Origin of the sequence: Pseudomonas sp. B21-017, from assembly GCF_024749245.1 — a bacterium.
Lineage (GTDB): Bacteria > Pseudomonadota > Gammaproteobacteria > Pseudomonadales > Pseudomonadaceae > Aquipseudomonas.
The window spans coordinates 5,925,172-5,982,842 of sequence record NZ_CP087194.1; the positions used below are offsets into that span (position 1 = coordinate 5,925,172).

At 60.3% G+C, this 57,671-nt stretch carries 51 protein-coding genes (1 of these 51 running past the window's edge); 23 read left to right on the top strand and 28 right to left on the bottom strand.

All coding sequences use genetic code 11. The features are described 5' to 3' along the window. Positions 1-16 precede the first annotated feature (16 nt). Positions 17-517, top strand: coding sequence for a hypothetical protein (locus tag LOY28_RS27015; protein WP_019580724.1), 501 nt, complete (start codon positions 17-19; stop codon positions 515-517). Positions 518-527: 10 nt separating this feature from the next. Beyond that, positions 528-770, top strand: coding sequence for a hypothetical protein (locus tag LOY28_RS27020; protein ID WP_018928836.1), 243 nt, complete (start codon positions 528-530; stop codon positions 768-770). Positions 771-1,061: 291 nt separating this feature from the next. Here the strand turns inward: LOY28_RS27020 and LOY28_RS27025 are convergent, their stop codons facing one another. Both LOY28_RS27025 and LOY28_RS27030 read right to left on the bottom strand, forming a co-directional pair. Beyond that, positions 1,062-1,226 carry a hypothetical protein gene (locus tag LOY28_RS27025; RefSeq protein ID WP_168206189.1) on the bottom strand — a complete coding sequence of 55 codons (165 nt, stop codon included), beginning with the start codon at positions 1,224-1,226 and terminating at the stop codon, positions 1,062-1,064. A gap of 238 nt (positions 1,227-1,464) precedes the next feature. Continuing rightward, complete coding sequence (locus LOY28_RS27030) at positions 1,465-2,109, bottom strand: peptidase M41 (protein ID WP_258612749.1); 645 nt, start codon at positions 2,107-2,109, stop codon at positions 1,465-1,467. A 138-nt stretch (positions 2,110-2,247) separates the two neighbouring features. Here LOY28_RS27030 and LOY28_RS27035 point away from each other — a divergent pair, with 138 nt between their 5' ends. The 10 genes from LOY28_RS27035 to LOY28_RS27080 all read left to right on the top strand — a co-directional run bounded on the left by LOY28_RS27035 (position 2,248) and on the right by LOY28_RS27080 (position 13,286). Then, positions 2,248-2,709 (top strand): Lrp/AsnC family transcriptional regulator, encoded by a 462-nt coding sequence (locus LOY28_RS27035; RefSeq protein ID WP_007980298.1) that lies wholly within the window; start codon positions 2,248-2,250, stop codon positions 2,707-2,709. A 217-nt stretch (positions 2,710-2,926) separates the two neighbouring features. Beyond that, positions 2,927-4,609 (top strand): NAD(P)/FAD-dependent oxidoreductase, encoded by a 1,683-nt coding sequence (locus LOY28_RS27040; RefSeq protein ID WP_018928833.1) that lies wholly within the window; start codon positions 2,927-2,929, stop codon positions 4,607-4,609. A gap of 12 nt (positions 4,610-4,621) precedes the next feature. Next, positions 4,622-5,416: a carbon-nitrogen hydrolase family protein gene (locus tag LOY28_RS27045; protein ID WP_258612750.1), complete on the top strand. Its 795-nt coding sequence runs from the start codon at positions 4,622-4,624 to the stop codon at positions 5,414-5,416. 107 nt (positions 5,417-5,523) lie between these two features. Continuing rightward, positions 5,524-7,962: a pyrroloquinoline quinone biosynthesis protein PqqF gene (pqqF, locus tag LOY28_RS27050; RefSeq protein ID WP_258612751.1), complete on the top strand. Its 2,439-nt coding sequence runs from the start codon at positions 5,524-5,526 to the stop codon at positions 7,960-7,962. A gap of 156 nt (positions 7,963-8,118) precedes the next feature. Next, positions 8,119-8,193, top strand: coding sequence for a pyrroloquinoline quinone precursor peptide PqqA (gene pqqA, locus LOY28_RS27055; RefSeq protein ID WP_009045898.1), 75 nt, complete (start codon positions 8,119-8,121; stop codon positions 8,191-8,193). A gap of 84 nt (positions 8,194-8,277) precedes the next feature. After that, the gene (pqqB, locus tag LOY28_RS27060; RefSeq protein ID WP_258612752.1) at positions 8,278-9,189 is read left to right on the top strand and encodes a pyrroloquinoline quinone biosynthesis protein PqqB; all 912 of its coding nucleotides are present in this window, start codon (positions 8,278-8,280) and stop codon (positions 9,187-9,189) included. A gap of 127 nt (positions 9,190-9,316) precedes the next feature. Continuing rightward, a complete protein-coding gene (gene pqqC, locus LOY28_RS27065; RefSeq protein ID WP_007936521.1) occupies positions 9,317-10,069 on the top strand; it encodes a pyrroloquinoline-quinone synthase PqqC in 753 nt (250 codons plus the stop codon). Next, positions 10,066-10,341, top strand: a complete 276-nt coding sequence (pqqD, locus tag LOY28_RS27070) for a pyrroloquinoline quinone biosynthesis peptide chaperone PqqD (RefSeq protein ID WP_018928829.1) — start codon at positions 10,066-10,068, stop codon at positions 10,339-10,341. The genes pqqC and pqqD overlap by 4 nt, the downstream gene beginning before the upstream one ends. 4 nt (positions 10,342-10,345) lie before the next feature. Beyond that, entirely contained in the window at positions 10,346-11,488 is a 1,143-nt protein-coding gene (pqqE, locus tag LOY28_RS27075; protein WP_167331194.1) for a pyrroloquinoline quinone biosynthesis protein PqqE, read from the top strand. Then, entirely contained in the window at positions 11,454-13,286 is a 1,833-nt protein-coding gene (locus LOY28_RS27080) for a S9 family peptidase (protein ID WP_258612753.1), read from the top strand. Before pqqE ends, LOY28_RS27080 begins: the two co-directional genes overlap by 35 nt. Positions 13,287-13,455: 169 nt before the next feature. On the opposite strand, the gene LOY28_RS27085 is transcribed toward LOY28_RS27080, so the two are convergent. Next, on the bottom strand, positions 13,456-14,739 hold the full coding sequence (locus LOY28_RS27085; RefSeq protein ID WP_258612754.1) for an aspartate aminotransferase family protein: 1,284 nt from the start codon (positions 14,737-14,739) through the stop codon (positions 13,456-13,458). A 169-nt stretch (positions 14,740-14,908) separates the two neighbouring features. On the opposite strand from LOY28_RS27085, the gene LOY28_RS27090 reads away from it, so the two are divergent. Next, positions 14,909-15,829, top strand: coding sequence for a LysR family transcriptional regulator (locus LOY28_RS27090; protein ID WP_018928825.1), 921 nt, complete (start codon positions 14,909-14,911; stop codon positions 15,827-15,829). Between the two features lie 226 nt (positions 15,830-16,055). On the opposite strand, the gene LOY28_RS27095 is transcribed toward LOY28_RS27090, so the two are convergent. The 10 genes from LOY28_RS27095 to bioB form a co-directional block, all read right to left on the bottom strand. Next, positions 16,056-17,834 carry an acyl-CoA dehydrogenase C-terminal domain-containing protein gene (locus LOY28_RS27095; RefSeq protein ID WP_018928824.1) on the bottom strand — a complete coding sequence of 593 codons (1,779 nt, stop codon included), beginning with the start codon at positions 17,832-17,834 and terminating at the stop codon, positions 16,056-16,058. 187 nt (positions 17,835-18,021) lie between these two features. Continuing rightward, the gene (locus tag LOY28_RS27100; RefSeq protein ID WP_258612755.1) at positions 18,022-19,818 is read right to left on the bottom strand and encodes an acyl-CoA dehydrogenase C-terminal domain-containing protein; all 1,797 of its coding nucleotides are present in this window, start codon (positions 19,816-19,818) and stop codon (positions 18,022-18,024) included. A 90-nt stretch (positions 19,819-19,908) separates the two neighbouring features. Beyond that, positions 19,909-21,198 (bottom strand): GGDEF domain-containing protein, encoded by a 1,290-nt coding sequence (locus LOY28_RS27105; RefSeq protein ID WP_258612756.1) that lies wholly within the window; start codon positions 21,196-21,198, stop codon positions 19,909-19,911. A 226-nt stretch (positions 21,199-21,424) separates the two neighbouring features. Continuing rightward, positions 21,425-23,230, bottom strand: coding sequence for a phenylacyl-CoA dehydrogenase (locus LOY28_RS27110; RefSeq protein WP_007936490.1), 1,806 nt, complete (start codon positions 23,228-23,230; stop codon positions 21,425-21,427). 277 nt (positions 23,231-23,507) lie between these two features. Continuing rightward, complete coding sequence (locus LOY28_RS27115) at positions 23,508-23,804, bottom strand: hypothetical protein (protein WP_018928821.1); 297 nt, start codon at positions 23,802-23,804, stop codon at positions 23,508-23,510. A 120-nt stretch (positions 23,805-23,924) separates the two neighbouring features. After that, positions 23,925-24,605 (bottom strand): dethiobiotin synthase, encoded by a 681-nt coding sequence (gene bioD, locus LOY28_RS27120; RefSeq protein ID WP_018928820.1) that lies wholly within the window; start codon positions 24,603-24,605, stop codon positions 23,925-23,927. Then, positions 24,602-25,414 carry a malonyl-ACP O-methyltransferase BioC gene (gene bioC / locus LOY28_RS27125; protein WP_018928819.1) on the bottom strand — a complete coding sequence of 271 codons (813 nt, stop codon included), beginning with the start codon at positions 25,412-25,414 and terminating at the stop codon, positions 24,602-24,604. Before bioC ends, bioD begins: the two co-directional genes overlap by 4 nt. Continuing rightward, positions 25,407-26,138, bottom strand: a complete 732-nt coding sequence (locus LOY28_RS27130) for an alpha/beta fold hydrolase (RefSeq protein WP_258612757.1) — start codon at positions 26,136-26,138, stop codon at positions 25,407-25,409. Before LOY28_RS27130 ends, bioC begins: the two co-directional genes overlap by 8 nt. Beyond that, on the bottom strand, positions 26,131-27,309 hold the full coding sequence (gene bioF / locus LOY28_RS27135) for an 8-amino-7-oxononanoate synthase (RefSeq protein WP_064620799.1): 1,179 nt from the start codon (positions 27,307-27,309) through the stop codon (positions 26,131-26,133). Before bioF ends, LOY28_RS27130 begins: the two co-directional genes overlap by 8 nt. Positions 27,310-27,429: 120 nt before the next feature. Further along, positions 27,430-28,485: a biotin synthase BioB gene (gene bioB / locus LOY28_RS27140; RefSeq protein WP_008008198.1), complete on the bottom strand. Its 1,056-nt coding sequence runs from the start codon at positions 28,483-28,485 to the stop codon at positions 27,430-27,432. 90 nt (positions 28,486-28,575) lie between these two features. Here bioB and LOY28_RS27145 point away from each other — a divergent pair, with 90 nt between their 5' ends. The 5 genes from LOY28_RS27145 (at position 28,576) to rarD (ending at position 34,321) form a co-directional block, all read left to right on the top strand. Then, entirely contained in the window at positions 28,576-29,316 is a 741-nt protein-coding gene (locus tag LOY28_RS27145; RefSeq protein ID WP_258612758.1) for a ComF family protein, read from the top strand. A gap of 63 nt (positions 29,317-29,379) precedes the next feature. Continuing rightward, a complete protein-coding gene (locus LOY28_RS27150; protein ID WP_258612759.1) occupies positions 29,380-30,144 on the top strand; it encodes a TOBE domain-containing protein in 765 nt (254 codons plus the stop codon). Between the two features lie 72 nt (positions 30,145-30,216). Beyond that, positions 30,217-32,118, top strand: coding sequence for a PhoX family phosphatase (locus LOY28_RS27155; RefSeq protein WP_258612760.1), 1,902 nt, complete (start codon positions 30,217-30,219; stop codon positions 32,116-32,118). A gap of 163 nt (positions 32,119-32,281) precedes the next feature. Further along, the gene (locus tag LOY28_RS27160) at positions 32,282-33,256 is read left to right on the top strand and encodes a serine/threonine protein kinase (protein WP_111452930.1); all 975 of its coding nucleotides are present in this window, start codon (positions 32,282-32,284) and stop codon (positions 33,254-33,256) included. 177 nt (positions 33,257-33,433) lie between these two features. Further along, positions 33,434-34,321, top strand: coding sequence for an EamA family transporter RarD (rarD, locus tag LOY28_RS27165; RefSeq protein WP_018928812.1), 888 nt, complete (start codon positions 33,434-33,436; stop codon positions 34,319-34,321). Between the two features lie 215 nt (positions 34,322-34,536). On the opposite strand, the gene LOY28_RS27170 is transcribed toward rarD, so the two are convergent. Together LOY28_RS27170 and LOY28_RS27175 are read right to left on the bottom strand one after the other, a co-directional pair. Further along, a complete protein-coding gene (locus LOY28_RS27170; protein WP_007936467.1) occupies positions 34,537-35,055 on the bottom strand; it encodes a glycine cleavage system protein R in 519 nt (172 codons plus the stop codon). 326 nt (positions 35,056-35,381) lie between these two features. Further along, positions 35,382-35,654 carry a hypothetical protein gene (locus LOY28_RS27175; protein ID WP_155944816.1) on the bottom strand — a complete coding sequence of 91 codons (273 nt, stop codon included), beginning with the start codon at positions 35,652-35,654 and terminating at the stop codon, positions 35,382-35,384. On the opposite strand from LOY28_RS27175, the gene LOY28_RS27180 reads away from it, so the two are divergent. Beyond that, positions 35,637-37,814 (top strand): malate synthase G, encoded by a 2,178-nt coding sequence (locus LOY28_RS27180; RefSeq protein ID WP_018928811.1) that lies wholly within the window; start codon positions 35,637-35,639, stop codon positions 37,812-37,814. The genes LOY28_RS27175 and LOY28_RS27180 overlap by 18 nt on opposite strands. A 278-nt stretch (positions 37,815-38,092) precedes the next feature. Here the strand turns inward: LOY28_RS27180 and LOY28_RS27185 are convergent, their stop codons facing one another. Then, positions 38,093-38,539 (bottom strand): response regulator, encoded by a 447-nt coding sequence (locus LOY28_RS27185; RefSeq protein WP_258612761.1) that lies wholly within the window; start codon positions 38,537-38,539, stop codon positions 38,093-38,095. A 265-nt stretch (positions 38,540-38,804) separates the two neighbouring features. Between LOY28_RS27185 and LOY28_RS27190 the strand changes: the two genes are divergently transcribed. The 3 genes from LOY28_RS27190 (at position 38,805) to LOY28_RS27200 (ending at position 42,285) form a co-directional block, all read left to right on the top strand. Continuing rightward, positions 38,805-40,745 (top strand): putative nucleotidyltransferase substrate binding domain-containing protein, encoded by a 1,941-nt coding sequence (locus LOY28_RS27190; protein ID WP_258612762.1) that lies wholly within the window; start codon positions 38,805-38,807, stop codon positions 40,743-40,745. Beyond that, positions 40,742-41,449, top strand: coding sequence for a PolC-type DNA polymerase III (locus LOY28_RS27195; RefSeq protein WP_258612763.1), 708 nt, complete (start codon positions 40,742-40,744; stop codon positions 41,447-41,449). The genes LOY28_RS27190 and LOY28_RS27195 overlap by 4 nt, the downstream gene beginning before the upstream one ends. Positions 41,450-41,655: 206 nt before the next feature. Continuing rightward, entirely contained in the window at positions 41,656-42,285 is a 630-nt protein-coding gene (locus tag LOY28_RS27200) for a glutathione S-transferase (RefSeq protein WP_018928807.1), read from the top strand. 210 nt (positions 42,286-42,495) lie between these two features. Here the strand turns inward: LOY28_RS27200 and creD are convergent, their stop codons facing one another. From creD to LOY28_RS27220, 4 genes are all read right to left on the bottom strand, one after another. Further along, complete coding sequence (gene creD / locus LOY28_RS27205) at positions 42,496-43,866, bottom strand: cell envelope integrity protein CreD (RefSeq protein WP_258612764.1); 1,371 nt, start codon at positions 43,864-43,866, stop codon at positions 42,496-42,498. Between the two features lie 119 nt (positions 43,867-43,985). Continuing rightward, on the bottom strand, positions 43,986-45,413 hold the full coding sequence (gene creC / locus LOY28_RS27210; protein WP_018928805.1) for a two-component system sensor histidine kinase CreC: 1,428 nt from the start codon (positions 45,411-45,413) through the stop codon (positions 43,986-43,988). Then, positions 45,413-46,093 carry a two-component system response regulator CreB gene (gene creB, locus LOY28_RS27215; protein WP_258612765.1) on the bottom strand — a complete coding sequence of 227 codons (681 nt, stop codon included), beginning with the start codon at positions 46,091-46,093 and terminating at the stop codon, positions 45,413-45,415. Before creB ends, creC begins: the two co-directional genes overlap by 1 nt. Positions 46,094-46,152: 59 nt before the next feature. Continuing rightward, a complete protein-coding gene (locus LOY28_RS27220) occupies positions 46,153-46,659 on the bottom strand; it encodes an ATP-dependent zinc protease (RefSeq protein WP_018928803.1) in 507 nt (168 codons plus the stop codon). Positions 46,660-46,997: 338 nt separating this feature from the next. Here LOY28_RS27220 and LOY28_RS27225 point away from each other — a divergent pair, with 338 nt between their 5' ends. After that, the gene (locus LOY28_RS27225; RefSeq protein ID WP_018928802.1) at positions 46,998-47,882 is read left to right on the top strand and encodes an acyltransferase; all 885 of its coding nucleotides are present in this window, start codon (positions 46,998-47,000) and stop codon (positions 47,880-47,882) included. Between the two features lies 1 nt (position 47,883). Here the strand turns inward: LOY28_RS27225 and LOY28_RS27230 are convergent, their stop codons facing one another. The 8 genes from LOY28_RS27230 to glyA form a co-directional block, all read right to left on the bottom strand. Next, positions 47,884-48,498 (bottom strand): DUF2780 domain-containing protein, encoded by a 615-nt coding sequence (locus LOY28_RS27230; protein WP_018928801.1) that lies wholly within the window; start codon positions 48,496-48,498, stop codon positions 47,884-47,886. A 351-nt stretch (positions 48,499-48,849) separates the two neighbouring features. Further along, positions 48,850-50,049 (bottom strand): formaldehyde dehydrogenase, glutathione-independent, encoded by a 1,200-nt coding sequence (gene fdhA / locus LOY28_RS27235; protein ID WP_018928800.1) that lies wholly within the window; start codon positions 50,047-50,049, stop codon positions 48,850-48,852. 152 nt (positions 50,050-50,201) lie between these two features. Continuing rightward, positions 50,202-51,059, bottom strand: coding sequence for a formyltetrahydrofolate deformylase (gene purU / locus LOY28_RS27240; RefSeq protein ID WP_018928799.1), 858 nt, complete (start codon positions 51,057-51,059; stop codon positions 50,202-50,204). A gap of 178 nt (positions 51,060-51,237) precedes the next feature. Then, complete coding sequence (locus tag LOY28_RS27245; RefSeq protein WP_018928798.1) at positions 51,238-51,870, bottom strand: sarcosine oxidase subunit gamma; 633 nt, start codon at positions 51,868-51,870, stop codon at positions 51,238-51,240. Between the two features lie 56 nt (positions 51,871-51,926). Then, positions 51,927-54,944 carry a sarcosine oxidase subunit alpha gene (locus tag LOY28_RS27250; protein WP_018928797.1) on the bottom strand — a complete coding sequence of 1,006 codons (3,018 nt, stop codon included), beginning with the start codon at positions 54,942-54,944 and terminating at the stop codon, positions 51,927-51,929. Beyond that, positions 54,941-55,270 (bottom strand): sarcosine oxidase subunit delta, encoded by a 330-nt coding sequence (locus tag LOY28_RS27255; RefSeq protein WP_007907563.1) that lies wholly within the window; start codon positions 55,268-55,270, stop codon positions 54,941-54,943. Before LOY28_RS27255 ends, LOY28_RS27250 begins: the two co-directional genes overlap by 4 nt. Before the next feature lie 14 nt (positions 55,271-55,284). Continuing rightward, positions 55,285-56,535 (bottom strand): sarcosine oxidase subunit beta, encoded by a 1,251-nt coding sequence (locus LOY28_RS27260; RefSeq protein ID WP_007936415.1) that lies wholly within the window; start codon positions 56,533-56,535, stop codon positions 55,285-55,287. A gap of 23 nt (positions 56,536-56,558) precedes the next feature. Further along, positions 56,559-57,671, bottom strand: partial view of a serine hydroxymethyltransferase gene (gene glyA / locus LOY28_RS27265; RefSeq protein WP_018928796.1) — the 3' portion only. It continues 141 nt past the right edge of the window; only the last 1,113 of its 1,254 coding nucleotides appear in the window; its start codon lies beyond the right edge, outside the window — the gene reads right to left on this strand; the stop codon is at positions 56,559-56,561.

The window sequence follows — 57,671 nt, forward strand, 5'->3', positions numbered from 1 at the left end:
ACGAATGGATACGCGCATGAAGTTCGAGAAGACCACGCAGTACAGGTCCGAGGAAGGGATCGTCTTCAATCTGTCTCAAATCACCCTCATGGAAAGCGACCGAGGTCGCCTGCGCGAGCTGCACTTTGGCGAAGCAAAACGCGCCCATTACCAAGTCAACAGCATAGTCGTCGATATGTACGACCGAATGCAGGCTCGAAACCTGCCATGCCTGCTGACAGTCTGCATTTCCAATCCCCTCACCCGGCAGCAGGCCGATGCTATCAGCACTATGCGCGGCAACGTCGCCAAGGGAATTGCTGCGGCCTCAGGTGGCGTTGCCGGGAAGGTAGGTGCGTTGGGCGGGCCGCTCATTGGCTGGGCTTCAGGTGCAGTCGTGACGACAGGTGTCAACTGGTACCTCAAAGGGGCCCTGCCGAACCTGCATGCAGGTGACGTGCTGGTCAGCATCGAGGGAGAGGTCCATGGCGGGATTGGCCCACAGCGCTCTGTCGTGACGCTGGTCATCAAGGTCTGAGGAACTGCACATGCCCTACATCATGCAAACTATCGTCCTTCTGGTGCTGGGCGCGATCCTCGTTCAGTTTCTGAAACCGTACCCGCTGCGCAAGTGGCTGGGTTTGACGCTGCTAGCAACGGGCTTGGTCAGCATCTTCAAGGTTGGTGAGCAGCAGGTGCTGGGCTTTGACCTGGAACTGCTAGCACTGCTGGCCGTGCCGCTGGGCGTGGTGCTTTTCCTGACGCGGCGGCGGTTCACGGAGGGGGACTGAAGCCCTGGCACGATTTCTCGGTGCCGTCTCTGACCCAAAATCATATGGGACAACAGTCGATCAACAGCGCGTTGATCGATGATCTTAGCGTTGGACCTTGCCGGCGGATTGGGGGTTACTTTGAACATACTGGTAACTCCTAACGTTGGTTAGATGCCGCCAAAATCACTGCTAAATGATCGGTGGCGGCTGTAACGCAGGCCAGGTGCAGTCGGAAATGTGTAATGCCACATTGACCAGCCTTGCCAACTCTGCGGGCGCGGCCTAATTCTGATCCTAGACAGCACGGATCTAGCGCACATGAAAGGTCACCTGGGCCAGCGCGGCGCCGAGCCCGAACGGCAGTAGTATCGCTCGGGTCGCGGTGGGGGCCGGGCTACGCATGTCTTCAGCCAAAGCAGCCACGTCTCGGTGCAACTGTTCAATGCTGGCTTGAGTCGTGGGAGGTAAGGACATACAGCGTCTTCCTGTCGGGATCAGATCGCGCCTTGTGCGCGGCTCCGAGGCGGGTCGTGCGTCATTTTTCCTGCCTGTCGTCTAGGTTATATTTTGCGCGGACGGCGGGTTATCGGATGACGTCCGCCAAGGTTGTAGGCAAACTCCGAGAATTGCGTAATGGGCGCATTTGGGCACTTTGCCGCCTTGTTGGGCTTTTTTTCGACGGGATACTCTCCGGACGTCGCTGCCAATCAGCTTACGTCCAAACACCCAATGAGGGGATCGCCTGCACCGGCTGCAACCGCTCAAGCACTTCCCCCGTCAACACAACCTCATACGTATCCGCCGGCCGCCCCCACTGCTCCACAATGACCATGCGCTCTACCAGAAGCCCTGCCAGTCCAGTAATCGTCTCGGCCAATTCCTCTACGATTTCTTGAGTGCGCAACCACAAGCGATCATTAATTTCTGTCAGCTCAGCAATGATGCGATCAGACGACGCTGGATCCGTATCGGGATAGGCGATATTTCGAAGCAAGTACCGCAATTCTCTTATTTTTGCGTGATCCTGTTCCGCTCCAAACTCTCCGTTCAGGATGGCTGCCGCTTTCGACTTATGGACGCGTTTCTCGGGCGAGTGCTTTGCAGGCAAGGTCTGCGCCATGGCGCCAGCGAAGAGGACCATTATCCGGGCTTCCAAATGTTCCTTCATGGCTTCGAGCGACGAAATGGACCGCGTCAAGGTAATGGAGGCCCCGCCATGATGCGTCAGGCCCATGGTCACTTTCAGGGTCACATCACCCGTTTCAAAACCCAGGGCTCGGGCTACGACGTAATGCCCCATTTCGTGATTGGCAATCTGCAGTGCATAGTCGCGCAGAGCCGCAGGCATGCTCTTCATTTCGATCCCCTCGCTTCACAGCCCCTGGTTGCGCATTCGACTACGAGTGACAATTTGTGTCCATCCAATTAACCCGTTGAGGGCATGGACTGCCTGTAATATGCCAGCCCATTGCTCTGTACCGCTGGAGATGCCCCTTTGCCTGACACTCGCCCGCCCGTTCTCGACGAAATCGACCGCCAATTGATCGCCGCCTTGCAGATCAATGCCCGTGAAAGTGTGGCCATGCTTGCCCGGCAACTGGGCATCGCCCGGACCACCGTTACTTCGCGCCTGGCCCGGTTGGAAAAGGCCAAGGTGATCACCGGTTACGGTGTGCGACTGGGTCAGCGTGTGGTGGATGGCGGATTGCAGGCTTACGTCGGGATTACGGTGCAACCGAGGTCTGGCAAGGAAGTGCTGCGACGACTTAGCGCCATGGCTCAGGTGCAGCAGCTGTGTGCGGTGAGTGGCGAGTTTGATTATGTGGCGTGGTTGCGCACCGATTCGCCGGAGCAGCTGGATCAGTTGCTGGATCAGATCGGCAGTGTGGATGGGGTGGAGAAGACGACGACTTCGATCATCCTGAGCAGCAAGATTGATCGGGGGCAGCCGGTTTGAGGCCTTCGGTGTCTGGTCGGGACTCTTCGCGGGCAAGTCGGATCGCTGCACTGCTCACACCGACAATATGTAGTGATACATCGTCATATTGATAAAACAATTAGCAAAACGACGACACATTGCGTCTTATTAACGTGCTCTACGCTCTCTAGAATGGCTGCCATCTTTTCCTATACTCAGACGCGCATCCTGCGTCGGGTCGCCAGCAAGGTCAGCCATGAACAAGAACAATCGCCATCCTGCAGACGGTAAAAAACCAGTCACTATTTTCGGCCCGGATTTTCCTTTCGCCTTCGACGACTGGATCGAGCACCCAGCCGGCCTGGGGAGCATTCCAGCGCACAATCACGGCGCCGAAGTGGCGATCGTCGGGGCTGGCATTGCCGGTCTGGTGGCCGCCTATGAACTAATGAAACTGGGCCTCAAACCGGTCGTCTACGAAGCCTCGAAAATGGGCGGTCGTCTGCGCTCCCAGGCGTTCAACGGTGCCGAAGGCATCATCGCCGAGCTCGGCGGCATGCGCTTCCCGGTGTCGTCCACTGCGTTTTACCACTACGTCGACAAGCTCGGCCTCGAGACCAAGCCCTTCCCGAACCCGCTGACCCCCGCGTCTGGCAGCACAGTGATCGATCTGGAAGGCAAAACCCATTACGCACAGAAACTGGCGGATCTTCCTGCACTGTTCCAGGAAGTCGCTGACGCCTGGGCCGATGCCCTGGAAGACGGTTCGCGCTTCGGCGAGATCCAGCAGGCGATCCGCGATCGCGACGTGCCACGCCTCAAGGAATTGTGGAACACCCTCGTGCCGTTGTGGGACGACCGCACGTTCTACGATTTCGTCGCCACCTCCAAAGCCTTCGCCAAGCTATCGTTCCATCATCGCGAAGTGTTCGGCCAGGTCGGTTTCGGCACCGGTGGCTGGGACTCGGACTTCCCCAACTCGATGCTGGAAATCTTCCGCGTGGTGATGACCAACTGCGACGATCACCAGCACCTGGTGGTCGGCGGCGTGGAACAAGTGCCGCAAGGCATCTGGCGCCATGTGCCGGAGCGTTGCGTGCACTGGCCGGAAGGCACCAGCCTCAGCTCGTTGCACAACGGCGCGCCGCGTACCGGCGTGAAGAAAATTGCCCACGCGGCAGGCGGCCGTTTTGCGGTCACCGACAACTGGGGCGATACCCGCGAATACGCAGCGGTGCTGACCACTTGCCAGAGCTGGCTGCTGACCACCCAAATCGAATGCGACGAGAGCCTGTTCTCGCAAAAGATGTGGATGGCCCTGGACCGTACCCGCTACATGCAGTCGTCGAAAACTTTCGTGATGGTCGACCGCCCGTTCTGGAAGGACAAAGACCCGGAAACCGGCCGCGACCTGATGAGCATGACCCTCACTGATCGCCTGACCCGTGGCACGTATTTGTTCGATAACGGCGACGACAAGCCTGGGGTGATTTGCCTGTCGTACTCGTGGATGAGCGACGCGCTGAAAATGCTTCCACAGCCAGTGGAAAAGCGCGTGAAGCTGGCGCTGGATGCGCTGAAGAAGATCTACCCGAAAGTCGACATCGCCGCGCGCATCATCGGCGATCCGATCACCGTGTCGTGGGAAGCCGACCCGCATTTCCTCGGGGCTTTCAAAGGCGCCCTGCCCGGCCACTATCGCTACAACCAGCGCATGTACGCGCACTTCATGCAGGACGACATGCCGCCCGAGCAGCGCGGGATTTTCATCGCCGGCGATGACGTTTCATGGACACCGGCGTGGGTTGAAGGCGCGGTGCAGACCTCGCTCAACGCGGTGTGGGGCATCATGAAACACTTCGGCGGTGAAACTCACGCCGAAAACCCGGGTCCAGGAGATGTGTTCAACGAGATCGGTCCGATCGCCCTGCCCGAGTAAGAGGAATCCGAAATGCGCGTAGCCCTTTACCAATGCCCACCGCTGCCCCTGGATGTCGCGGGCAACCTGCAACGCCTGCATCAACTGGCGCTGGAGGCCAAAGGCGCGGATTTGCTGGTGCTGCCGGAGATGTTCCTGACCGGCTACAACATCGGCATTGATGCGGTCAGCGTGCTGGCGGAGGTGCACAACGGTGAGTCGGCGCAGCAAATCGCGCGCATCGCCAAGGCAGCCGGGATCGCCATTCTGTATGGCTACCCCGAGCGTACCGAGGACGGGCAGATCTACAACGCCGTGCAGTTGATCGACGCCCATGGCGAGCGGCTGTGCAACTACCGCAAGACTCATCTGTTCGGTGACCTCGATCACTCGATGTTCAGCCCCGGGCCGGATGAGTTTCCGTTGGTTGAACTCAACGGCTGGAAGCTCGGCTTCTTGATCTGCTACGACCTGGAGTTCCCGGAAAACGCCAGGCGTCTGGCGCTGGCCGGTGCCGAGCTGATCCTGGTGCCGACGGCGAACATGATTCCCTACGATTTCATCGCCGACGTCACCGTCCGCGCCCGGGCCTTCGAAAACCAGTGTTATGTGGCTTACGCCAACTACTGTGGGAGCGAGGGCGAGATCCAGTATTGCGGCCAGAGCAGCATCGCCGCGCCGGATGGCAGCCGTATCGCCCAGGCCGGTCTTGATGAAGCGCTGATTGTCGGTGAGCTGGATCGCCAGCTGATGATCGATTCCCGCGCAGCCAATCGCTACTTCCTCGATCGTCGTCCCGAGCTTTACGGCGCGCTGAACAAGCGCTGATCCACTTAGGGGGCGTTCTCAATCAGTTTCCCCGGCGCAGTGTGGAAACTCATTGAGAACGCCCCCTAATCCGCTAGCATTAGAGCTTCTCTGTTCTGGAAGTGCTCATGCCTGCGCTGAATCACCCCCACCTTCACACTGAAACCCTGGCCAACGGTCTGCGGGTGACGCTGCGTCATGCTCCCGGTTTGAAGCGCGGCGCCGCTGCGTTGCGGGTCGCTGCCGGCAGTCACGACGTGCCATCGGCCTGGCCGGGGCTGGCGCACTTTCTCGAGCATTTGCTGTTCCTGGGTACAGAGCGCTTTCCCGCAGGACAAGGGCTGATGGCCTATGTGCAAGGTCATGGCGGGCAGGTGAATGCGCGCACCAGCGAACGGACGACGGACTTCTTTTTCGAACTGCCGCCCCAGGCGTTCAGCGCTGGGCTGGAGCATCTGTCAGACATGCTCGCCCATCCGCGTATGAATCCGGACGATCAGCGGCGGGAACGGGAAGTGCTGCACGCCGAATTTGTCGCCTGGTCGCGGGATGCCACAGCCCAACAGCAATTCGCGCTGTTCGACGGGCTCTCGGCGGCTCACCCGTTACGGGCGTTTCATGCTGGCAACCGTTACAGCCTGCCGATTCCGCAGCCCGAGTTTCAGCAAGCGTTGAAGGACTTCCATCAGCAGTTTTATCAGACCGGGCAAATGACGTTGAGCCTGGCCGGCCCGCAGAGTCTCGAAGCATTGAAAGGGATGGCGCAGGCGTTTGCCATTGCCATTCCCGCCGGTAAAAAAGTCCCCCAGGCAAAGCCCAGCCTGTTGATGGATTCATCGGCCAATAGTTATCAACAGGCTGGAGAACGTCGACTGGATCTGCTGTTCACCTTCGAAGGGCTGCCCGACTCATCGCCCGAAGCGCTGGCGTTCCTGTGCCATTGGCTGACCGCCGCAAAACCCGGCGGCCTGTTGGCGCAGCTGCGAGACAGCGGGCTGGCAGACAACCTGAAAGCCGCGCCGCTCTACTGCTATGCCGGGCAAGCCTTGCTGCACATCGAATTCACGCTGCCCGCAAACGCCACGCAATCGGGCAACGTGATCCGCGAACGGCTTCTGGATTGGCTGGGCTTTTTTGCCTCCCGTCAGGATTGGGCCCAATTGCGCGAAGAATACGCAGCCCTGCAGCAGCGCCAACAACAAGTCAGCAGCGCCTTGCAACTGGCCCAACGGGACAGCGAGCAACTTGAACCGGGGTTGTCCGAACAGGGCGTTGTCGCCCTCAAGGCAATCCTGCAACAAATCGGCGCTGTGGATAACTTCACCGGCCAGTGGCAACTACCGCCCCCCAACCCGTTTTTGCGTACCGAGACTCCAGCCCCGAATGCCGGCTTGATTCGCGGCCAGACCAGCGCCCACCGTGGCCTGCGGACCTTTGCCCAGGATCGCTCGCGCAGTCGCCGCGAACGTTCGCCGATGCAGTTCAGTCAGGCGTTGCCGGATAACACGGATGAAGGCGCGGTTTATCTGCGCTGGCGCCTGGAGTCCGCGCCTCACGGCCGTCTTCAGACCAATCTGGAAAACAACCTGGGGCCGTTGCGCGAGGATGCACGTCAGGCCGGTGTCGACGTTTCCTTCAGCGCATCGGGCAATGAGTGGCTGCTGAAACTGACGGGCCTGCAGGAGCCGATGCCAACAGTCCTCGAACATGTGCTGAAAGCGCTGACAAAACCTGATGCCCGTTTCTTACAGGAAGCACCGACGGCCACCCCATTGATGCCGATTCGACAGCTGCTCAAGGCGTTGCCCGATCTATGCACTGAGCACACCGCAGCCTCGGATGACTTGCAGCAACTCTGGTCGAGTGCGCGCTGGGATGGCCTGGCGACCGGATTGTCGGCCCAGACGCAAGCGGCGATGGGGTTGGCGTTGAGTCGTGTGCCGGGAACGCCAGACCATCAATCGACGTCACCTCTATCGATCGGCTCACAGCATCTCTGGAGCGCCATCGATACCGGCTCCAGCGAACACGCGCTGTTACTCTTTTGTCCGACGGCAACCCATGACATCGCCGACGAAGCTGCCTGGCGCTTGCTCGCACACGTGTGCCAGACACCGTTCTATCAACGCTTGCGGGTGGAGCTGCAACTCGGTTACGCGGTGTTCAGTGGCCTGCGCCAGATCAACGGTCAGACCGGGCTGTTGTTCGGCGTGCAATCGCCGAGCGTCGCGCCTCTGGACTTGTTGCAGCACATCGAACAATTCCTCGGCGAGCTCGAAAGGATGATCGAAAGCATCGATGAGCTGACCTTCATCGCCCAACGCCAAGCCCTGGCCGATCAATTCGACAGCACCGCCCTGCCCAACACCCAGGCCGCCGAACTGCTCTGGCAAGGCAAACTGGCCGGCCACTCGTCGGATTATCTGGGCCTTTTACCTCAAGCGATTCTGAAGATCGACCGCAAAGCCTTGCTGGCCGCGGCACAGCGACTGAATAGGGCCGAAGGTGGCTGGCGCTGTCTGGCCAGCGGACCTTGCCCGACTACGCGCTGGCAAGTGGCAAAATGATCATTACCGGCGCTGCAATTAGCTTTCTCAAAGATTCGCAGCCAATCACTCTGTAATTTTGAGTAACATAGCCACCTAACTATCTGAACATCTCCGGCTGGAGGTGGACTATATGTGTAGGTCTCAACTGTCCCATCCACCTGAAGGAGCGCTTCTATGTCCTGGTCCAAACCTGCTTACACCGACCTGCGTATCGGCTTCGAAGTCACCATGTACTTCGCAAGCCGCTAAGCTCTGCCGTTTGGTAGAGAATGCAGTGCTACGCCTCGGCTTGCCGGGGCGTTTTTATTTTCAGTTTTCAATGATGGAGCGGCCATGTTTGTCCAGATTCTAGGTTCCGCCGCCGGCGGCGGTTTCCCCCAGTGGAACTGCAACTGCGCGAACTGCGCAGGTTTTCGCGACGGCAGCCTGCGGGCCGAAGCGCGTACCCAGTCGTCCATCGCGATTTCCGATGATGGCGTGAACTGGGTGCTGTGCAATGCTTCGCCGGACATCCGCGCCCAGCTCCAGAGTTTCGCGCCGATGCAGCCGGGCCGCGCGCTGCGTGATACCGGCATCAGCGCAATCATCCTGATGGACAGCCAGATCGACCACACCACCGGCCTGCTCAGCTTGCGCGAAGGCTGCCCGCATCAGGTCTGGTGCACCGACATGGTCCATGAAGACCTGAGCACCGGGTTCCCGTTGTTCACCATGCTGACCCACTGGAACGGCGGGTTGAACTGGAACCGTATCGAACTCGATCAGAGCTTCACCGTGCCGGCCTGCCCGAACCTGCGCTTCACCCCGCTGCCCCTGCGCAGCGCCGCCCCTCCGTACTCGCCGCACCGCGTTGACCCGCATCCGGGCGACAACATCGGCCTGATCGTCGAAGACCTGAGCACCGGCGGTAAACTGTTCTACGCACCGGGCCTGGGCAAGGTCGATGCTCCGCTGTTGAAAATCATGGCCAGCAGCGATTGCCTGTTGGTGGACGGTACGATGTGGGACGACGACGAAATGCAACGCCGTGGTGTCGGCACGCGCACGGGTCGGGAAATGGGCCACCTGGCGCAGAACGGCCCCGGCGGCATGCTCGAAGTGCTGGAACAACTGCCCAAACAGCGCAAAGTGCTTATCCACATCAACAACACCAACCCGATTCTCGATGAGGATTCGCCAGAGCGTGCGGAGCTGGCCCGTCGTGAAGTTGAAGTGGCCTATGACGGCATGAGTATTGTGCTGTAGCGGATGGCCTCTTCGCGGGCCAGCCACGCTCCCACAGGGATAGCGCTATCTCTGTAGGAGCAGGCCTGCCCGCGAAGGCGTCAGACCAGACACCAAAGAATCCACCGGTTGTTCCCGGAGAACCGCAATGACTGATACCCCAATGTCCCCCGCCGAATTCGAAGCGGCCCTGCGCGCCAAGGGCGCCTACTACCACATCTATCATCCGTATCACGTGGCGATGTATGAAGGCCGGGCGACCCGCGAGCAGATCCAGGGCTGGGTCGCCAACCGCTTTTACTATCAGGTGAACATCCCGCTCAAGGACGCCGCGATCCTGGCCAACTGCCCGGACCGCGAGATTCGTCGCGAGTGGATTCAGCGCCTGCTGGACCATGACGGCGCCCCCGGCGAAGACGGCGGTATCGAAGCCTGGTTGCGTCTTGGGCAAGCGGTCGGCCTCGACCCGGATCAGTTGCGCTCCCAGGAGCTGGTGCTGCCCGGCGTGCGTTTCGCCGTGGATGCCTACGTCAACTTCGCCCGCCGGGCCCGTTGGCAGGAAGCCGCTAGCAGCTCATTGACCGAGCTGTTCGCGCCGCAAATCCACCAATCGCGCCTCGACAGTTGGCCGCAGCATTACCCGTGGATCGACCCGGCCGGCTACGAATATTTCCGCACACGCCTGGGCCAGGCTCGCCGGGATGTGGAACACGGTCTGGCGATCACGCTGCAGCATTACACTACGCGGGAAGGCCAGGAGCGCATGCTGGAAATTCTCCAGTTCAAACTGGACATTCTTTGGAGCATGCTCGATGCCATGAGCATGGCCTACGAACTGAACCGCCCGCCGTACCACAGCGTGACCGAACAGCGGGTCTGGCATAAAGGAATCACCTTATGAGTTTTGATCGCAGCAAAACCCCGACCTGGCGTCCCGGCTACCGTTTCCAGTACGAACCGGCGCAAAAGGGCCATGTATTGCTCTACCCCGAAGGCATGATCAAACTCAATGAGAGCGCCGCGCTGATCGGCGGCTTGATCGATGGCCAGCGAGATGTCGCGGCCATCATCGCCGAGCTCGACAAACAGTTCCCCGGCGTGCCCGAGCTCGGTGACGACATCGAGCAATTCATGGAGGTCGCCCGTGCTCAGCACTGGATCGAACTTGCCTGATTCCGTGTCAGACAAGTTACCGCCCAAGCCCGAAATCGGCCTGCCCCTTTGGCTGCTGGCGGAGCTGACCTATCGCTGCCCGTTGCAATGCCCGTACTGCTCCAATCCGCTGGATTTCGCCGAGCAAGGCCAGGAGTTGACCACCGAGCAGTGGATCAAGGTCTTTCGCGAAGCCCGGGAAATGGGCGCGGCGCAGTTGGGGTTTTCCGGTGGTGAACCGCTGGTACGCCAGGACCTCGCCGAGTTGATCGCTGAGGCGCGCAAACTGGGGTTCTACACCAACCTGATCACCTCCGGCATCGGCCTCACCGAGCAGAAAATCAGCGACTTCAAAAAGGCCGGCCTGGACCACATCCAGATCAGCTTCCAGGCCAGCGACGAGCAGGTGAACAACCTGCTGGCCGGCTCGAAAAAGGCCTTCGCGCAAAAACTCGAAATGGCCCGTGCGGTGAAGGCGCACGGCTATCCGATGGTGCTGAACTTCGTCACCCATCGGCACAACATCGACAAAATCGACCGGATTATCGAGCTGTGCATTGCCCTTGAGGCAGACTTCGTCGAACTCGCGACGTGCCAGTTCTATGGTTGGGCTCAGCTCAATCGGGTCGGCCTGCTACCGACCAAGGAACAATTGGTTCGCGCCGAACGCATCACCAACGAATACCGCGCGAAACTGGAAGCCGAAGGGCATCCGTGCAAGCTGATTTTCGTGACGCCGGACTATTACGAAGAGCGTCCGAAAGCCTGCATGAATGGCTGGGGCAGTATTTTTCTGACGGTCACACCAGACGGAACCGCCCTGCCCTGTCATGGCGCCCGACAGCTGCCGGTGCAGTTTCCCAACGTGCGCGACCACAGCATGCAGCACATCTGGTACGACTCGTTCGGCTTCAACCGCTTTCGCGGTTACGACTGGATGCCCGAGCCGTGCCGCTCCTGCGACGAGAAAGAAAAGGACTTCGGCGGCTGCCGTTGCCAGGCGTTCATGCTCACGGGTGACGCGAGCAATGCCGACCCGGTGTGCAGCAAGTCGAAACATCACGGCGTGATCCTCAAGGCCCGCGAAGAAGCCGAGCACGCGACCCAGACCATCGAGCAACTGGCCTTTCGCAATGAACGAAACTCACGCCTCATCGCCAAAAGCTGAACCCTTGAGCGCCGCCAGGGCCGTCGCGGCCGGCATCGACTTCGCCGAGTTGCAGGTCGGGCCACATGGCCTGTTCTGGAACGAGTACCGCCCCGAAGATGCTGCCTGCCGAGTCTGGCAGTGGCGCGACGGTCAGGCCCATTGCCTGACGCCACCCACGTTCAGTGTGCGCAGCCGGGTGTACGAATATGGCGGTGGCGCGTTTTGTCTGACCGATGACGGGCTGGTGTTCGTCAACGAGGCCGATCAGCAGCTGTATCGGCAATCGCTGAGCGATGAGACGCCTGAGGTGCTGACTTCAAGTGAATGCCGGTACGGCGATCTGCAGTTCGCCAACGGGCAAGTGCTGGCGGTGGAAGAAAACCGCGATCGGCATCGCCTGGTGGCGATCGATCTGGCCGATGGCCGACGCCATCTGCTGGCCGAAGGCGCTGATTTCTACGCGGCACCGACCTTGAGTCCTGACGGTCGACGTTTGGCCTGGATCGAGTGGAATCGCCCGGATCAGCCCTGGACCGCAACACGCCTGATGGTTGCCGAACGCCAGCGCGATCACACCTTTGCGCAGCCGCATTGTGTGGCCGGTGACGGTGCTCAGGAGTCACTGCAACAACCGGGATTCGATGACAGCGGCCGTCTGTATTGTCTGACCGATCGCGGCGGTTTCTGGCAGCCGTGGGTGGAGTCGACAGAAGGACTGAGCCCACTCCCGAGCGCTGCTGCCGACCATGGACCGGCGCCCTGGCAATTGGGTGGTTGCACCTGGTTACCGTTGAGCGAAGACACTTATCTGGCGAGTTGGACCGAAGAGGGTTTTGGGCGACTGGGGCTTTGTCATGGCGATGGCTCCCGTGAGGATTTCACGGGCGACTACAGCCGCTTCCGCCATCTCGCACAGGATGACCAGTTCATCTACTGCATCGCCGCTTCACCAGTCAGTTCGGCGTCGGTGATTGCCATTGACCGCAAGACCCGTCAGGTGAAGACCCTCGCCGGTGGTGATGTCCCCCTGCCGGCCGATCAGATCAGCCGCCCGCAAACCCTGCGTTATCCGAGCGGTTCGGGCGAGGCCCACGGTTTCTTCTACCCGGCGATGACCGGTGACACGAAACCGCCGTTGGTGGTGTTCATTCACGGCGGCCCGACTTCGGCCTGCTACCCGATGTTCGACCCGCGAATCCAGTATTGGGCACAACGCGGCTTCGCCGTGGCCGATCTCAACTACCGAGGCAGCAGCGGCTACGGCCGTGCTTATCGCCAGGCGCTGCATTTGAGCTGGGGCGACGTGGACGTGGAAGATGCCTGCGCAGTGGTCGGCTACCTGGCCGGGCGCGGACTGATCGACGGCGATAAAGCGTTTATCCGTGGTGGCAGCGCCGGCGGGTACACCGCATTGTGCGCATTGGCCTTTCACAAGGTCTTTCGTGCGGGCGCCAGCCTGTATGGCGTCAGCGATCCCGTTGCGCTGGGCCGCGTCACCCACAAGTTCGAAGGCGATTATCTGGACTGGTTGATCGGCGACCCGGTAGAGGACGCTGAACGCTACGCCGCGCGCACGCCGCTGCTGCACGCGAACAACATCAGCGTTCCAATGATCTTCTTTCAGGGTGAACTGGACGCCGTGGTGGTGCCGCAACAGACCCGCGACATGGTCAAGGCATTACAGGACAACGGCATTCTGGTCGAAGCCCACTACTACGCAGACGAACGCCATGGCTTTCGCAAGGCCGGCAATCAGGCCCATGCGCTGGAGCAGGAATGGTTGTTTTATCGGCGGGTGATGGAGTTGGCGGACTGAAATCGTAGTGCCCCATTCGCGGGCAACCATTGATCCTGCTATCGCTCAAGCACTGAAATGCCTTCGGCAAAACGCAGAGACAAAAAAACGCCCCACGCGAAAAGAATCAAACGTGGGGCGCTGCGTTATACCGCGAGACGGTTCGGAAATTCGTGCAGGGCGGGTTTGATCAGACCGCAATACCTTTGCGGCACTGCAGTTGCGCGGTGCGCACGCGGGAGAAGGCGCGGGCCAGACGCAGGAGCATTTCGTCGATATTGGCCTTGCTGACCGTAAGGGCCGGGGTAAAGCGCAGGCAATCGGCTTGCGGCGCATTGAGCAGCAAGCCTTCGTACAACGCAGCCTTGACTACGGCGTCGGCCGAATCGTCGGACAGATCGAGCCCCCAGAGCAGCCCTTGCCCGCGCAATTCGCCGTGACCATAGCGATGGGCCAGACGACTCAGGCCTTCGCCCAGATGCTGAGCGGTTTCCCGCATATGATCGATAAAGCCCTTGTCCTGCACGCTGTCGAGCACGACAAGCCCGACGGCACTCATCAACGCATTGCCATGATGAGTACCGCTCATTTCGCCGATTTCGAAACAACAGGCCTTGCCTCGCGCCAACAATGCCGCCAATGGCACGCCACCACCGAGCCCTTTGCCGAGCACCACGATATCCGCCCGTACGCCGTAGGACTGTTCGGCAAGCAATGTGCCGCAGCGCCCGACGCCGGTTTGCACTTCGTCAAATATCAGCAGAATGCCAAGCTCACGACACAAGCGCTCGACGCCCTTGAGGTAGTGCTCGGTAGCGGGAATCACCCCGGCCTCGCTCTGGATCGGTTCGAGCATGATCGCGACCGTCTGGGCATCCACGGCCGCATGCAAGGCGGGCAGGTCATTGAACGGGACATGGCTGAAGCCCGGCAACTGTGGCTCGAATCGGTTGATCAGATTCGAACTGTCCGACGCAGAAATCGTCCCCAGGCTACGGCCATGACAGCCTTTGCTGGCCACAATGATCCGCGAAGCGCCGCCACGATGTTGCTGGCCCCATTTGCGCGCCAGTTTGATCGCCGCTTCACAGGCTTCGCTGCCACTGTTGAGCAGGTACGCCTGGTCACTGCCGGTACTGGCGCAGAGCCGGTCGGCGAGGTTGAGCATGCCGCGGTTGTGCAGTCCGAAACCCGGATTGATCAGCGACTGAGCCTGCTCCGAAATCGCTTTGACCAGTGCTGAAGGGCTATGTCCGAGGCTATTGGCGCCGCCACCCTGTGAGAAATCCAGGTAAGCGCGGTTATCGCTGTCCCACAACCAGGAGCCTTGGCCACGCACGAAAATCTGTTTCGGTCGTTCGACACTGGGCATCAGGCACTCGCTGGAAAAGTTGTCGCTTCTGGCCGGCAGGGAAGTGTCCATCGCCAGGTCATCAAGGCTCGGTGGCTTGCGTCGCAGGTTGAACAGATTCATCGGATAAAACCTCGTCCGAGGTTTTTTGCCTTGCCTATGTAAACACCATCGCTGTAAACGGTATTCATCGTGCTTTATGGCCCTGTAAGCCTTGTGAATGCGGTTAGACTAGGCGTAGGCAAGGCACTGAGCCATTTCGATTTCTCAGCATTTTCGATAAGTATTACTTATGGATTTCAAACAACTGCGTTATTTCGTCGCGGTCTACGAAGAGGGCCACGTCGGTCGGGCCGCCGAGCGGCTTTCTATCTCCCAGCCTGCGTTGTCCCAGCAGATCCGCCAACTCGAACAGAACCTCGATGTAAGCCTGTTCGAACGCAGCAGCAAGCGTCTGCTGCCAACCCTGGCGGCCCACACGTTGTACAACCATGCCCTGCCCTTGCTCGATGGCTTGCAACGCGCGCGCGAAGCCTTGGGCAATTTCAAGGGCAAGGCGCTGCGAACCTTGGCCATTGGCGTACTGCAGACCGTCCACTCCAGCCTGGTGCCGCAAATGCTCGAACGCGTGCGCAAGGCACAGCCGCATCTGGTGGTGCAGATCTATGAACTGACCGGCCTGGAAATCGAGCGGCGACTACTCAATGGTTCGCTGGACATCGGGATCAGTTACCTGCCGCCCCGTCAGCCGGGTTTGCACGGCGTGCCGTTGTACGAAGATGAGCTGACCCTTGTCATCCCGGCGGACCATCCGTTGCGCGAATTCAAGAAGGTCTCCATGAGCCAGGCGGCCGAGTTGCCCATGTTGCTGTTGGGTGAAGAGTTCCAGGTGCGGCAGATCTGGCAGGCACAACTGGCCAGTCTTGGGCGCCGGCCGCAGGTGCAGGCCGAGCTGAACAACATGGCGGGGATTCTCGACAGCCTGCCGCACACGCGGCTGGCGACTGTGCTGCCCGGACGCTCGCAAAAGACCCATGGCGACCAAGAGTTGCTGTGGAAACCACTGAGTGAGCCGCGGGTGCCGCTGAAAGTGGGGTTGGTGTGTCGGGATGTGCAGCGGCAACAGGCTTCGCTGGCGTTGTTGCGGACATTGCTGGAAGAGGTGATGGATGAACACATGCGTAGCCCGACGGCCCTGGACGGGTTGAGCTGAACTTTTCTTCAGGCAAAAGAAAACCCCGCCGAAGCGGGGCTTTGCAGACTGTTTCCCTGACATCCATTTCACTCCGCCATCCTGGCAGAATCCTACGTGTCCGTGTTGTTGCTTTGCGCTTCCTGCGCGACGTCCATGTGAAGTAGATTAGCTCTGGATCCAATCTGCGCATATGGGAAAACAGCAGCACGTCATGTAAGAGAATGCTTACATGACGTTACAGACGTCAGAACTGTCCTGCGTCCAACAGGAACAACGATTCGCTTCCTGCCTTTACCGACGCGCTCAACGAGTGAATACGTGGCAGCAGACGAGCGAAATAGAACCGCGCCGTACCGAGCTTGCTCGCGTAGAAATCGTCCTGCGCTTCTTTGCCGAAGGCTGCCTTGGCCATCAGTGCCCACATGTAGGCATAGGCGGTGTAACCGAATGCTTGTAGATACTCGACCGAAGCAGCGCCGATTTCGTTCGGGTTGTTTTTCGCCCGGTCCAGCAGCCATGCGGTCAGATCGTCGAGGGTGCCCACTGCATCGTTCAGCGGTTTGGTGAACTCCGCCAAATCAGCACTGGCCGTCGCGGTGAAATGACGAATCTCGTCAGCGAACAGTTTGTAGAACGCCCCGCCGCTGCCGACGATCTTGCGCCCGACAAGGTCCAGCGCCTGAATACCATTGGTGCCTTCGTAGATCTGCGTGATACGCACGTCACGAACCAGTTGCTCCTGGCCCCACTCACGGATGTAGCCGTGGCCGCCAAAAATCTGCTGGCCATGAACTGTGGTTTCAAGCCCCAAATCGGTCAGGAATGCCTTGGCAACAGGCGTCAACAGTGCGACCAGGTCTTCTGCGCGCTTGCGGGTGGTGGCGTCTTCGCTGAACTTGGCGGTGTCCAGTTGCATCGCCACGTAAGTGGAAAATGCACGGCCGCCTTCGTTCGAGGCTTTCATGGTCAGCAGCATGCGACGCACGTCAGGGTGGACGATGATCGGGTCAGCCACTTTGTCCTTGTTCTGCGCGCCGGTCGGCGAACGGCTCTGCAGGCGGTCGCGAGCGTATTCAATGGCGTTCTGGTAGGAACGTTCACCCGAGGCAAGGCCCTGGATGCCAACACCCAGACGCTCGTAGTTCATCATGGTGAACATCGCCGCCAGGCCTTTGTTCGGCTCGCCGACCAGGTAACCCACGGCTTCGTCGAAGTTCATCACGCAGGTTGCGGATGCCTGGATACCCATCTTGTGTTCGATCGAACCACAGGTCGCCGGGTTGCGCGCACCGAGGCTGCCATCGGCATTGACCATGAACTTCGGCACCAGGAACAGCGAAATACCTTTCGGCCCTGCTGGCGCGTCTGGCAGTTTGGCCAATACCAGGTGGATGATGTTTTCGGTCAGGTCGTGCTCGCCGCCGGTGATGAAGATCTTGGTGCCGCTGACCTTGTAGGAACCGTCAGCCTGAGGTTCGGCCTTGGTGCGGATAATCCCCAGATCAGTACCGGCGTGTGGCTCGGTCAGGCACATGGAACCGGCCCAGACACCGGCGTACATGTTCGGCAGGTACGCGGCTTTCAGCTCTTCGCTGGCGTGGGCGTTGATCGACAGGCAGGCGCCGGCGGTCAGCATCGGGTACAGACCGAACGACAGGCTGGCGGAGTTGACCATTTCTTCGACCTGCGCCGAAACCGCCTTGGGCATGCCCATGCCGCCGTAGGTTGGATCGCCACCGACACCGACCCAACCGCCTTCAGCGTAGGTCTGATACGCCTGTGGGAAACCGGCCGGGGTGGTGACGGCACCGTCGGCCCAGTGGCAACCTTCTTCGTCAGCCGCACGGCTCAGGGGCGCGATGCTTTTGCTGGTGACCTTGCCGGCTTCTTCCAGAATGGCTTCGACGGTTTCAGCATCGACGGTCTCGGCGAGCGCAGGCAGTTCGGCCCAGAGTTTGGCGACCTCGAAAACTTCATTGAGGACGAAGCGCATATCGCGCAGGGGCGCTTTGTAGTCAGCCATGGCAAACCTCGCAAGATCTAAACAGGTGGTTCGTAGGAATAGTGATTTCGCTGTGTCCGAGTGTACCTCAACAACTTTTACGACACATAGGGTCAGCCCATGACCGATTTGTTATTTTTAGTCACTGACCTGTTCTTCATAAAGAAGCCCGCAGCAAGGCGGGCTTCTTTATGGCCGATTTGAATGATTAAAGTGCAAACGACTCCGCCGGCAACTTCATCAGGCAATCGCTACCCGCCTCGATGGCCGCCCGATGAGCAGCCGTCCGCGGCAGTAAACGCTTGAAGTAAAACTCGCTGGTCGCCAGTTTGCCTCGGCAGTAATCGGCATCACCGCTGCCCGCCTCCAACTGCGACTGAGCCACCAGCGCCATGCGTAGCCACAGGTAGCCGTGGATGATGTAGCCGCAGTACATCAGGTAATCCACCGAAGCGGCGCCGACCTCATCCGGATTTTTCATCGCAGCCATGCCGATCCTGGTGGTCAATTCACCCCACTGCTGATTCAGATCGTTGAGTTGCGCCACATAACCGCCAAGTTGCGGGTGCTCAGCGTTTGCCGCACAGAACTTGTGGACGATTTTAGTGAAGCCGCGCAGCAGTTTTCCCTGACTCCCAAGGACTTTGCGCCCAAGCAGATCCAGCGCCTGTATGCCGTTGGTGCCTTCGTAGATCGGCGCGATCCGGCAGTCGCGAACCAACTGCTCCATGCCCCACTCACGAATGAAACCGTGGCCGCCAAACACCTGCATGCCGAGGTTGGTCACCTCCAGCCCGGTGTCGGTCATGAAGGCTTTGCAGATCGGTGTGAGGAACGCCAGCAAATCCTCGGCGTCCTGACGCGCCGTTTCATCCGGGCTCAGGTGCGCAGCGTCCAGCAACTGTGCGGCGAAGTAAGTCAGCGCCCGGTTGCCTTCGTTGAAGGCCTTCATGGTCAACAACATCCTGCGCACATCGGGATGCACGATGATCGGGTCAGCAGGTTTTTCCGGGGCTTTCGGGCCGGTCAGCGAGCGCATTTGCAGACGGTCGTTGGCGTATTTGACCGCACCCTGGAAGCTCGTCTCCCCCAGACACAAACCTTGCATGCCGGTGCCGAGCCGCGCGTGGTTCATCATGGTGAACATGCAGTTCAGGCCCTTATTCGGCTCACCGATCAAGAAGCCCTTGGCATCGTCGAAATTCAGCACGCAGGTGGCCGAGGCCTTGATGCCCATTTTGTGTTCGATCGAACCGCAGGAAACGCCGTTGCGCTCGCCTGCCTCACCCTCGGCATTGGGTAGAAATTTGGGCACGATAAACAGAGAAATGCCTTTGGTCCCCGCTGGCGCGTCCGGTAATTTGGCCAGCACCAGATGAATGATGTTGTCACTCATGTCGTGCTCACCGGCGGAGATGAATATCTTGCTGCCAGAGATCGCGTAACTGCCATCGGCCTGAGGCACGGCGCGGGTCTTGATGATGCCCAGATCGGTGCCGCAATGGGCTTCGGTCAGGCACATGGTGCCGGTCCATTGGCCAGCGGTGAGCCTGCTCAAGTAGGTGTGTTTCTGCTCTTCAGTGCCATGGGCATGGATGGCCGACATCGCACCGTGGGTCAGGCCGGGGTACATGCCCCAGGACGTGTTACTGGAGCCGACCATTTCGCTGATGACCAGCCCCAAGGAACTTGGCAGGCCCTGGCCACCGTAAGCCGGGTCCGCCGCCAGACCATGCCAGCCGCCTTCCACGTATTGTGCGAATGCTTGCTTGAAGCCTGTAGGCGTTGTGACTACACCGTTGTCGAAATGGCAGCCTTCTTCGTCGCCGCTGCGGTTCAGCGGTGCGAGAACGTTCTCACAGAATTTCGCGCCTTCTTCGAGAATCGCATTGACCATGTCCGGGCTGGCATCGGTGGCCCCCAGCGCGGCGTAGTTGCTGTGAAAATCAAACACGTGATCGATCAGAAAGCGCATGTCGCGCAGGGGAGCTTTGTACTCGGGCATGTTCATTTCTCCGGCAGCAGATGGCCCAAACCTACTGCCGTGCATCACACCTCACAATCACAGTCCAGACGCTGAATGCGCCATCATCACTCAACCCGCAGCGGCGTCCATGCGCACTGCGCCACGGCGGTTCTGACCGAAGGCCATCACACAGTTTCGCCCCGCCCCCTTGGCGCTGTAGAGCGCCTGGTCGGCGGATTTGAGCACTTCTTCGGGGGTGCGTTGTTCCAGGCGTTCGGCGACACCGATGCTGACGGTGACCGAAACACTCGAGGCACCCGAACCCGCGCGACGCTGGCGCCCCTGCTGGTCATCCTGGGGACGGCTGTCCTGATTGCGCAGCTGGATGTTGTAAGTGGCAATGGATTCGCGGATGACCTCCAGATGCGGCATGCACTCTTCGAGGGTCTTGCCTGCGAACACCAAGGCAAATTCCTCACCGCCGTAGCGATATGCCCTACCGCCACCACTGATTTTCGACAGCTTGCTGGCGACCAGACGCAACACTTGGTCGCCGACATCGTGGCCGTGGGTGTCGTTGAATTTCTTGAAGTGATCGACGTCGCTCATCGCCAGCACGTAATTGCGCCCCAGCCGTTGCATGCGCTCGTTCAGGGCGCGGCGCCCCGGCAGGCCGGTGAGTTCGTCGCGGAAAGCCATCTGATAGGCCTCATGGGCAACCGCGGCGGCAATCATCAACATCACCTGGCTGCACATGATGTTGAGGGTGAAGGGCAGGATGAAGGTTTTCGGCAACATCCAGAACAATCCCAACAGCCCCACCAATTGCGCAGCGTGCAAAGGTCTTGGGTTGCGCCAGTATTGCCAGGCCAATAACAGGAACGAGGCGACGAACACGGGATAAGACAATTGGATCAGGCTCATCCACGCACCATGCAACGCCGGCCAGCGGATCTCCGACAGCCACATCAGCAGCGCCTGTGGGTAACTTTGCTCCAGCCCCAGCGCCACACTGCCGAACGCCAGCAACACAGCGAAACGCGCCACCATGTCCTGGAACAGGTGAGTACGCTCTTGCCAGGCAGCGAACAAGCCAAACAGCAACGGCAACAACAGACAGCACAGATGGAACACCACCGCGGCGTCTTCACGAACCTTGCCGTTGTCGCGGTAATAGTCAGTCTGGGTGTCGAGCAGAAAGTAGGCGATGTACACCGTGACCATCAGAAACAGTTCACGCTGACGTCGATAAACCGCGCAATACGCACCGCCGAGCAACAGCACCAGAGTGGGCAGCACGTTGAACAGCGAAGTGAAGAAGACGTTGAGATCCTTGACGTAGGCAGCCGCAAGCCCCGCGAGCAACAACAGCAGCGATGGCAAAAAATGGCTGAAACGTACAGCGGAAGAACGCGGCAAGGGTAAAGCTCCGACCCGGCAAACAAAGATGGCATTGTGCCTGCATTTGGCGCAGCTAAGCACGTGCAACGTGACAGGCGTCACATCGCAGCCTCTTTAACGGCAGCAAAGTCGTTCTTCTTAGCGTTTTAGTCAGGAATATTTAAAGACGTGATCGTTTGCGTCAGGCATAAAAAAGCCGCTGCTTCCGAAGAAGCAGCGGCTTTGTGAAGAGACCGCGTAGGGCTTAGTAACCCAGTGCGAAGTCTTCTTCTTTCATGTCCATCAGGTTGTTGGCGCCCGACAGCATGGTTGCAACGTGAGTGCGGGTACGCGGCAGGATGCGCTGGAAGTAGAAGCGCGCAGTCTGCAGCTTGGCGGTGTAGAACGCCTCTTCGGTGGTACCGGCAGCCAGTTTCTCGGCCGCCAGACGCGCCATGTCAGCCCAGAAGTAGGCCAGGCAGGCGTAACCGGAGTACATCAGGTAGTCCACGGATGCTGCGCCGACTTCTTCGCGATCTTTCATGGCCGCCATACCGACCTTCATGGTCAGCTCGCCCCATTCTTTGTTCAGCGCAGCCAATGGCTCGACGAACTCTTTGACCGCGTCATTGCCTTCGTTGCTCTGGCAGAACTTGTGGACGATCTTGGTGAAGCCCTTGAGCGCTTCGCCTTGAGTCATCAGCACTTTACGGCCCAGCAGGTCGAGTGCCTGGATGCCGGTGGTGCCTTCGTACAGCATCGAAATACGGCTGTCGCGAACGTTCTGCTCCATGCCCCACTCGGCGATGAAGCCGTGGCCACCGTAGATCTGCACGCCGTGGTTGGCGGATTCGAAACCGACTTCAGTCATGAAGGCTTTGGCGATCGGCGTCATGAAGGCCAGCAATGCGTCGGCTTTCTTCTTCTCTTCTTCATCGACGCCGTATTTGACGATGTCGACTTGCTTGGCGGTGAAGTAAACCATCGCACGGTTGCCTTCGGCGAACGCCTTCATGGTCAACAACATGCGACGAACATCAGGGTGAACGATGATCGGGTCAGCGGCTTTGTCCGGCGCTTTCGGGCCAGTCAGGGAGCGCATTTGCAGGCGATCGCGAGCGTATTTCAGGCCGCCCTGGAAGCCGATCTCGGCGTGTGCCAGACCTTGCAGCGCGGTACCCAGACGTGCGGTGTTCATGAAGGTGAACATGCAGTTCAGGCCTTTGTTCGCCGGGCCGATCAGGTAACCGGTGGCCGCGTCGAAGTTCATCACGCAGGTGGCGTTGCCGTGGATGCCCATCTTGTGTTCCAGGGAACCGCAGCTCACAGCGTTGCGCGCGCCGATCGAGCCATCTGCGTTCGGCAGGAATTTCGGCACGATGAACAGCGAGATGCCTTTGGTGCCGGCAGGTGCGTCCGGCAGACGTGCCAGAACGATGTGGACGATGTTGTCGGCCATGTCGTGCTCACCGGCCGAGATGAAGATCTTGGTGCCGGACACTTTGTAGGAGCCGTCGGCCTGAGGTTCGGCCTTGGTGCGCAACATGCCCAGGTCGGTGCCGCAGTGCGGTTCGGTCAGGCACATGGTGCCGGTCCATTCGCCGGAAACCAGTTTGGTCAGGTAAGCCTCTTGCTGCTCAGGCGTGCCGTGCTCGGAAATAGTGTTCATCGCGCCATGGGACAGGCCTGGGTACATGCCCCACGACCAGTTGGCCTCGCCAACCATTTCGCTGACAGCCAGGCCCAGAGACTCCGGCAGGCCCTGGCCGCCGTGCTCTACATCGTGGGCCAGGCTAGGCCAGCCGCCTTCGACGAATTGCTTGTAGGCTTCTTTGAAACCGGTCGGGGTTTTAACGCCCGACTCGCTCCAGGTGCAGCCTTCGGTGTCACCCACGCGGTTCAGCGGAGCCAGCACCTGCTCACAAAACTTGGCGCCTTCTTCGAGAATGGCGTCAACCATGTCCGGAGTTGCGTCCTGGCAAGCCGGAAGGCTCTGATAGTGCGCTTCGTAGCCGAGCAGTTCGTCACGAACGAAGCGAATATCACGCAAGGGGGCCTTGTAGTCAGGCATAGCGATAAACCTCTGCTGATGTAACCGGGAATGAACGACCGTGGTGATTTGTTGTGACGGTCAAACAGTTGTTTGAAACATACGTTTACGCCCAAACCTTGTCAAGCGCCGATCTTTTGCCGTTCGTCTTCGATCTATGAAAATCTTGGGCGCGCAGTGGCGCAGCGTCGTTGATTGAGCAACACGTCATGTAGGAGAGATTAGTTGAGGGAGAAGGACTTACGCAGAAAAACGCCGCGAACAGGCGCGGCGCTGGGGTAGTGAATTCAATGAGGAATCAGGCGAAGGTATCGATCAACGTACCGAGCATTTCATCGGAGGCCTTGGCGACTTTGACGCCAAGTTCCACCTGGAACTTGCCTTGAGACATCTCGACCACATTGCTGGCCAGATCCGATTGCTGGCTGCGGTCTACCGAGCGCAGACGATCGACCTGAACCTCGGAGGACTGACTGGTGACCGAACGCTCGATGGTGTTGTTGGCGATCTGCCCCGAAGCCTGATCGACGCGGCTCTGCCCTGTCTGAATTGTGCTCAGACCGGCATAGAAAGCGGTGTTTCCTGAGATTTCCATGGGAGAACTCGTCCTACAAAGGATCAACAGCGGCCATTGAACCAGACACGCCGCTAAAAGGCCCGACAAAAACACTAATGGCACAGTGCCTTATCATAGGTAAAACCCACGCCAGAAACGTCAGTCCAGCAGATCCAGCTGTAGATGTTCGGCCACCGCTTCGGCCGTCACCGACTTGAGTTTCGGCACCCGCCCCAGGCACGGCGCGGGAATGCGCTCGGCCAGCGTCGCCAGGTTCTCTTCAAGACGCGAGGTCTTCGGATCGATGATGTTCGCCACCCACCCCGCCAACTGCAAACCATCCCGAGCAATTGCCTCAGCCGTCAGCAGCGCATGGTTGATGCAGCCCAGGCGCACGCCGACCACCAGGATTACCGGTAGATCCAGCGCCATGGCCAGGTCTGACAGATTATCCTGATCCGCCAACGGCACTCGCCAGCCGCCAGCGCCTTCGATCAAGGTGAAGTCCGCCTGCAGATCGAGAACCTGCCGCATTGGTGCCAGCAACGATTGCACTGTTAGCGCCACGCCAGCCTCCCGCGCCGCCAGATGCGGTGCGATCGCCGGCTCGAACGCGACCGGATTGACCTGATCGTAGGTCAACGGTATCGAGCATTCGGCCAGCAGTGCCAGTGCGTCGGCGTTGCGTAATCCCTTGGGCGTCAGCTCACACCCGGAGGCTACCGGCTTACCCGCCGCTGTGCTCAAGCCTGACAATCGCGCGGCATGCAGCAAACCTGCGGCGACGGTGGTCTTGCCGACATCGGTGTCAGTACCGGTGATGAAATAGGCTGCGCTCATAAGGGTTTCTCCAGCACGGCGTAAACCACTTGATAAGTCGCCGGCAGTCCCTGTGCCTGACGAAACTGCTCGTAAGCCTCGATCAAGCCGAGGATTCGCGCCCTGCCGGTCAAACCGCCCGGCCGACCGGGGTTCAGGTTATGCGCCCCGAGTGCCTTGAGCTCATGGGTCAGGCTGCGGACATCGGGGTAATGCAACACATGTGGATGTGTTTCAAGGCTGATGACCTTCAAGCCACTGCCCGCGCAAAGCTGCTGGTAAACACCGAACTCGCGGAAGCGGTTGACGTGCACCATGCCATCCACCTGACGCCAGCTGTCGCGCAATTCGTACAGCGTGCCTACACACAGACTAGCAAACGCGAAAATACCGCCCGGTTTCAGCACCCGATACGCTTCGTTGAGCACCGAGGCGAAATCCGCGCACCATTGCACCGCCAGGCTGGAGAAGACCAGGTCGCAGGTCGAATCCTGCAACGGCAAGCGTTCGGCATCACCGGCGATGAAATGGTTGGCGCCGCCCAAGGGACGGGCGTGATTGAGCATCCCCTCAGCGATATCAAGGGCCAGCCCGTTGCCGGCAGGAAAACGCTCACCGAGCGCACGGCTGAAATACCCGGTGCCACAACCCATGTCCAGCCATCGACCCGGGACAAAATCCTCCGGCAAGCGACGCAACAATTCATTGCCAACGTCGCGCTGCAATTCGGCCACGCTGTCGTAGCTCGCCGCCGCTCGGGAAAAGGACGCCGCTACCTGGCGTTTATCGGGCAAGCCGCCGGGCAGGTTGGGAAAGGACAAATCAGTCATCACCGGACTCATGCAAAAAGGCCTGAATCGCCCCCGCCACACCGTGGGGGTCTTCCAGAAGAAACGCGTGGCTGGCCTGTTCAATCAGACCGATTTCGACATCCGGCAGCAGCGCCAGCAAATCCCCCGCCGCTTCGGCCGGGACCAATCCGTCGAGACCACCGAACAAGTGCAATTGCGGACCGCGAAACGCCTGCAACGCTTGCCGGGTATCCAGCTGTGCAAGCAACTCCAGGCCGCTCATCAGCACCGATGGAGACGAAAGCGGTGCGCCAGCGAGCAACAGCCGCGATAGCCCGCGCGGGTCTGCGGCACCGTGGGTGCACAGCAGCGAGAAACGTTTCAACGTCATGCCCGGATCGGCTTTGCAACCGGCCAGAAACGCGTCGAAGGTCTCGCCAGGCATCCCGCTCGACCACTGCTCATGGGCGACAAAAGAAGGGTTACTAGCCAGGGTCACCAAACCGCAGCAACGGTCACCGCGCTTCGCCGCCAATTCGGATGCCAGCATGCCGCCCAATGACCAACCACCTAGCCAGGCATCCTGGGGCAGCGTCGAATCCAGTTCATCTAGCCATTCTTCAAGGTTGCTCGATTCCAGTTCCGGCAGTGGTTCGATTTCGACGCGCAGATGCTCATCCAGGCCTTGCAAGGCAGCCGCCAAGGGTTCCAGCGGAGAAATCCCGAGCCCCCAGCCCGGCAGCAGAATCAGACGATCACGCATGGCTTGGCTCCGGTCCCAGTTGTTGAAAACAATCGGCCAGTCCATTTAACAATAGCTGCACCTGCGCCTCGCTGTGAGCGGCGGTCAGGGTTACGCGCAAGCGTGCGCTGCCGGCAGGCACGGTCGGTGGACGGATCGCGGTCACCATCAGGCCACGCTCACGCAGCATCTGCGACAGCCGGACCGCACGCCCGGCATCGCCAATCATGATCGGCTGGATCGGCGTGAAGCTGTCCATCAACTCCAGGCCAATCTGCTCGGCGCCTTGGCGGAACTGGCGAATCAGCGCCTGCAAATGCTCACGTCGCCAGTGTTCGCTACGCAACAATTCCAGGCTTTTAAGCGTCGCGCAGGCCAGTGCCGGCGGCTGGCTGGTGGTGTAGATGTAGGGGCGAGCGAACTGGATCAGGCTCTCGATCAACTCCTCACTGCCAGCCACAAAAGCACCGGCCGTACCGAACGCCTTGCCGAGGGTGCCAACCAACACCGGCACGTCCTCCTGACTCAGGCCGAAATGCTCGACGGCCCCACCGCCATTGGCGCCCAGCGGACCAAAGCCGTGAGCGTCATCGACCATCAACCAGGCACCTTTGGCCTTGGCTTCCCGCGCCAGCGCCGGCAGATCGGCGATGTCACCGTCCATGCTGAACACGCCGTCGGTGACCACCAGCGTATTGCCGGTGGCCTTCTCAAGGCGGTTGGCCAGACTGGCCGCATCGTTATGCAGATAGCGATTGAAACGCGCACCGGACAGCAAACCGGCATCCAGCAACGACGCGTGATTGAGCCGGTCTTCCAGCACCGTATCGCCCTGCCCGACCAATGCGGTGACCGCGCCGAGGTTGGCCATGTAGCCGGTGGTGAACAGCAATGCGCGCGGACGGCCGGTGAATTCGGCAAGGGCTTCTTCCAGCGCGTGATGCGGGCCGCTGTGGCCAATCACCAGATGCGAAGCACCACCGCCCACGCCCCAACGAGACGCGCCGGCGCGCCAGGCTTCGATCACTTGCGGGTGATTGGCCAGGCCCAGGTAATCGTTGTTACAGAACGCCAGCAATGGCTGACCATCGACCACCACTTCCGGGCCTTGAGGGCTTTCAAGCAGCGGGCGCTGGCGATAAAGGTTTTCGGCACGACGGGCAGCAAGGCGTGCGGCGAGATCGAAAGACATGCAGGCCTCGAAGATCAGAGTGTAGGAGCCTGCTTGCTGGCGATAGCATCACCACGGTCATCAGACAGACCGTGGTGATGCTATCGCCAGCAAGCAGGCTCCTACAGGGTTTTGCGTGGGTTAAACAGCAGCGTTATAGAACTGCTCGCTGCTCTTCTGCTCCACCAGTGCCTGTTCGATGGCGGCCTGATGCACTTCGTCGGCGTGCTCTTCGCGGGCTTCCGGCAGGATGCCCAGACGCGAGAACAGTTGCATGTCCTTGTCTGCCTGCGGGTTGGCGGTGGTCAGCAGTTTTTCGCCGTAGAAAATCGAGTTGGCGCCGGCAAAGAACGCCAGGGCCTGCATCTGCTCGTTCATCGCTTCGCGACCGGCGGACAGGCGTACGTGGGATTTCGGCATCAGGATGCGTGCAACGGCGAGCATGCGGATGAAGTCGAACGGATCGACGTCGTCGGCATTTTCCAGCGGCGTGCCGGCGACTTTCACCAACATGTTGATCGGCACCGACTCTGGATGCTCTGGCAGGTTGGCCAGCTGGATCAGCAGGTTGGCGCGGTCGTCGAGGGACTCGCCCATGCCGAGAATGCCGCCGGAGCAGATCTTCATCCCCGAATCACGCACGTAGGCCAGGGTTTGCAGGCGCTCGCTGTAAGTGCGGGTGGTAATGATGCTGCCGTAGAACTCCGGCGAGGTGTCGAGGTTGTGGTTGTAGTAGTCCAGGCCGGCTTCGGCCAGGGCGACGGTCTGGTCCTGATCGAGACGACCAAGGGTCATGCAGGTTTCCAGGCCCATGGCTTTCACGCCTTTGACCATCTCCAGCACGTAAGGCATGTCTTTGGCCGACGGGTGTTTCCACGCCGCGCCCATGCAGAAACGGGTCGAACCGATGGCCTTGGCGCGAGCAGCCTCTTCGAGGACCTTCTGCACTTCCATCAGCTTTTCTTTTTCCAGGCCAGTGTTGTAGTGACCCGACTGCGGACAATATTTGCAATCTTCAGGGCACGCGCCGGTCTTGATCGACAGCAGGGTGGAAACCTGGACGCGATTGGCGTCGAAATGCGCGCGGTGCACCGTCTGCGCCTGGAACAGCAGGTCATTGAATGGCTGAACGAAGAGTGCTTTGACTTCAGCCAAAGACCAGTCGTGACGCAGGGTGGCAGTGGTGCTGGCGCTCATGGGCGATTCCTTGGTTATGCTTGGCAAGCGACTGGGGAATGGAATACCCACAGACGCGACACGGATGTTCGGCATATTTAAGGAAGACTCATGCACTGTCAACCACGATACGAAGGACCGGTTTACATCTGGTTAAAAAACAAACAATCCTGTTTGCTCTGCTCAGAGGTCGCGGACGACACCATACCGATCTGCATGGCCTGCGAAACCGAGCTGCCCTGGCTGGACGACCAATGCCACACCTGCGCCCTGCCCTTGCCCGCCACCGGTCTGACGTGCGGCCAATGCCTGAAACAACCGCCAGCCTTCGAGCGAGTCGCCGCGCCCTGGACTTACAGCTTTCCCGTCGACAGTTTGATCACCCGCTTCAAGCACAGCGCAAAATGGCCGCTTGGCCGCCTGCTCGCCGAACTTCTTGCTCAGTTCCTGCAACATCGCTTCGATGAAGATCTGGATCGGCCCGACGCGCTGATACCGGTACCGCTGGCCCCCAAGCGGCTGCGCCAGCGGGGTTTCAACCAGGCGGCGATGCTCGCCCGCTGGCTCAGCGCCGGCCTCGACATTCCTTGCGATGAAACGCTATTGGTGAGGACTCAGGACACCAGCGCGCAACAAGACCTTAATGCCGACGCACGTAAAAAGAACCTGCGCCACGCCTTCGCCCTGGCGCCCGAGGCTTCGGTCAAAGGTCGCCACTTCGCCCTGGTGGACGATGTGCTGACCACCGGCGCCACTGCACAGGCCCTGGCCCGGCTGTTGATGGCGGCGGGGGCGACGCGGGTCGACGTCTACTGCCTGGCCCGTACCCCCAAACCTGGCGATGGGGCCTGACTTGACTCCCGCACGCCAAGTCGCCAACGTCCCATCCATCGCCACAGCCCAAAGCGCCTTGCCATGTCCTTGCCTACGTTGTTGTCCCAGCACATTGCCCGTCGTCCGCAACGCATTGCGTTGCTGCAACACATCGCCGAACAGGGCTCGATCACCCGCGCCGCAAAAAGCGCCGGCCTGAGTTACAAGGCCGCGTGGGACGCCATCGACGAGCTGAACAACCTCGCGCAGAAACCACTGGTGGAGCGCAGCGTTGGTGGCAAGGGCGGCGGTGGCGCCAAATTGTCCAGCGAAGGCGAGCGCGTGTTGCGCCTGTATCAAAAGCTGCAAGCGTTGCAGGCTCAGGTTCTGGAAGCCGCTGAAGAGGCCAGCGACCTGGACTTGCTCGGTCGGCTGATGCTCAGAACCAGCGCGCGCAATCAATTGCACGGCAAGGTCGTGGCGATCGATGCACAGGGGCGCAACGACCGGATCCGCCTTGAACTGGCCGAAGGCTTGCTCATCGACGCGCAGATCACTCACGACAGCACCCTGCGCCTGGAGCTGGAAACGGGTACCGAAGTGGTCGCACTGATCAAGGCCGGCTGGCTGGAACTGCTTGGCATCGATCAAGCTGCAACACATGGCAACAATTGCCTGAAGGGCACGATCGAAGAAATCCTCGACGCCGAAGACAGCCCCAGCGAAGTGCGCATCGGCCTGCCCAATGGCCAGACACTTTGCGCCCTGGCCGAGCCGCTGCACCTGAAAAACCTCGGGCTTGCCGCCGGTAAACCGGTGCAGGTGCAGTTCGCGCCATCGAATATCCTGCTGGGTACACCGCTCTAGCCTGCAGGCGCTGCAACAAAAGCTTCATCAACCGCCCTTAAGGTGGCTGCAAAAACCCGCAGGGAGCCTGATGTGAGCCTATTAGAAGACAACCAACCCACCGACCTCGAAAAAATGGTCGGCCTCAGCCGTCGTGGTTTCATCAGCGCCGGCGCCCTCTGCGGTGCGGCGATGTTTCTCGGTGGCAACCTGTTGAGTCGCAGCGTGCTGGCCGCCAGCGTCAGCGCCGGTTCCAGCAAACTGTTGGGCTTCGACAGCATTGCCGTCGCCACGACCGATACCATCACCCTGCCGCCGGGCTACAAGTCCTCGGTTTTGATTAGCTGGGGCCAGCCGCTGCAAAAGAATGGCCCGACATTCGACCCTAGCGGTAACGGCACGGCCCAGGCGCAGGAAGTCCAGTTCGGCGACAACAACGACGGCATGAGCCTGTTCGAATTCCCCGGTGACAAAGACCGGGCGCTGATGGCGATCAACAACGAATACACCAATTACCGCTACCTCTACCCCCACGGCGGCATGCCGCAATCGGCGGAAGATGTGCGCAAGGCCCTGGCCTGCGAAGGCGTGTCAGTGATCGAAGTGCAGCGCAAGAACGGCCAGTGGCAGTTCGTCCAGGGCTCGCGCTACAACCGGCGCATTCACGGTAATGCGCCCATCAAACTGAGCGGCCCCGCAGCGGGTCACGACCTGCTGAAAACCAGTGCCGACAAACACGGCAAGAAAGTCCTCGGCACCTTCCAGAACTGCGCCAACGGCAAAACGCCGTGGGGCACTTATCTGACCTGCGAAGAGAACTTCACCGACTGCTTCGGCAGCAGCAATGCCGAGCAAAAATTCGACGCCGCGCAGAAACGCTACGGCGCAGTGGCAACCAGCAAAGACATCAACTGGCATCAACACGATCCACGCTTCGACCTGGCGAAAAATCCCAACGAACTCAACCGCCACGGCTGGGTGGTGGAAATCGACCCGTTCGATCCGCAATCGACGCCGGTCAAACGCACCGCGCTGGGCCGCTTCAAACATGAAAACGCTGCCCTGGCCGAAACCAACGACGGTCGCGCCGTGGTGTACATGGGCGACGACGAACGTGGCGAGTTCATCTATAAATTCGTCAGCCGCGACAAGATCAACCACAAAAACCCCAAAGCCAACCGCGATCTGCTGGACCACGGCACCTTGTACGTGGCGCGTTTCGATGCGGGCGACGGCAACGCCGATCATCCGAAAGGCCAGGGCCAGTGGATCGAACTGACCCACGGCAAGAACGGCATCGACGCCAGCAGCGGTTTTGCCGATCAGGCCGAAGTGCTGATTCATGCGCGCCTCGCCGCCAGCGTGGTGAGCGCCACGCGCATGGACCGCCCGGAATGGATCGTCGTCAGCCCCAAGGACGGCCTGGTCTATTGCACCCTGACCAACAACGCCAAGCGCGGCGAAGAAGGCCAACCGGTGGGCGGCCCGAACCCACGCGAGAAGAACGTCTACGGGCAGATCCTGCGCTGGCGCACCGACCGCGACGATCACGGTTCGAATAGCTTTGCCTGGGACCTGTTTGTGGTCGCCGGCAACCCGGGCGTCCACGCCGGCACGCCGAAGGCCGGCTCGTCAAACATCACCCCGCAGAACATGTTCAACAGCCCGGACGGCCTGGGCTTCGACAAGGCCGGACGCTTGTGGATTCTGACCGACGGCGACACGAGCAATGCGGGCGACTTCGCGGGCATGGGCAATAACCAGATGCTGTGCGCCGACCCGGCAACCGGTGAGATCCGCCGTTTCATGGTCGGGCCGGTGGGCTGTGAGGTGACGGGGATCAGCTTCTCGCCGGATCAGAAGACCTTGTTTGTCGGGATTCAGCATCCGGGGGAAAACGGCGGGTCGACATTCCCTGAACACCTGCCCAATGGCAAGCCGCGGTCTTCGGTGATGGCGATTACCCGCGAGGATGGCGGAATCGTCGGCGCCTGACAGGGCCTCTTCGCGGCAAGTCTCGCGCCTACTGCAGGAGCAAGGCTTGCCCGCGAAAGCGTCAGCCCAAACCACACTTACCTCAAGCCCACCCCCTAAAGAGGCCCCGTCTGCGCTACCATGCTTGGCCGGACGCGGCAGCCTGCCGCGCGCAGGAGTCAGCATGGCCCACCCGTTTGAAACCCTCACCCCAGACCTCGTGCTCGATGCCGTCGAAAGCATCGGCTTTCTCAGCGACGCCCGTATTCTGGCGCTCAACAGCTACGAGAACCGTGTCTATCAGGTCGGCATCGAAGACTCCGAGCCGCTGATCGCCAAGTTTTACCGTCCGTTGCGCTGGACCAACGAAGCGATTCTCGAAGAACACCAATTCACCTTCGAACTCGCCGAGTGCGATATACCGGTGGTCCCGCCGCTGATCCACAACGATGAAAGCCTGCACGAACATGCCGGATTCCGTTTCACCCTGTTCCCGCGCCGGGGTGGTCGCGCACCGGAGCCGGGCAACCTTGATCAGCTGTATCGCCTGGGCCAACTGCTGGGTCGTCTGCATGCGGTCGGCGCTACAAAACCGTTCGGACACCGTGAAGTGCTTGGGGTGAAAAACTTCGGTCACGACTCATTGGCCACCTTGCTCGAAGGCAATTTCGTACCGCGCAGTCTGCTGCCGGCCTACGAGTCCGTCGCCCGCGACTTGCTCAAGCGCGTGGAAGAGGTCTACCAGGCCACGCCACACCAGAACATCCGCATACATGGCGATTGCCACCCCGGCAACATGATGTGCCGCGATGAAATGTTCCACATCGTCGACCTCGACGACTGCCGCATGGGCCCGGCGGTGCAGGATATCTGGATGATGCTGGCGGGTGACCGCCAGGAATGTCTGGGGCAATTGTCGGAACTGATGGACGGCTACAGCGAATTCCACGACTTCGACCCGCGGGAACTGGCACTGATCGAACCGCTGCGCGCCTTGCGGTTGATGCACTACAGCGCCTGGCTCGCCCGTCGCTGGGACGACCCGGCCTTCCCTCGCAGCTTTCCGTGGTTCGGCACCGAGCGCTATTGGGGCGATCAAGTGTTGGCGTTGCGTGAGCAATTGGCGGCACTGAATGAAGAGCCATTGAAACTCTTCTAAACACCGCGTCCCTGTAGGAGCGAGCGGTGCGGCGATCCGACTTGCCCGCGAAGAACGATAATGCGGTTTGCCTGACATACCGAGTCATCGTTCTTCGCGGGCAAGCCTCGCTCCTACAAAAAAGGCCACACATCTATACAATCCCCTCTTTAGTTAGCTGCCTAAGCAAGGATTCTCATGCAAGCCGCCAACCTGCGTCGCGGGTACATCCTGGGCCTGAGTGCCTACATCATCTGGGGACTTTTCCCGCTCTACTTCAAAGCCATCGCCAGCGTGCCCGCCGTGGAGATCATCATCCACCGAGTGCTTTGGTCTGCGTTGTTCGGCGCCTTGCTGCTGCTCGTCTGGAAGCATCCCGGCTGGTGGCGCGAGCTGCGTGAGAATCCACGGCGGCTGGCGATCCTGGCCCTGAGCGGCACGCTGATCGCGGCCAACTGGCTGACTTACGTCTGGTCGGTGAACAACGGACGCATGCTTGAGGCCAGCCTCGGTTACTACATCAACCCGTTGGTAAACGTGCTGCTGGGGATGCTGATCCTCGGCGAACGGCTAAGGCGCATGCAGTGGATTGCGGTGGGGCTGGCGGCGGTCGGTGTCGCGCAGCAAGTGTGGCAAGTCGGCAGTCTGCCGTGGGTGTCGCTGGTGCTGGCATTGACCTTCGGCTTCTACGGCCTGATCCGCAAACAGGCGCCGGTCAAGGCGCTGCCGGGGCTGGTGGTGGAAACCTGGATGCTGGTGCCGATTGCTGTCGCCTGGCTGCTGTTCAACCCGACGGCGACCAGCGCGCAAGCCGCATTCTGGACCAGCTCCGAAGCCTGGTGGCTGGTAGCCGCCGGTCCGGTGACGTTGGTGCCGCTGGTGTGTTTCAACGCCGCCGCACGGCACTTGCCCTACACCACCCTCGGATTTCTCCAGTACCTGGCGCCGACGCTGGTGCTGTTGCAAGCCGTCCTGCTGTTTGGCGAACACTTGTCATCCAGCACGCTGGTGGCGTTTATCTTCATCTGGGCAGGTCTGGCGGTTTACAGCGTCGACGCGTGGATAAGTCTGCGCCGCCGCAGCTGATCAGAAAACGTACAAATCTCTACAGGCCACGTCTCCCGTGGCCTGCATCCATCCTTCCCAAGGTTATCCACAACGTGATCCCCGGCGTTTGTGCGCAAGTCACTGAAACTGCTGGTTTTTTGATCAGATCCTGAAGAGCCCCGGCCGGCGTGGGCTGGCGGGGTGTCTCTACAGGTTATCCACAGGCAGGTGCACGTATAACTTGGATAACCTGTTCAAGGCTCGCTGCGCAGCACCAATTCGACCATCAGGTCGTCCGCCAGGGTTTCCAGGCGCGATTGCAGCACCTCCAGCGACAAAGTCAGGGGCACCGCGAGGATTGCTTCGGCATGGAACAACGGCTCGCTGCTCATCGGCGCCGGACGCACTTCGGTCACCAGCCGCTCCAGGCTCACCCCTTGCTCACTCAGCAGACGCGTAATGTCCCGCACAATGCCCGGACGATCATTGCCCACCAGTTCCATGGCAATCGGCTTCCAGGTGCAGGATTGTTCGATGCTGCTTTCGGCGATCATCACGCGGATGCCCTGGGTCGACAGTCCCTGTAGGGCGTCTACCAGTTCATCGTAGGCTTCGGCCGGTACGCCCACCCGAAGAATCCCGGCGAACTGCCCGGCCATGCGCGACATGCGGCTCTCCAGCCAGTTGCCGCCATGCTCGGCAATGCATTGGGCAATGCGCTCGACCTGCCCAGGCTTGTCCGGGGCGAATACCGTGAGTACGAGATGGTCCATGGCGCAGCCCTCTTGTCATGACTTTTGTTATGGAAAGGCAAGTATAGGCAAGGGGCTGGATGTGGCGAGGGGGCTTGCCCCCGTTGGGTCGCAAAGCGGCCCCTTGAGTTTCTCCAGCGTGTTCGCATCAGGCGATCTACGACTGCTTCGCAGCCGAACGGGGGCAAGCCCCCTCGCCACAAAAGCCCCATCTCCATAGCAGGGCATCAAATATTATGTGTACAAGTTTTTATATTTAACTGGAACAATCCAATAGTTTTTTGAGAACATCCCATTCCCCGACATGACTGCAATGCGTCACAGGGTCGCAGAACGACGTAATTAGTCTAATTTTCACAACCGCAATTCATCATGTAGTATGCCGCAGCGCGCACTACATAACGTTGGATCGATGCCTGCCGCAGGCACACTCGCAACCCTGAAAGCCCCGTCAGCAAGGCCGCAATGCCGTTGATCGGAACGAACCCAGCCGCCAGCAATGGCATGTACTGGTAGAAGGGTTTGTGGTTTAAATGGCCAGAGGCTTCATTGTTAAATTGAAGAGCTGAAAAGCGAAATAGCTGAGCAGAGTGAGGCAAGCAATGACTGAACACGTTCAAGTCGGTGGCCTGCAGGTCGCCAAAGTCCTGTTCGACTTCGTGAACAACGAAGCCATTCCCGGTACCGGCCTCACCGCCGACACGTTCTGGGCCGGTGCCGACAAGGTCATCCATGACCTGGCACCGAAGAACAAAGCCCTACTCGCCAAACGCGATGATTTCCAGGCTCGCATTGATGCCTGGCACCAGGCTCGTGCAGGCGTTGCGCACGATGCGGTGGCCTACAAAGCCTTCCTGCAAGACATCGGTTATCTGCTGCCAGAAGCGGCCGATTTCCAGGCAACGACACAAAACGTCGATGACGAAATCGCCCGCATGGCCGGCCCACAGTTGGTGGTGCCGGTGATGAACGCGCGCTTCGCGCTCAACGCCTCGAACGCCCGCTGGGGTTCGCTATATGACGCGCTCTACGGCACCGACGCCATCAGCGAAGCGGATGGCGCGGAAAAGGGCAAAGGCTACAACAAGGTACGTGGCGACAAGGTTATTGCCTTCGCCCGCGCTTTCCTCGACGAAGCCGCGCCATTGGCTGCCGGCTCCCACGTCGATTCCACCGGCTACAAGATCGTTGACGGCAAACTGGTTGTCGCCCTCAAGGGTGGTAGCAACTCCGGCTTGCGCAACGATGCTCAACTGATCGGTTTCCACGGCGATGCAGCGGCTCCGACCGCGATCCTGCTGAAGAACAACGGCCTGCACTTCGAAATCCAGATCGACGCCAGCACCCCGGTCGGCCAGACCGACGCGGCCGGTGTCAAAGACATCCTGATGGAAGCCGCGCTGACCACCATCATGGACTGCGAAGACTCGGTCGCCGCCGTCGATGCCGATGACAAAGTGGTGATCTACCGCAACTGGCTCGGCCTGATGAAGGGCGATCTGTCGGAAGAAGTCTCCAAGGGCGGTCAGACCTTTACCCGCACCATGAACGCCGACCGCACCTACACCGCTCTCGATGGCAGCGAACTGAGCCTGCACGGTCGCTCGCTGTTGTTCGTGCGCAACGTCGGTCACCTGATGACCATTGACGCGATCCTCGACAAAGACGGCAACGAAGTGCCAGAAGGCATTCTCGACGGTCTGGTGACTTGCCTCGCGGCGATCCATAGCCTCAACGGCAACAGCTCGCGCAAGAACAGCCGTACCGGTTCGGTCTACATCGTGAAGCCGAAGATGCACGGCCCGGAAGAAGCCGCGTTTACCAACGAGCTGTTCGGTCGCATCGAAGACGTCCTCGGCCTGCCGCGCAATACGCTGAAAGTCGGGATCATGGACGAGGAGCGCCGTACTACGGTCAACCTCAAGGCCTGCATCAAGGCTGCCAGCGAGCGCGTAGTGTTCATCAACACCGGTTTCCTCGACCGCACGGGCGATGAAATCCACACCTCCATGGAAGCCGGCCCGATGGTGCGCAAGGCCGACATGAAGGCCGAGAAGTGGATCAGTGCCTACGAGAACTGGAACGTCGACATCGGTTTGAGCACCGGCCTGCAAGGTCGTGCCCAGATCGGTAAAGGCATGTGGGCCATGCCCGACCTGATGGCCGCCATGCTGGAACAGAAAATCGCTCACCCATTGGCCGGTGCCAACACCGCCTGGGTTCCATCGCCGACCGCTGCTGCGCTGCACGCGTTGCACTACCACAAGGTCGACGTGTTCGCCCGTCAGGCCGAGCTGGCCAAACGTGCACGTGCTTCGGTGGACGACATCCTGACTATCCCGCTGGCTGTAAATCCGAGCTGGACTGCGGAACAGATCAAGAACGAACTGGACAACAACGCCCAGGGCATTCTCGGTTACGTGGTGCGCTGGATCGACCAGGGCGTAGGTTGCTCGAAAGTGCCGGACATCAACGACGTCGGCCTGATGGAAGACCGTGCGACGCTGCGTATTTCCAGCCAGCACATCGCCAACTGGCTGCGCCACGGCATCGTTACCGAAGCGCAAGTGATGGAAAGCCTCAAGCGCATGGCGCCGGTGGTTGACCGTCAGAACGCCAACGACCCGTTGTACCGCCCGCTGGCACCGAACTTCGACAGCAACATCGCCTTCCAGGCGGCGGTCGAGTTGGTGGTCGAAGGCACTAAACAGCCGAACGGCTACACCGAGCCGGTTCTGCACCGTCGTCGTCGTGAGTTCAAGGCTGCCAACGGCCTTTGAGTAAACGCTGACGCCGGACGTGAAAAAGCCCTGATCGAGAGATCAGGGCTTTTTCATTTACGCTGTTTCTTCCTGAAATAGGTTCACACCTGTTTCAGGACTAGACACGCTGCGGTCCCCTGTGGCGAGGGAGCTTGCTCCCGCTCGACTGCGCAGCAGTCGTAAATCCGGCGTATGCGGTGTATCAGGGACATTGGGATCGCAGTTTTTGGGGCTGCTTCGCAACCCAACGGGAGCAAGCCCCCTCGCCACAAAAGCTGCCAACCTGGAAGTCCGCGCTACACATCCATCCCCAGCTCATGCTTGACCAGTTCAAGCAATTTTTCGCTATCAATGGGCTTGAGCAGAAAGTCCACGACGTGCAAGTGCATCGCTTCGATCGCATCCTTCACATCGGCATCGCCGGAAACGATGATGATCGGCAATGCCGCGCGTGGCGACTCCCGCACCAGGCGGATCAGTTCCAGGCCGTCGACGTGGCCCATCCGCAGGTCGGTAATCACCAGACCGATCGATGGCTTCTCTTCCAGCATTTTGAGCGCCATCTCGCCACTGGCCGCCGTCATGCAGTGAATGCCATCGAGCCCCAGAATTTCCGACAGCAATTCGCGGGCATCCTTATCGTCATCGACGATCAGCACCCGCTGCGGCGGCAAGTCTGGTTCCAGCATGACGGCGCTGAGCGCTTCGCGCTCGGCATCACTCAAAATATCGTGGTCGGACATGGCGTTCTCAACGTTTTCAATGCGATCCCTGACACAGGGTGTCAGACATCGCTCAGCAGACTTCAATGTGCACTTCGTCGGAATCTTTTCCAATAGACAATGTAGGAGGTTTTTCCCACCGTTGTGTCAGACATTTCCCATATTCCGGCCGCTGCACTGCCTACCTAGACTTACGTCCAATGGGCACCCTGCCCGCAGGGGTCGACCATGCCTGGAACGATCTGAAACAACGATCCGACACAACAATCAGAAAAAGACTGCGGTAATGGTTATGAGTAAAGCGGACGCCTTCACCCAGGCAGGGAAAACCGCGGTGTTGCAGAACATCCAGGGCACTTTGCAATTCCTGCAGCGCTTCCCACCCTTCAATCAGATGGAAAACGCTCATCTGGCCTATCTGGTGGAGCAATGCCAGCTGCGTTTTTATGCCCCCGGCGAGAGCATCATCAAACCCGCCGATGGCCCGATTGAGCATTTCTACATCGTCAAACAAGGCCGGGTCGTGGGGGAACGCCCGCACACGGCCAAGGGTGGCACCGAAACCACTTTCGAAATCACCACCGGCGAGTGTTTCCCCCTTGCCGCGCTGCTGGGCGAACGTGCAACCCGCACCGAACATCTGGCGGCCGAAGATACCTTTTGCCTACAGCTGAACAAGCTCGCGTTCATCAAACTGTTCGCACTGTCCAATCCGTTCCGCGACTTTGCCCTACGGGGTGTCAGCAGCTTGCTGGACCAGGTCAATCAGCAAGTCCAGCAAAAAGCCGTGGAAACCCTCGGCACCCAATACTCGCTCAATACCCGGCTGGGCGAATTGGCCATGCGTCACCCGGTTACCTGCAGCCCGATCACACCCCTGCGTGAAGCGGTGACGCTGATGCACGATCAGCAAGTCGGCAGCATTGTGGTGGTCGATGAACAAAAGGCGCCGCTGGGCATTTTCACCCTGCGCGATTTGCGGCATGTGGTGGCCAACGGCACCAGCGATTTCAATGAATCCATCGAGCGGCACATGACCCGGGCGCCGTTTTTCCTGTCGCCGGACCACAGTGCCTTCGACGCAGCGATCGCCATGACCGAGCGACACATCGCCCACGTCTGCCTGGTCAAGGACCAGCGCCTGTGTGGCGTGGTTTCGGAGCGTGACCTGTTTTCCCTGCAAAGGGTCGATCTGGTGCACCTGGCGCGGACCATTCGCAGCGCCCAGCGGGTGGAAAACCTGGTGGCGATCCGCGGCGAAATCGGCCAATTGGTCGAGCGGATGCTAGCCCACGGCGCGTCCTCGACGCAGATCACCCATATCATCACCCTGCTCAACGACCACACCGTCTGCCGGGTGATCGAACTGGCCATCGCGGAGAAAGGTGATCCCGGTGTGCCGTTCAGTTGGCTTTGCTTCGGCAGCGAAGGCCGCCGCGAGCAGACGCTGCACACCGATCAGGACAACGGCATTCTGTTCGAAGCTCGCGATGCGGCCCACGCCGCCGAAATTCGCGGCAAGTTGTTGCCCATCGCCCAGCAGGTCAATCAGAGCCTGGCGCTGTGCGGCTTTACCTTGTGCAAAGGCAACATCATGGCCGGCAACCCCGAGCTGTGTTTGTCCCGGATCGAGTGGGCACGACGCTTTGCAGCGTTTATCCGCGAGGCAACGCCGGAAAACCTGCTGGGGTCGAGTATCTATTTCGATCTGCGCGTGGTCTGGGGCGATGAGCGAGGCTGTGAGCAACTGCGCCGGGGCATTCTCGATCAGGTCGGCGACAACCGGTTGTTCCAGCGCATGATGGCCGAGAACGCCCTGCGCAACCGTCCGCCCGTAGGACGTTTCCGCGAATTCGTCCTGGCGCGCAAGAATGGCGAGAAAGCCACCCTCGACCTGAAACTCCAGGGCCTGACTCCATTCGTCGACGGCGCACGAGTGCTGGCCCTGGCCCACGGCATCGACGCCAACAATACCCTGGAGCGCTTTCGCCAACTGGTGAAAAAAGAGGTCATCGAACAGCTGGACGGCGCGGCCTATGAAGAGGCGTATCACTTCATCCAGCAAACCCGCATGCAGCAACATCAGCTACAGACCCGGGAGAACTTGCCCTACTCCAACCGGGTCGATCCCGACAGCCTCAATCATCTGGACCGACGCATCCTGCGTGAATCCCTGCGCCAGGCCCAACGCCTGCAAAGCAGCCTGACCCTGCGGTATCAGTTATGAGCCTGTTTTCATGGCTGCGCCCGGCCAGTCCCGTTTTGCCCGGCGAACTGCAACACCGTCTGGATCGCTTGCCGGCCGTGGCCCAACTGAGCGACTGCAGCCTGCGCGAGCAACGCTGGGTGGTGCTCGACCTGGAAACCACCGGGCTGAATCTGAACAAGGATCGGCTGTTGTCCATCGGGGCCGTGGTGATCGAGGACGGCGCGATCGACTTCAGCCAGCAGTTCGAGCGCACGCTGCAATGCACCGAACTCAAACTCGGCCCCAGCGTGTTGATTCATGGGCTGGGTCCGAGCGCCATTGCCGCCGGCAGCGACCCCGCGCAGGCCCTGCTCGAACTCATGGAATTTGTCGGCGACAGCCCGGTGTTGGCGTTTCATGCGCCGTTCGATCAGCACATGCTCGGGCGCGCACTGAAAGAACATCTGGGTTACAAGCTGCAGCATCCGTTTCTGGACGTGGCAGACATCGCCCCGCTGCTTTGTCCCCAGGCACACTTTCGCGAGGCCGGGCTGGATGAGTGGATCGACTGGTTCAAACTGGAGGTCTTCGAACGGCATAACGCCAGCGCCGATGCCTTGGCGACGGCGGAGCTGATGCTGATTTTGTTCAGCCGCGCGCGGCAGCAACAGATTCATAGCCCGTTGAACCTGCAGCAGCGGCTGAGTCAGTGGAAGCGGCGGCGGCAAGCGCCTTCTTTCTGACCTGTGGCGAGGGGGCTTGTCGGACCGCCGCACCGCCCCGTTGGGTCGTGAAGCGGCCCCCTGCATTTCGCCATATAAACCGCATTCGGCGGTTTTACGACTGCTGCGCAGCCGAACGGGGGCAAGCCCCCTCGCCACAAGCTCGCTCCCACACTCAAACACCAAAGCGCTATGCTCCCGACACTGCCCATGATCGAGATGCCGCCATGTCCGCCCCCAGCATGACCCTGTTCCACAACCCCGCCTCGCCCTTTGTTCGCAAAGTCATGGTGCTGTTGCACGAGACCGGCCAAACGAACCGCGTGGCGCTGCAAGCCTGCCAGCTCACGCCGGTCAGCCCGGATCAGGCTCTCAACAAAGACAACCCGCTGGGCAAGATTCCGGCGCTGCGCCTGGCCGACGGCAATGTGTTGTACGACAGCCGGGTGATCCTCGATTACCTCGATCACCAGCACGTCGGCAATCCGCTGATTCCTCGTGAAGGCTCGGCGCGCTGGCGGCGCTTGACCCTGGCTTCTCTGGCAGACGGGATCATGGATGCCGCCGTGATGATTCGCTATGAAGTGGCCCTGCGCTCACCGGAGAAACATTGGGACGCATGGCTCGACGGTCAACGCGACAAGATTCGTCGCGCCCTGGCGCTGTTGGAGGCCGATGCGATTGCCGAGCTGACCAGCCATTTCGATGTGGCAGCGATCAGTGTGGCCTGTGCCTTGGGTTATCTGGATTTGCGCCATCCGGATCTGGAATGGCGCAAGGAAAATCCAAAGTTGGCCGAGTGGTATTTCGAAGTGAGTCAGCGGCCTTCGATGATCGCGACGATGCCCAAGGCTTAAATCTTCGCTGGCTGTACCGGCCTCATCGCAAGCCGGCTCGCTCCCACAGGGGATTTGTGTTGTTCACACCATCGGTGCGCAACTGAGTTCCAATGTGGGAGCGAGCCTGCTCGCGATGGCACCACACCGGATCTGACGGAAATAACTGGCAAATCCGCGTCGCCAACACCTCACCCACACGCTGATCCTCGCGCAACCCCAACCACCGGCTCATTCCACGGCACCTATATCAAAGTCCAAGGGCTTCGTGGTTTTCTGCCCGATCCCGTACCAGTCCAGCTTGCGGGTCAGCACCATGAACACACCCAGTAGCCCGAACAACAGCAGCGAGCCCATCAACAGCGCGTAATCCTCGGCGCTCAACAAGCCGTAAAGCAGCCCGTATAACGCCGCCAACCCCGCCGAAAAGCTCAAACCGTGACGCACGCTGCGCAGCACATGGCAGACATAAAAACCGATCAACGCCACACAGCTACTCGCCGACAGCAGATACGCCAGGGCAAAGCCGATGTGTTCGGACAGCGACAACAGCAACAGGTAGAAGAACGCCAGCGCTACACCCACCAAGGCGTACTGCACCGGGTGCACCGCCAGGCTTTTCAACACTTCGAACAGGAAGAAACCGGCGAAGGTCAGGACGATAAACAGCAATGCATATTTGATTGCCCGGTCGCTTTTCAGGTACTGGTCCACCGGGTCGATGAAACTCACGCCGAAACTACGACCGCTGAACGCCTCGCAATGACCGCCCGACACGCAACTGTTCAACGCTTCTTGCAGGTTGGTGGAGAAAAACGAGGTCTGCCAGTTGGCGGTAAAGCCCTGATCGGTGATTTCCCGCTGGGCAGGCAGGTAATTGCCGATGAAGCTGGGGTGAGGCCAATTGGCCGCCAGTGAAACCTTGCTGGTCTTGCCCACCGGCAGAACCTGTAACTGGCCGGTGCCTTGCAGACGCAAGTCGAAACCGAAGGCCAACTCCGTGGCCTGTTGGGTGTCAAGCGCCGGCAACGTCACATGCACACCCTCGCCCAGCCAGCCCACCTGGCTACCCGGTACAAAATCCAGCTTCTGGCCATTGAGTTCGAGTTTCAGCGCATTTTCGATGCCGCGGATGTCGCTGATGCCAACAGCCAGGAACGGCTGATCGAAGCGGTAATCGGCGAAGTCTTCCTTAATGCCCAGTTGTGCCGGAACCGAAAAATGCCCGCTGATGCGGTTATCGGCATGGAACAGTCGCGCCTCGTAGATGCCCCGGGAGCGCAGCTCTGTCTGGACCTGGCCGTCGAGTTCGAAACGCTCCGGCAAGAAATACAAACGTCCACGCTCCTCGCCGACATCCTGATAACGCTGGTTGGTTTTTTCGTTGGTTTTCCAGGTGCGCACTGTTTTGCGATAGGGCACCACCATCAGCGGGCCGCTCAATTGCTGGCTGTAACTGGAACTGCGGGCGATGTCTTCGAGTACACCGTCACGCAGTTGCTGGCGCTCCTGGATCACGCCGTTGATCATCAGTAGCGGGATCAGCAGCAACAGAATCAGCAGGGCAATTGCCCCGAGTTTTAGGGTCAGGCTTCGGTTCATGGGACTCTCCCTGTTTGGATGGGGAAAGTCTGGATTGGGTATGTGGGGGTTTTGTGGGAGGAATGTGGAGAGTGTGTGGAATTTGCGCTCGGCGCAGGAGCTGCCGAAGGCTGCGATCTTCAGCGGCTTGAAGGCAACCGCAAACGCACTTGAACACCGCCGTCGACGTTGCCGATACTCATCACACCACCATGCAACTTGACCACTTCCTCAACGAAATTGAGCCCCAAACCGGTGCTCTTGCGTCCACTGTCCGGACGCGGCAGTGAGTAGAAGCGCTCGCTCAAGCGTGGCAACGCATAGTCGGGAATCGCTTCGGCCTGGTTGAACAGCCTGAACTCGATCTGCTCACCGACTCGCTCGGCACACAATCGCAGCACGCCGTGCGCTGGGGTGAAGTCCAAGGCATTCTCCAGCAGATTGCCCAGCGCCTGGCGCAATAGGAACGGCTCGCCAAGCAGATTCAGATCCGCCGCAATTTGCCGTTCCACACGCAATTGCTTGCCTTCGATTCGTGCAGCCTGCGCGTTCAACAGTTCTTCCACCAAGCCCGCCAACGGCACCACCACCCGCTCCTCCAACCCTTGGCGTTGCTCAACCTGCGCCAGGTTCAACAGTCGCTCGATCAACTGCTGCATGCGCGCGCTTTCGCTGTCGATGTTGCTGACGAAACGCTGCTGCTGTGCCGGCGGCATTTCGCCTTGCAGCAGCTCCGCTGCGCCACGAATCGCCGCCAGCGGGCTTTTCAATTCATGGGTCAGGGTGTGTACATAACGTTCGACGTAGGCTTTGCCTTCGAGCTGAGTGCGCATGTGCTCCAGTGCCGTGGCTAGTTGCTCCAGCTCGCCGCCGCGGTAATGCGGCACCTCGACCCGTCGACCTTCGCTGACGGCCTGGGCATAAGCCGTCAACCGCCGCAGCGCCGCGCTCAGCCACCAGGACAACAGCGCACCGAACAACAAACCGAGGCCAATCAATCCAGCGCCATACGTCAGCAATCGCCGTTCGGTGCGATCGACGTAAGGCTGCAGTGAGCTGTTGGGTTTGGCCACGGTCACCACGCCGATGATCTGGCCGTTGTCGCGAATCGGTGCCCCGACGTGCATCACCGACGAGTTCGAGTCATCGGGGTTGCTGCGCGTCGAACGCGCACCGTACTCGCCACGCAGGGTCAGGTAGACGTCATTCCAGCGCGAGTAGTCCTGGCCCACCGCAATCCCGCTGGAATCCAGCACCACGATGCCTTTGGCATCGGTGACGTAAATGCGGTGATTGACCTGATTCTTCGACAGGCCCCAGATTTTCGCCTTCGGTTGCCGCTCGCCATAAGCCTTGAGCAATTCGGGCCAGCGGTTCTGGCTGAGGGTGCCGGCCTTGAAGTCGTCGCGCAGGATCTCGGCCATCAGGTTGGCGGTGTCCACCAGGGTTTCTTCGGTGGACTGGCGCACACCGGGGCGGATTTCTTCCATCACGGTGTTGAGCACGAAGTAACCGGTCAGGCCGATGAACAGCACGTAAACCAGAAAAATCCGGATCCCCAGTGACATCAGCTGTGCCCCGGGCTGTAGCTGTAGCCGAGGCCGCGATGAGTCTGGATCGGCTCGGCGTCGGCCTTCACCAGGCGCAATTTGGCGCGCACGCTCTTGATGTGACTGTCGATGCTGCGCTCGTAACCGGCATCGGCGGCCACCCCCAGCGCATCGAGCAATTGCTCGCGGCTGAAGACTCGCTCCGGTTGTTCCAGCAGGCATTGCAGCAAACGAAACTCATGGCGAGTCAGGCTCAGCGGCTGGTTGCGATAGCTGATCTGCACCCGATCGCCGTCGATGCGAAACAGCGCTGAAGCCACCTCCGCCACCGGTCGTGGCGCCATGCGCTTGAGAATCGCCCGGACCCGCGCCGCCACTTCCCGAGGGCTGAACGGCTTGACCACGTAGTCGTCGGCGCCGATTTCCAGGCCCACCACGCGGTCGATCTCGGCGTCACGGGCACTGAGGAACATCACCGGCACTTCGCTGAAACGCCGCAATTGCTTGCAGGTCTCGAAGCCGCTGATATCCGGCAGGCCGATATCGAGAATGATCAGGTCGGCCGGCGTGGCGCGCTGATGTTCGAGCGCCGCCGCGCCAAGGCTCAACCAGGTGGTGGTAAAGCCCTCGCCCTGCAAGGCGAAAATCAGGGTGTCGGCAATCGCCGCTTCGTCTTCGACAATCAGGATATGAGGCATGGCGTCCGAGCCCACTGGTTAAGTGGGCGAACGGTGCCCCAAGGCTGATTCGCCGTCAATCAGCAGTCGGGTTTGTCGGCTGTAAAGCGACGCGCCGGGTTCACTGCTGCGCCGAATTCGCGCAGGGCTTTGGCGCCGATCAGCAGTGGATAGTTGAAGCTGCTGCGGTCGGTGAGGTTGACCTCGACGGTGCGCTTGACGTTGCCCAGGCACAGTTCCAGATCGACCACCGGACGCTTGGTCACTTCGCTCACGGCCTTATCTTCATCTTCTTCATCGGCACGGTTCTTGATCTTGCTGATCCGCGCGACCTTGTGTTCGTAGACCTTGTTGCTCGCGCCTTTGGTGGCGAGACGGAAACGTACCCACTCGTCGCCGTCGCGGGTGAAGGTTTCGATGTCTTTGGCCGACAGCGACGCGGTCAGGGCGCCGGTGTCCATTTTGGCCTTGAGGACTTCACCGCCGATTTCCGGCAGCGCGATGTATTCGTAACGCCCGTACAGGGTCGGCTCGGCGGCCAGGACCGGCAGGGTCACGAGGGCAAGCAGTGCAAGGAGAGATTTCACGTAAGGGGCTTCCTTGAGGGATGTGGACGCATTGGCCGAATTCTAGACCGCAAAAAACAACGATAGTTGGACCACTTCCCACTTTTGTGGCGAGGTAGCTTGCTCCCGTTCGGGGGCGCGGCGCTCGCAAAACCGTTGCCTGCGGTATACCTGAAAATCGCGGCGCCTGGTTTTAGGGCCGCTGCGCAACCCAGCGGGAGCAAGCTCCCTCGCCACAAAGGCAACAGCGATACGCTGAGAGCATACCGCTACCAAGGTGAAACATTCGTCACCACCGATTTGGCCTGCCAACCGAAGCTGCTTATCATGGCGCGCCCACACGCTTTCAAGAGTTATCTATGCGCCGCCTGCTCACCGGCTGTTTCGTTACCCTGCTGCTATTGCTCAACACGCTGGTCCTGTTCGGGCCTTTGATGGTGTTCGCGCTGCTCAAACTGCTCCTGCCCGGGCGCTTTCGCGATTACGCCTCGTGGGCGGTGATGTGGATTGCCGAAACCTGGGCCGAGATCGACAAGCTGATCTTCCGCCTGTGCATTCCCACCCAATGGGACATTCGCGGCGGCGATGAGCTGCGCGGCGACACCTCGTATCTGGTGATCGGTAACCATCAGTCCTGGGTCGATATCCCGGCGCTGATCCAGGCACTGAACCGGCGCACGCCGTTCTTCAAGTTCTTCCTCAAGAAAGAACTGATCTGGGTGCCATTCCTGGGCCTCGCCTGGTGGGCGTTGGACTATCCGTTCATGAAGCGCTACAGCAAGGCGTTCCTGGAGAAGCACCCAGAGCTGGCCGGCAAGGACCTGGAGATCACCAAACAAGCTTGCGAGTTGTACAAGCGCCAGCCGGTGACCGTGGTCAACTACCTGGAAGGCACCCGCTACACCGCGGCGAAAAGCGCCCAACAACAGTCACCGTTCACCCACCTGCTCAAGCCCAAGGCGGGCGGCGTGGCGTTCGTGCTGGCGGCGATGGGCGAACAGTTGGACGCCATTCTCGATGTGACGGTGGTGTATCCGCAGCAGAAGATTCCGGGGTTCTGGGATTTGCTTAGTGGCAACGTGCCCAAAGTGATCATCGACATCCACACCCGCGAACTGGACCCGGCACTGTGGCAAGGCGATTACGAAAACGATCCGGAGTTTCGCGAAACAATCCAGAACTGGGTCAACCAGCTCTGGATCGTGAAGGACCGGCGCATCCAGGCACTACGCGCCGAGGGCTGACTTAGCTACCGGCGCCGGTGCCCCAGATCCCGCCGAGGTTTTGCAACAGCGAACCGGCAACGCCTTGCTGACCGAGGTATTGCAGGATCACCGGGGCAAACACGCCGACCATCCCGGTGTCCATGCCCAGGGCGCTGAAGGCGTTGTTCAGGTCCTTGGTGTCCTTGACGTTACCCAGCAAGCCATCGAGCAACGCATTTTTGTCCGAGCCCGTGCCGAGCAACCCACCCAAGCCAGTCAGGCTACTGATCGCGCTGTTGCCGGCGATCTGAGCGAGGCCCGGCACGGTTTTGCTCAGTTCGGAGAAGTCCTGGCCGCTGAGCTGATTCCTCGCCAGGCCCAGCATCGCACCGGCGCCGCCGATGGCCTGCTCCGGGGTGATGTCGAGCTGCGAGCCCAGGGTATTGAGCAAACCGGCGGCCTTGGGCGCCGCCGCCACGATGCCATCGACATCATCGGCCTCGACACCCTCGACATCCTCGTCGTCCTGCATCGATGACACCGCCTTGACCGCATCGCTGAGGCTTAACTGTGCAAAGGCCGGGCTGGCGGCCAGCGTCGTCAACGAAGCGACAGCCATGAGCGATGCCAGTGCAAAACAGCGTGAAACGTTCATCCAGACATCCTCTTGTGCCATGAAAGCCGCCCGGTAACGGCGGGGCGGCAAAACTGCTGATTGGACCGGATGTACGCCAGCATGTTCCTCGTTTGCGTGGGCATTTATCCCGAGGTGGCGTCTATAAAACGTGCCTCCTGGGACGCAACCGATGAACGGTATGACCGAACCGGCTGCGTCTGAGTTCTGGACAATGAGATCAACTGGAAAGCGACGTCTACGGCATGGAGCAAATCAGATTATCGTTCGAGGTCCATTGGTGATCGCTCATTTTCTCTGAGCAATTACGTGCCACTCGCCATAAAAAAGGGCGACATCACTGTCGCCCTTTTTTCCGTCTTGCTCCAGGCCTTACGCCGCACTAAACAACTTGTGCGGATCGATCACAAACTTCTTCGGCACGCCCGCGTCGAACTCGCCGTAACCCCGTGGCGCGTCATCCAGGCTGATGACTTCCACACCCACGATTTCGGCAATCTTGATGCGGTCCCACATGATCGCCTGCATCAGCTGGCGGTTGTACTTCATCACTGGCGTCTGGCCGGTGTGGAAGCTGTGGGATTTGGCCCAGCCCAGGCCGAAGCGAATGCTCAGGCTGCCCATTTTCGCGGCAGCGTCCACTGCACCCGGATCTTCAGTGACGTACAGGCCAGGAATACCGATTTTGCCAGCGACGCGAACCACGCCCATCAGCGAGTTGAGTACGGTGGCGGGAGCCTCGTGCTTCACGCCGGCATGGCCGTGACCGCGAGCTTCGAAGCCTACGGCATCGACGGCGCAGTCCACTTCTGGTTCGCCCAACAGTGCAGCGATTTGTTCGTGCAGTGGGGTGTCTGTCGACAGGTCGGCGATTTCGAAACCCTGAGCCTTGGCATGGGCCAGGCGGATCGGGTTGACGTCACCGATGATCACCACCGCAGCACCCAACAGGCGAGCGGAAGCGGCAGCTGCCAGGCCAACCGGGCCGGCGCCGGCAATGTACACGGTGCTGCCAGGGCCGACGCCGGCAGTCACTGCGCCGTGGTAACCGGTGGGCAGGATGTCGGAGAGACAGGTCAGGTCACGGATTTTTTCCATGGCCCGGTCGCGATCTGGAAGTTTCAGCAGGTTGAAGTCGGCATACGGTACAAACGCGTATTCGGCCTGGCCACCGGTCCAGTCACCCATGTCGACATAACCATAGGCACCGCCCGGACGCGCCGGGTTAACGCTCAGGCAGACGCCAGTATGTTGCTCTTTGCACGAACGGCAACGGCCACAGGCAACGTTGAAAGGTACCGACACCAAGTCGCCGATCTGCAGGTTCTCGACACCGCTGCCCTTCTCGATCACTTCACCCGTGATCTCGTGGCCCAGCACCAGACCGGTCTGAGCGGTGGTACGCCCGCGCACCATGTGCTGATCGGAACCACAGATATTGGTGGAAACTACGCGCAGGATGACACCGTGCTCGATCTTCCTGCCGCGCGGGTCCTGCATTTTGGGATAGTCGATTTTCTGTACTTCGACCTTGCCTGCGCCGAGATACACCACACCACGATTACCAGACATGCTTTCACCTCGCTGTTGTTTTTATGTAGCGGTCGCGTCGCCAGGAAACGGCGGCGCGTTGATTGCTCGATAAATCAAAAGATCGTCCGAACGCGGCCCGAGCCTTCGGCAGCGTCTACAGAGGCAGGCGATCTTTTCAGGCAGTAAAAACGCTAGAGAACAACTGTCCTGTTAGCGTTAAGGAACACGCGTCTTTCAATGTGATAACCCACGGCCCGCGCCAACGTCAGCCCTTCGATATCCCGCCCCTTGGCGATCAAGTCTTCGGGATAGTGGCTGTGATCCACGGCTTCCACGCCCTGGGCGATGATCGGACCTTCATCCAGATCGTTGTTGATGTAATGCGCCGTGGCGCCGACCAGTTTCACGCCTTTGTTGTAGGCCTGGTGATACGGCTTGGCGCCCTTGAAGCCCGGCAGCAGGGAGTGGTGAATGTTGATTGCCTTGCCGTCGAGTTTGCGGCACAGCTCTGGCGACAGAACCTGCATGTAGCGGGCAAGGATCACCAGCTCGGCGCCGGCCTCTTCGATCACCTGCCAGACCTGGCGCTCTTGCGATGGTTTGTCGTTGGGGTCCAGCGGAAAGTGGTAGTACGGAATCTGGTGCCAGTCGGCCAACGGCTTGAGGTCCGGGTGGTTGGAGACCACCGCGACCACGTCCATCGACAACTGGCCGATGCGCTGGCGGTAGAGCAAGTCGTTGAGGCAGTGATCGGCCTTGGAGACCATGATCACCACTTTCGGCCGGTAGTTCGGCGGGGTCAGCTCGAAGACCATCCCGAAGGCGGCACCACGCTCCGCCAGGCCTGCGCGGAAGGCTTGTTCGTCGAAAGCGTCGGGTTGCCGAAACTCCACTCGGATGAAGAAACGGCCTGAGAGCCGGTCATCAAAGGAGTGGTGCTCGGTGACGTAGCAGCCCTGCTCGAACAGAAAGCGGGTCACCGCATCCACGGTGCCGAGGACGCTTGGGCAGTCGGCGGTCAGAATCCATGTGTCTGGGGCGCGGCTCATAGTGCGGTGACTCCTGCTGCTACATCTGTGATCAGAGAGAACTCTGTGGCGAGGGAGCTTGCTCCCGCTGGGTTGCGAAGCGACCCCTATGTCAGCAACCGCATTCCTGCAGAAGGAACGCGGATTCAGGTTTTACGACTGCTGCGCAGCCGAGCGGGAGCAAGCTCCCTCGCCACAATTACGCCTGGACGCTAAGCCCGTACTCAGCCGACGCATCCTGCAACCACAACCACCAGTAATCCGAGAAGCTGCGGCGAATCAGCAGTTCCCAGGTGTCTTCGGCGGTATGGCGGATCATCAGTTGCGACTTGGCGAACACCGTGCCCACAGCCTTGCCCACCGGGAAGTTGTTGGGGTGCACGTCGTAGCTGGTGGACTTCATCAGCACCTGACGCACGTTCGGGCCGCTGAGTTCGAGGATCTGCTGGCCACCGCTGACGTTGACGATCTGGATGTGCAGGTCGCCCAGCGCTTCACGGAGCTTTTTCTCGGCGGCGAATTCTTCACCGGTCGGCACGACCAGCAGCCATTCATCCGGCCCCATCCATTGCAGGCTGGTTTCGCCTTTGATGATCACGGTCAGCGCACCTGGCAACTCGATGCCAAGAGCCTTGTGCACACCAGCGGCGAACGCGGCGTCGTGGCCATCGCCACGGATGGTCAGGTGACCGAGGAGTTTTTTCTCACGCACGATCACGCCGGCGTTCTTGCGACCCTTGCCCACCAGGCTGGCGAGGTCGGCGTGATGCAGCGACGACTCGGCCTTGGCCCCAGTGGTTGGGCGTTGTTGGTAAACATTGGCTGCGGTCATAAAGCACCTGTCCTGAATTCTTTGTCGCCCCCCGCGCCTGGCGCGGGGGTGATCGATTACACGTTCTGGCGATCGCCTTTCGGATCGAAGAACACCGAAGAAACGATTTCCGCCTCGATCACGCTGCCGTCGGCCAGCGGTGCGAACACCCGCTCACCCATGCGCTTCAAGCCGCCCTTGACCACGCCCATGGCAAACGAATAGCCCAGGGAGTTGTGCAAGTAACTGGAAGTCACGTGACCCACCATGGTCATCGGAATCGCTTGCTTGGTGTTGAACACCAGTTGCGCACCTTCCGGCAGCCATTTGGTCGGATCGATCGGCTTCAGGCCAACCAGCTGTTTGCGCTGATCACGCACACAGTCTTCGCGGTTCATGCCACGCCAGCCGATCCACGAGAACGGTTTGGTGCGACCGACACACCAGCCCATGTTCAGGTCGTCCGGGGTCATCGAGCTGTCAGTATCCTGACCGACGATGATGAAGCCCTTCTCGGCCCGCAGTACGTGCATGGTTTCAGTGCCATATGGCGTCAGGTTGTACTTCTTGCCAGCATCAACAATTTTTTCCAGCACGCCCATCGCATAGTCGGCCTGCACGTTGACTTCGTACGACAGCTCACCGGTAAACGAAATCCGGAAAATCCGCGCCGGCACGCCACCGACCAGGGCTTCTTTCCAGGTCATGAACGGGAAGGCTTCGTTGCTCAGGTCGGCGTCGGTGACTTCGCTGAGCAGCTTGCGGCTGTTCGGCCCGGACAGGGTCATGGTTGCCCAGTGATCCGTCACGGAAGTGAAGTACACCTTCAGGTCTGGCCATTCGGTCTGGTGGTAGATTTCCAGCCATTGCAGCACGCGCGCAGCGCCGCCGGTGGTGGTGGTCATCACGAAATGGTTGTCGGCCAGGCATGCAGTCACGCCGTCGTCGAACACCATGCCGTCTTCTTTACACATCAGGCCGTAGCGCGCCTTGCCCACGTCGAGCTTGGTCCAGGCGTTGGTGTAGATACGGTTGAGGAACTCGCGGGAGTCCGGGCCCTGGATGTCGATCTTGCCCAAGGTCGAAGCGTCCAGCAGGCCGACGCTGTCGCGCACGGCTTTGCATTCGCGTTTGACCGCGGCATGCAGGTCTTCACCGTTTTTCGGGAAGTACCAAGGACGTTTCCACTGACCGACGTCTTCGAACTCGGCGCCATTCTTCACGTGCCAGTGATGCAGCGCGGTGAAGCGAACCGGCTCGAAGATGTGCCCACAGTGACGACCGGCCACGGCGCCGAAAGTCACCGGCGTGTAGTTCGGGCGGAACATGGTGGTGCCCATCTGCGGGATGGTCACGTTCAGCGAACGGGCAGCGATGGCCAGGCCGTTGACGTTGCCGAGCTTGCCCTGATCGGTGCCGAAGCCCAGTGCGGTGTAGCGCTTGACGTGCTCGACCGACTCGAAGCCTTCGCGGGTCGCCAGTTCGATGGCGGCTGCGGTGACGTCGTTCTGCAGGTCGACGAATTGCTTCGGCGCACGGGCAGTGGCTTTTTCGTGAGGCACCTGGAATAGCGCCAGCGTCGGCTCTTCGAGTCGGCTCAGGGCTTTGGGCAGTACGCCTTCGACCTTGCCGAATCCAGCTTCGCTGGCAGCGCGAGCACCGCCTTCAAAACCATCGGCCAACGAATCGCCGAGGCTGTAGACGCCGTTGATGCCACCGACGCACACGCGTTTCTGCGGTGCTTCGCCCGGTACGAAACCGAGGATGTCTTCACGCCAGATCGGCTTGCCACCCAGGTGCGAAGCCAGGTGAACCACTGGGCTGTAACCGCCGGAGCTGGCGACCAGGTCGCAATCGAGCCATTCGCCCGGGCTGGTCACGGTGTGTGCTTTTACATCAATCGCTGCAACGCGAGCGGCGGTCACGTGCTTGCTGCCACGGGCCTCGATCACGGCGCTGCCGGTCAGGATGCGAATGCCTTTGGCGCGCGCTTCTTCCACCAGCGCACCGCGAGGGTTGCTGCGGGCGTCGGCGATGGCCACCACTTGCAGGCTGGCGTCGAGCCAGTCCAGGGCAACGCGGTAGGCGTGGTCGTTGTTAGTCGACAGCACCAGTTTCTTGCCCGGTGCCACACCGTAGCGACGCACGTAGGTCGACACAGCGCCGGCGAGCATGTTGCCCGGCACGTCGTTGTTGCCGTAAACCAGTGGACGCTCGTGAGCGCCGGTCGCCAGCACCACGCGCTTGGCGCGAACCCGGTGGATGCGCTGACGCACCTGGCCGATCGGAGCGCGGTCGCCGAGGTGATCGGTGAGGCGCTCGTGAATGGTCAGGAAGTTATGGTCGTGGTAACCGTTGACCGTGGCGCGCGGCAACAGCAGCACGTCAGGGGTGTTTTTCAGCTCGGCGATGACGCTGGCAACCCACTCGGTAGCTGGTTTGCCATCGAGGCTTTCGCGGGAGTCGAGCAGGCTGCCGCCGAACTCTTCCTGCTCATCGGCCAGGATCACACGGGCGCCGCTGCGAGCAGCCGCCAGTGCAGCCGCCAGACCCGCAGGGCCAGCGCCGACGATCAGCACGTCGCAGTGCTGGTTCATGTAGTCGTAGGTGTCCGGATCGTTCTCGGTCGGCGAACGGCCAAGACCGGCTGCCTTACGAATGTACTTCTCGTAAGTCATCCAGAACGATTGCGGGTACATGAAGGTTTTGTAGTAGAAGCCCGGTGGCATCAGCTTGCCGCCGACCTTGCCGAGAATCCCCATCATGTCGTTGTTCACGCTTGGCCAGCCGTTGGTGCTGGTGGCGACCAGACCTTGATACAACGCTTGTTGCGTGGCGCGTACGTTCGGGATCTGCGTGGCTTCGGTCGCACCGATCTGCAGCACGGCGTTCGGCTCTTCGGCACCGGCGGCGAAGATGCCGCGTGGGCGCGAGTACTTGAAGCTGCGGCCGACGATATCGACACCGTTGGCCAGCAAGGCTGCGGCCAGCGAGTCGCCCTCAAAGCCTTTGTAGACCTGGCCGTTGAAGGTGAAGCTCAGCACTTTGTTGCGGTCGATGCGTCCGCCGTTGGACAGGCGATTGATCTGGCTCATACCTTCTCTCCCAGAGCCGTGGCGGCCGCTTTCGGGCTGTCGGTCTTGTCGGTGAACTGCGGCTTGGTGCCGATCTTGTAGGTTTCGAGAATCTCGTAGGTCACGGTGTCACGGGTCACGTTGAAATACTGACGGCAACCGGCGACGTGATCCCACAGTTCGTGGTGCAGACCGCGAGGGTTATCGCGGAAGAACATGTAGTCGCCCCACTCCTCGTCGGTGCAGCTGTTCGGATCCAGTGGACGCGGGATGTGCGCCTGGCCGGATGCATGGAATTCCTCTTCGGAGCGCAGTTCGCCACAGTGAGGACAGAAGATATGCAACATAGGGATTTCTCCTGTTAGTGGGCGACTGCTGCAGCGCCGTGTTCGTCGATCAACGCACCGCTGTGGAAGCGGTCGATGGAGAAAGGTGCAGCCAATGGGTGCATTTCACCCTTGGCCAGGCTGGCGGCAAACACGTTGCCCGAGCCAGGTGTAGCCTTGAAGCCACCGGTGCCCCAACCGCAGTTGAAGAACATGTTCGGTACCGGAGTCTTCGAAATGATCGGGCACGCATCCGGCGTGGTGTCGACGATGCCGCCCCACTGACGGTTCATGCGTACGCGCGACAGCACCGGGAACATCTCGACGATGGCCTGGATGGTGTGCTCGATCACCGGGTACGAACCACGCTGGCCGTAGCCGTTGTAGCCGTCGATACCGGCGCCGATCACCAGGTCGCCCTTGTCGGACTGGCTGATATAACCGTGTACGGCGTTGGACATGATCACGCTGTCGATAATCGGCTTGATCGGCTCGGACACCAGCGCTTGCAGCGGGTGCGATTCGATCGGCAGGCGGAAACCGGCGAGTTTGGCCATGTGCCCGGAGTTACCGGCAGTCACCACGCCGACGCGCTTGGCGCCGATGAAGCCCTTGTTGGTTTCAACACCGATGCACACACCGTTTTCCTTACGGAAACCGATCACTTCGGTCTGCTGGATCAGGTCCACGCCCAAGGCGTCGGCGGCACGGGCAAAGCCCCACGCCACGGCATCGTGACGGGCCACGCCGCCGCGACGCTGGACGGTAGCGCCCATCACCGGATAGCGGGTGTTCTTGGAGCAGTCGAGGTACGGGATCTCGTCTGCCACTTGCTTGGCATCGAGCAGTTCGCCGTCCACGCCGTTGAGGCGGTTGGCGCTGACCCGACGCTCGGAATCACGAATGTCCTGCAGGGTGTGGCACAGGTTGTAGACGCCACGCTGGGAGAACATCACGTTGTAGTTCAGGTCCTGGGACAGGCCTTCCCACAATTTCATCGCGTGTTCGTACAGGTGTGCCGACTCGTCCCACAGGTAGTTGGAGCGCACGATGGTGGTGTTGCGCGCGGTGTTACCGCCGCCCAGCCAGCCCTTCTCGACCACGGCCACGTTGGTGATGCCGTGTTCCTTGGCCAGGTAGTAGGCGGTCGCCAGACCATGCCCGCCACCGCCGACGATGACCACGTCGTAGACCTTTTTCGGGGTCGGCGTACGCCACATGCGCTGCCAGTTTTCATGGTGGCTGAGGGAGTGTTTGAAGAGGCCGAAGCCCGAATAGCGTTGCATAGTCATTTACTCCAAAACCGCGCTCAGCGATAAACCGGGAAGTCCGCGCACAGGGCTGCCACATGCTGCGCGACATTGGCCTCGACATCGGCGTCGCCGAGGTTGTCGAGGATGTCGCAGATCCAGCCAGCCAGTTCAACACACTGGGTAACCTTGAAGCCGCGAGTGGTCACCGCCGGGGTGCCGATACGCAGGCCGGAGGTCACGAACGGCGACTGTGGATCGTTCGGGACAGCGTTCTTGTTCACGGTGATGTGGGCGCGACCGAGTGCTGCGTCCGCCTCTTTACCGGTGAGGCCCTGACGGATCAGGCTGACCAGGAACAGGTGGTTGTCGGTACCGCCGGACACTACATCGTAGCCGCGTTTGATAAATACGCCGGCCATTGCCTTGGCGTTGTCGATCACTTGTTGCTGGTAGGCCTTGAAGCCAGGCTCCAGTGCTTCCTTGAAGCACACTGCTTTACCGGCGATGACGTGCATCAGCGGGCCGCCCTGGGCACCAGGGAATACCGCGGCGTTGAGCTTCTTCTCGATTTCTTCGTTAGCCTTGGCCAGGATCAGGCCACCACGTGGACCGCGCAGGGTCTTGTGGGTGGTGGTGGTCACCACGTCAGCGTATGGCAGCGGGTTCGGGTACAGGCCAGCGGCGACCAGACCGGCAACGTGAGCCATGTCGACGAACAGCAGGGCACCGACCTTGTCAGCGATCTGGCGGAAACGCGGGAAATCGAGGGTCTTGGAGTAGGCCGAGAAACCGGCGACGATCATCTTCGGCTTGCATTCGACGGCCAGACGCTCGACTTCGTCGTAGTCGATCAGGCCGGTTTTGGTGTCGATGCCGTACTGCACAGCGTTGTACAGCTTGCCCGACGACGACACTTTGGCACCGTGGGTCAGGTGACCGCCGTGGGCCAGGCTCATGCCCAGAATGGTGTCGCCGGCTTGCAGCAGGGCCAGGTAAACGGCGCTGTTGGCCGAAGAACCGGAGTGCGGCTGCACGTTGGCGTAATCGGCACCGAACAACTGCTTGGCGCGTTCGATGGCCAGGGCTTCAACCTTGTCGACGTGCTCGCAACCACCGTAGTAGCGCTTGCCCGGATAGCCTTCGGCGTATTTGTTGGTCAGACCACTGCC

Coding starts and splice junctions, on each gene's coding strand:
- LOY28_RS27015 (WP_019580724.1), top strand. CDS start 17: ATGAAGTTCGAGAAGACCACGCAGTACAGGTCCGAGGAAGGGATCGTC.
- pqqB (WP_258612752.1), top strand. CDS start 8,278: ATGTTTGTCCAGATTCTAGGTTCCGCCGCCGGCGGCGGTTTCCCCCAG.
- pqqC (WP_007936521.1), top strand. CDS start 9,317: ATGACTGATACCCCAATGTCCCCCGCCGAATTCGAAGCGGCCCTGCGC.
- LOY28_RS27020 (WP_018928836.1), top strand. CDS start 528: ATGCCCTACATCATGCAAACTATCGTCCTTCTGGTGCTGGGCGCGATC.
- LOY28_RS27260 (WP_007936415.1), bottom strand. CDS start 56,535: ATGCAACGCTATTCGGGCTTCGGCCTCTTCAAACACTCCCTCAGCCAC.
- LOY28_RS27045 (WP_258612750.1), top strand. CDS start 4,622: ATGCGCGTAGCCCTTTACCAATGCCCACCGCTGCCCCTGGATGTCGCG.
- LOY28_RS27100 (WP_258612755.1), bottom strand. CDS start 19,818: ATGCCCGAGTACAAAGCTCCCCTGCGCGACATGCGCTTTCTGATCGAT.
- LOY28_RS27115 (WP_018928821.1), bottom strand. CDS start 23,804: ATGGAAATCTCAGGAAACACCGCTTTCTATGCCGGTCTGAGCACAATT.
- bioB (WP_008008198.1), bottom strand. CDS start 28,485: ATGAGCGCCAGCACCACTGCCACCCTGCGTCACGACTGGTCTTTGGCT.
- LOY28_RS27040 (WP_018928833.1), top strand. CDS start 2,927: ATGAACAAGAACAATCGCCATCCTGCAGACGGTAAAAAACCAGTCACT.
- LOY28_RS27025 (WP_168206189.1), bottom strand. CDS start 1,226: ATGTCCTTACCTCCCACGACTCAAGCCAGCATTGAACAGTTGCACCGA.
- bioD (WP_018928820.1), bottom strand. CDS start 24,605: ATGAGCGCAGCCTATTTCATCACCGGTACTGACACCGATGTCGGCAAG.
- LOY28_RS27225 (WP_018928802.1), top strand. CDS start 46,998: ATGCGCCGCCTGCTCACCGGCTGTTTCGTTACCCTGCTGCTATTGCTC.
- LOY28_RS27110 (WP_007936490.1), bottom strand. CDS start 23,230: ATGCCTGACTACAAGGCCCCCTTGCGTGATATTCGCTTCGTTCGTGAC.
- fdhA (WP_018928800.1), bottom strand. CDS start 50,049: ATGTCTGGTAATCGTGGTGTGGTGTATCTCGGCGCAGGCAAGGTCGAA.
- creB (WP_258612765.1), bottom strand. CDS start 46,093: ATGCCTCATATCCTGATTGTCGAAGACGAAGCGGCGATTGCCGACACC.
- LOY28_RS27180 (WP_018928811.1), top strand. CDS start 35,637: ATGACTGAACACGTTCAAGTCGGTGGCCTGCAGGTCGCCAAAGTCCTG.
- LOY28_RS27160 (WP_111452930.1), top strand. CDS start 32,282: ATGGCCCACCCGTTTGAAACCCTCACCCCAGACCTCGTGCTCGATGCC.
- LOY28_RS27130 (WP_258612757.1), bottom strand. CDS start 26,138: ATGCGTGATCGTCTGATTCTGCTGCCGGGCTGGGGGCTCGGGATTTCT.
- LOY28_RS27170 (WP_007936467.1), bottom strand. CDS start 35,055: ATGGACCATCTCGTACTCACGGTATTCGCCCCGGACAAGCCTGGGCAG.
- LOY28_RS27145 (WP_258612758.1), top strand. CDS start 28,576: ATGCACTGTCAACCACGATACGAAGGACCGGTTTACATCTGGTTAAAA.
- LOY28_RS27085 (WP_258612754.1), bottom strand. CDS start 14,739: ATGAATCTGTTCAACCTGCGACGCAAGCCACCGAGCCTTGATGACCTG.
- LOY28_RS27080 (WP_258612753.1), top strand. CDS start 11,454: ATGAACGAAACTCACGCCTCATCGCCAAAAGCTGAACCCTTGAGCGCC.
- LOY28_RS27255 (WP_007907563.1), bottom strand. CDS start 55,270: ATGTTGCATATCTTCTGTCCTCACTGTGGCGAACTGCGCTCCGAAGAG.
- creD (WP_258612764.1), bottom strand. CDS start 43,866: ATGAACCGAAGCCTGACCCTAAAACTCGGGGCAATTGCCCTGCTGATT.
- purU (WP_018928799.1), bottom strand. CDS start 51,059: ATGAGCCGCGCCCCAGACACATGGATTCTGACCGCCGACTGCCCAAGC.
- LOY28_RS27230 (WP_018928801.1), bottom strand. CDS start 48,498: ATGAACGTTTCACGCTGTTTTGCACTGGCATCGCTCATGGCTGTCGCT.
- LOY28_RS27095 (WP_018928824.1), bottom strand. CDS start 17,834: ATGGCTGACTACAAAGCGCCCCTGCGCGATATGCGCTTCGTCCTCAAT.
- LOY28_RS27090 (WP_018928825.1), top strand. CDS start 14,909: ATGGATTTCAAACAACTGCGTTATTTCGTCGCGGTCTACGAAGAGGGC.
- bioF (WP_064620799.1), bottom strand. CDS start 27,309: ATGTCTTTCGATCTCGCCGCACGCCTTGCTGCCCGTCGTGCCGAAAAC.
- LOY28_RS27245 (WP_018928798.1), bottom strand. CDS start 51,870: ATGACCGCAGCCAATGTTTACCAACAACGCCCAACCACTGGGGCCAAG.
- LOY28_RS27195 (WP_258612763.1), top strand. CDS start 40,742: ATGAGCCTGTTTTCATGGCTGCGCCCGGCCAGTCCCGTTTTGCCCGGC.
- LOY28_RS27190 (WP_258612762.1), top strand. CDS start 38,805: ATGGTTATGAGTAAAGCGGACGCCTTCACCCAGGCAGGGAAAACCGCG.
- LOY28_RS27200 (WP_018928807.1), top strand. CDS start 41,656: ATGTCCGCCCCCAGCATGACCCTGTTCCACAACCCCGCCTCGCCCTTT.
- LOY28_RS27150 (WP_258612759.1), top strand. CDS start 29,380: ATGTCCTTGCCTACGTTGTTGTCCCAGCACATTGCCCGTCGTCCGCAA.
- LOY28_RS27185 (WP_258612761.1), bottom strand. CDS start 38,539: ATGTCCGACCACGATATTTTGAGTGATGCCGAGCGCGAAGCGCTCAGC.
- creC (WP_018928805.1), bottom strand. CDS start 45,413: ATGTCACTGGGGATCCGGATTTTTCTGGTTTACGTGCTGTTCATCGGC.
- bioC (WP_018928819.1), bottom strand. CDS start 25,414: ATGACTGATTTGTCCTTTCCCAACCTGCCCGGCGGCTTGCCCGATAAA.
- LOY28_RS27250 (WP_018928797.1), bottom strand. CDS start 54,944: ATGAGCCAGATCAATCGCCTGTCCAACGGCGGACGCATCGACCGCAAC.
- pqqD (WP_018928829.1), top strand. CDS start 10,066: ATGAGTTTTGATCGCAGCAAAACCCCGACCTGGCGTCCCGGCTACCGT.
- rarD (WP_018928812.1), top strand. CDS start 33,434: ATGCAAGCCGCCAACCTGCGTCGCGGGTACATCCTGGGCCTGAGTGCC.
- LOY28_RS27030 (WP_258612749.1), bottom strand. CDS start 2,109: ATGAAGAGCATGCCTGCGGCTCTGCGCGACTATGCACTGCAGATTGCC.
- pqqF (WP_258612751.1), top strand. CDS start 5,524: ATGCCTGCGCTGAATCACCCCCACCTTCACACTGAAACCCTGGCCAAC.